The organism is Mesorhizobium amorphae, assembly GCF_014843845.1.
Classification (GTDB): Bacteria; Pseudomonadota; Alphaproteobacteria; order Rhizobiales; family Rhizobiaceae; genus Mesorhizobium; species Mesorhizobium amorphae_A.
In genome coordinates this window covers 55,136-112,806 of sequence record NZ_JHQS01000011.1, presented here as the reverse complement: position 1 = coordinate 112,806, position 57,671 = coordinate 55,136, and the positions used below count along the sequence as shown (strand labels likewise).

At 62.7% G+C, this 57,671-nt stretch carries 48 protein-coding genes and 1 tRNA gene (2 of these 49 running past the window's edge); 26 read left to right on the top strand and 23 right to left on the bottom strand.

All coding sequences use genetic code 11. From position 1 onward, the window contains the following. The 4 genes from DH08_RS05790 to DH08_RS05775 all read left to right on the top strand — a co-directional run. Positions 1-76: the final stretch of an ATP-binding cassette domain-containing protein gene (locus DH08_RS05790; RefSeq protein ID WP_192178314.1), read on the top strand. Its footprint begins 695 nt before the window's first position; 76 of the gene's 771 nt are visible here — the last part of the coding sequence; the start codon falls outside the window, past its left edge; its stop codon occupies positions 74-76. 107 nt (positions 77-183) lie between these two features. Continuing rightward, complete coding sequence (gene iolG, locus DH08_RS05785) at positions 184-1,176, top strand: inositol 2-dehydrogenase (protein WP_192178313.1); 993 nt, start codon at positions 184-186, stop codon at positions 1,174-1,176. Positions 1,177-1,258: 82 nt separating this feature from the next. Beyond that, a complete protein-coding gene (locus tag DH08_RS05780) occupies positions 1,259-2,053 on the top strand; it encodes an SDR family oxidoreductase (protein ID WP_192178312.1) in 795 nt (264 codons plus the stop codon). 200 nt (positions 2,054-2,253) lie between these two features. Continuing rightward, entirely contained in the window at positions 2,254-3,345 is a 1,092-nt protein-coding gene (locus DH08_RS05775; RefSeq protein WP_192178311.1) for a 3-deoxy-7-phosphoheptulonate synthase, read from the top strand. A 214-nt stretch (positions 3,346-3,559) separates the two neighbouring features. Here DH08_RS05775 and DH08_RS05770 read toward each other — a convergent pair whose 3' ends face one another. After that, positions 3,560-4,669, bottom strand: coding sequence for a Gfo/Idh/MocA family protein (locus tag DH08_RS05770; protein WP_192178310.1), 1,110 nt, complete (start codon positions 4,667-4,669; stop codon positions 3,560-3,562). A 157-nt stretch (positions 4,670-4,826) separates the two neighbouring features. Here DH08_RS05770 and DH08_RS05765 point away from each other — a divergent pair, with 157 nt between their 5' ends. Further along, a complete protein-coding gene (locus DH08_RS05765; protein WP_192178309.1) occupies positions 4,827-5,672 on the top strand; it encodes a MurR/RpiR family transcriptional regulator in 846 nt (281 codons plus the stop codon). A gap of 58 nt (positions 5,673-5,730) precedes the next feature. On the opposite strand, the gene DH08_RS05760 is transcribed toward DH08_RS05765, so the two are convergent. Continuing rightward, positions 5,731-6,621 carry an AraC family transcriptional regulator gene (locus DH08_RS05760; protein WP_192178381.1) on the bottom strand — a complete coding sequence of 297 codons (891 nt, stop codon included), beginning with the start codon at positions 6,619-6,621 and terminating at the stop codon, positions 5,731-5,733. 139 nt (positions 6,622-6,760) lie between these two features. Here DH08_RS05760 and DH08_RS05755 point away from each other — a divergent pair, with 139 nt between their 5' ends. The 9 genes from DH08_RS05755 to phnN all read left to right on the top strand — a co-directional run bounded on the left by DH08_RS05755 (position 6,761) and on the right by phnN (position 16,587). Beyond that, positions 6,761-7,489, top strand: a complete 729-nt coding sequence (locus DH08_RS05755) for an SDR family oxidoreductase (RefSeq protein ID WP_192178308.1) — start codon at positions 6,761-6,763, stop codon at positions 7,487-7,489. 174 nt (positions 7,490-7,663) lie between these two features. Then, entirely contained in the window at positions 7,664-9,598 is a 1,935-nt protein-coding gene (locus DH08_RS05750; protein WP_192178307.1) for a bifunctional 5-dehydro-2-deoxygluconokinase/5-dehydro-2-deoxyphosphogluconate aldolase, read from the top strand. A 27-nt stretch (positions 9,599-9,625) separates the two neighbouring features. After that, positions 9,626-11,470, top strand: a complete 1,845-nt coding sequence (iolD, locus tag DH08_RS05745; protein WP_192178306.1) for a 3D-(3,5/4)-trihydroxycyclohexane-1,2-dione acylhydrolase (decyclizing) — start codon at positions 9,626-9,628, stop codon at positions 11,468-11,470. A gap of 58 nt (positions 11,471-11,528) precedes the next feature. Continuing rightward, positions 11,529-12,446 carry a myo-inosose-2 dehydratase gene (iolE, locus tag DH08_RS05740; protein ID WP_192178305.1) on the top strand — a complete coding sequence of 306 codons (918 nt, stop codon included), beginning with the start codon at positions 11,529-11,531 and terminating at the stop codon, positions 12,444-12,446. Between the two features lie 64 nt (positions 12,447-12,510). After that, positions 12,511-12,729 (top strand): DUF3329 domain-containing protein, encoded by a 219-nt coding sequence (locus DH08_RS05735; protein WP_192178304.1) that lies wholly within the window; start codon positions 12,511-12,513, stop codon positions 12,727-12,729. Between the two features lie 5 nt (positions 12,730-12,734). Beyond that, complete coding sequence (gene iolB / locus DH08_RS05730; RefSeq protein ID WP_192178303.1) at positions 12,735-13,547, top strand: 5-deoxy-glucuronate isomerase; 813 nt, start codon at positions 12,735-12,737, stop codon at positions 13,545-13,547. Positions 13,548-14,095: 548 nt separating this feature from the next. After that, on the top strand, positions 14,096-14,803 hold the full coding sequence (locus DH08_RS05725; RefSeq protein WP_192178302.1) for a DUF1045 domain-containing protein: 708 nt from the start codon (positions 14,096-14,098) through the stop codon (positions 14,801-14,803). A gap of 18 nt (positions 14,804-14,821) precedes the next feature. Further along, complete coding sequence (locus tag DH08_RS05720) at positions 14,822-15,961, top strand: alpha-D-ribose 1-methylphosphonate 5-triphosphate diphosphatase (RefSeq protein WP_192178301.1); 1,140 nt, start codon at positions 14,822-14,824, stop codon at positions 15,959-15,961. Further along, entirely contained in the window at positions 15,958-16,587 is a 630-nt protein-coding gene (phnN, locus tag DH08_RS05715) for a phosphonate metabolism protein/1,5-bisphosphokinase (PRPP-forming) PhnN (protein ID WP_192178300.1), read from the top strand. Before DH08_RS05720 ends, phnN begins: the two co-directional genes overlap by 4 nt. Before the next feature lie 2 nt (positions 16,588-16,589). On the opposite strand, the gene DH08_RS05710 is transcribed toward phnN, so the two are convergent. The 3 genes from DH08_RS05710 to DH08_RS05700 form a co-directional block, all read right to left on the bottom strand. Continuing rightward, entirely contained in the window at positions 16,590-17,585 is a 996-nt protein-coding gene (locus DH08_RS05710; RefSeq protein ID WP_192178299.1) for an ABC transporter permease, read from the bottom strand. A gap of 21 nt (positions 17,586-17,606) precedes the next feature. Next, positions 17,607-19,151, bottom strand: coding sequence for a sugar ABC transporter ATP-binding protein (locus tag DH08_RS05705; protein WP_192178380.1), 1,545 nt, complete (start codon positions 19,149-19,151; stop codon positions 17,607-17,609). Between the two features lie 122 nt (positions 19,152-19,273). After that, positions 19,274-20,236, bottom strand: a complete 963-nt coding sequence (locus tag DH08_RS05700) for a sugar-binding protein (protein WP_192178298.1) — start codon at positions 20,234-20,236, stop codon at positions 19,274-19,276. A gap of 611 nt (positions 20,237-20,847) precedes the next feature. Here DH08_RS05700 and DH08_RS05695 point away from each other — a divergent pair. Next, positions 20,848-21,972 carry a LacI family DNA-binding transcriptional regulator gene (locus tag DH08_RS05695; protein WP_192178297.1) on the top strand — a complete coding sequence of 375 codons (1,125 nt, stop codon included), beginning with the start codon at positions 20,848-20,850 and terminating at the stop codon, positions 21,970-21,972. Position 21,973: 1 nt separating this feature from the next. Here DH08_RS05695 and DH08_RS05690 read toward each other — a convergent pair whose 3' ends face one another. Continuing rightward, positions 21,974-22,381 (bottom strand): RidA family protein, encoded by a 408-nt coding sequence (locus DH08_RS05690; RefSeq protein ID WP_192178296.1) that lies wholly within the window; start codon positions 22,379-22,381, stop codon positions 21,974-21,976. Between the two features lie 258 nt (positions 22,382-22,639). On the opposite strand from DH08_RS05690, the gene DH08_RS05685 reads away from it, so the two are divergent. Beyond that, on the top strand, positions 22,640-23,536 hold the full coding sequence (locus tag DH08_RS05685) for a LysR family transcriptional regulator (RefSeq protein WP_192178295.1): 897 nt from the start codon (positions 22,640-22,642) through the stop codon (positions 23,534-23,536). 81 nt (positions 23,537-23,617) lie between these two features. Here the strand turns inward: DH08_RS05685 and DH08_RS05680 are convergent, their stop codons facing one another. The 4 genes from DH08_RS05680 to DH08_RS05665 all read right to left on the bottom strand — a co-directional run bounded on the left by DH08_RS05680 (position 23,618) and on the right by DH08_RS05665 (position 27,800). Next, positions 23,618-24,373 carry an ATP-binding cassette domain-containing protein gene (locus DH08_RS05680; RefSeq protein WP_192178294.1) on the bottom strand — a complete coding sequence of 252 codons (756 nt, stop codon included), beginning with the start codon at positions 24,371-24,373 and terminating at the stop codon, positions 23,618-23,620. Beyond that, complete coding sequence (locus DH08_RS05675) at positions 24,366-25,424, bottom strand: ABC transporter permease subunit (protein ID WP_192178293.1); 1,059 nt, start codon at positions 25,422-25,424, stop codon at positions 24,366-24,368. The genes DH08_RS05680 and DH08_RS05675 overlap by 8 nt, the downstream gene beginning before the upstream one ends. 90 nt (positions 25,425-25,514) lie before the next feature. After that, the gene (locus DH08_RS05670; RefSeq protein WP_192178292.1) at positions 25,515-26,495 is read right to left on the bottom strand and encodes an ABC transporter substrate-binding protein; all 981 of its coding nucleotides are present in this window, start codon (positions 26,493-26,495) and stop codon (positions 25,515-25,517) included. 399 nt (positions 26,496-26,894) lie between these two features. Beyond that, complete coding sequence (locus DH08_RS05665) at positions 26,895-27,800, bottom strand: sugar-binding transcriptional regulator (RefSeq protein ID WP_192178291.1); 906 nt, start codon at positions 27,798-27,800, stop codon at positions 26,895-26,897. A 173-nt stretch (positions 27,801-27,973) separates the two neighbouring features. Between DH08_RS05665 and DH08_RS05660 the strand changes: the two genes are divergently transcribed. Together DH08_RS05660 and DH08_RS05655 are read left to right on the top strand one after the other, a co-directional pair. Further along, positions 27,974-28,879: a tagatose-bisphosphate aldolase gene (locus tag DH08_RS05660; RefSeq protein WP_192178290.1), complete on the top strand. Its 906-nt coding sequence runs from the start codon at positions 27,974-27,976 to the stop codon at positions 28,877-28,879. Between the two features lie 208 nt (positions 28,880-29,087). Continuing rightward, positions 29,088-30,566 carry an ROK family protein gene (locus DH08_RS05655; protein ID WP_246800694.1) on the top strand — a complete coding sequence of 493 codons (1,479 nt, stop codon included), beginning with the start codon at positions 29,088-29,090 and terminating at the stop codon, positions 30,564-30,566. A 60-nt stretch (positions 30,567-30,626) separates the two neighbouring features. Here DH08_RS05655 and DH08_RS05650 read toward each other — a convergent pair whose 3' ends face one another. Then, entirely contained in the window at positions 30,627-30,977 is a 351-nt protein-coding gene (locus DH08_RS05650) for a hypothetical protein (protein WP_192178289.1), read from the bottom strand. Positions 30,978-31,304: 327 nt separating this feature from the next. On the opposite strand from DH08_RS05650, the gene DH08_RS05645 reads away from it, so the two are divergent. After that, a complete protein-coding gene (locus tag DH08_RS05645; protein WP_192178288.1) occupies positions 31,305-31,508 on the top strand; it encodes a hypothetical protein in 204 nt (67 codons plus the stop codon). Positions 31,509-31,659: 151 nt separating this feature from the next. Here the strand turns inward: DH08_RS05645 and DH08_RS05640 are convergent, their stop codons facing one another. Genes DH08_RS05640 through DH08_RS05620 form a run of 5 tightly spaced genes read right to left on the bottom strand, consistent with a single transcriptional unit; the run spans position 31,660 to position 37,156 of the window. Continuing rightward, the gene (locus DH08_RS05640) at positions 31,660-32,508 is read right to left on the bottom strand and encodes a glycosyltransferase family 2 protein (protein WP_192178287.1); all 849 of its coding nucleotides are present in this window, start codon (positions 32,506-32,508) and stop codon (positions 31,660-31,662) included. After that, positions 32,505-33,809: a lipopolysaccharide biosynthesis protein gene (locus tag DH08_RS05635; RefSeq protein WP_192178286.1), complete on the bottom strand. Its 1,305-nt coding sequence runs from the start codon at positions 33,807-33,809 to the stop codon at positions 32,505-32,507. Before DH08_RS05635 ends, DH08_RS05640 begins: the two co-directional genes overlap by 4 nt. A 2-nt stretch (positions 33,810-33,811) precedes the next feature. After that, on the bottom strand, positions 33,812-34,879 hold the full coding sequence (locus tag DH08_RS05630; RefSeq protein WP_192178285.1) for a GNAT family N-acetyltransferase: 1,068 nt from the start codon (positions 34,877-34,879) through the stop codon (positions 33,812-33,814). Continuing rightward, the gene (locus DH08_RS05625; protein ID WP_192178284.1) at positions 34,872-35,786 is read right to left on the bottom strand and encodes a phytanoyl-CoA dioxygenase family protein; all 915 of its coding nucleotides are present in this window, start codon (positions 35,784-35,786) and stop codon (positions 34,872-34,874) included. The genes DH08_RS05630 and DH08_RS05625 overlap by 8 nt, the downstream gene beginning before the upstream one ends. 23 nt (positions 35,787-35,809) lie before the next feature. Continuing rightward, on the bottom strand, positions 35,810-37,156 hold the full coding sequence (locus DH08_RS05620) for a DegT/DnrJ/EryC1/StrS family aminotransferase (RefSeq protein ID WP_246800693.1): 1,347 nt from the start codon (positions 37,154-37,156) through the stop codon (positions 35,810-35,812). 769 nt (positions 37,157-37,925) lie between these two features. Between DH08_RS05620 and DH08_RS05615 the strand changes: the two genes are divergently transcribed. Next, positions 37,926-40,103: an adenylate/guanylate cyclase domain-containing protein gene (locus DH08_RS05615; RefSeq protein WP_192178283.1), complete on the top strand. Its 2,178-nt coding sequence runs from the start codon at positions 37,926-37,928 to the stop codon at positions 40,101-40,103. 121 nt (positions 40,104-40,224) lie between these two features. Here the strand turns inward: DH08_RS05615 and DH08_RS05610 are convergent, their stop codons facing one another. Both DH08_RS05610 and DH08_RS05605 read right to left on the bottom strand, forming a co-directional pair. After that, positions 40,225-41,820, bottom strand: coding sequence for an ABC transporter substrate-binding protein (locus DH08_RS05610; RefSeq protein ID WP_192178282.1), 1,596 nt, complete (start codon positions 41,818-41,820; stop codon positions 40,225-40,227). Between the two features lie 585 nt (positions 41,821-42,405). Then, positions 42,406-42,594, bottom strand: a complete 189-nt coding sequence (locus DH08_RS05605) for a DUF1059 domain-containing protein (protein WP_192178281.1) — start codon at positions 42,592-42,594, stop codon at positions 42,406-42,408. Positions 42,595-43,909: 1,315 nt separating this feature from the next. Between DH08_RS05605 and DH08_RS05600 the strand changes: the two genes are divergently transcribed. Beyond that, positions 43,910-45,655 (top strand): adenylate/guanylate cyclase domain-containing protein, encoded by a 1,746-nt coding sequence (locus DH08_RS05600; protein ID WP_192178280.1) that lies wholly within the window; start codon positions 43,910-43,912, stop codon positions 45,653-45,655. A 119-nt stretch (positions 45,656-45,774) separates the two neighbouring features. Here DH08_RS05600 and DH08_RS05595 read toward each other — a convergent pair whose 3' ends face one another. After that, a complete protein-coding gene (locus tag DH08_RS05595) occupies positions 45,775-47,088 on the bottom strand; it encodes a hypothetical protein (protein WP_192178279.1) in 1,314 nt (437 codons plus the stop codon). A 466-nt stretch (positions 47,089-47,554) separates the two neighbouring features. On the opposite strand from DH08_RS05595, the gene DH08_RS36805 reads away from it, so the two are divergent. Together DH08_RS36805 and DH08_RS36800 are read left to right on the top strand one after the other, a co-directional pair. Continuing rightward, positions 47,555-50,449, top strand: coding sequence for a type ISP restriction/modification enzyme (locus DH08_RS36805; RefSeq protein ID WP_192178278.1), 2,895 nt, complete (start codon positions 47,555-47,557; stop codon positions 50,447-50,449). A gap of 11 nt (positions 50,450-50,460) precedes the next feature. After that, the gene (locus tag DH08_RS36800) at positions 50,461-51,147 is read left to right on the top strand and encodes a type ISP restriction/modification enzyme (RefSeq protein ID WP_192178277.1); all 687 of its coding nucleotides are present in this window, start codon (positions 50,461-50,463) and stop codon (positions 51,145-51,147) included. A 50-nt stretch (positions 51,148-51,197) separates the two neighbouring features. Here DH08_RS36800 and DH08_RS05580 read toward each other — a convergent pair whose 3' ends face one another. From DH08_RS05580 to DH08_RS05570, 3 genes are all read right to left on the bottom strand, one after another. Further along, positions 51,198-52,016 carry a DUF6615 family protein gene (locus DH08_RS05580; protein WP_192178276.1) on the bottom strand — a complete coding sequence of 273 codons (819 nt, stop codon included), beginning with the start codon at positions 52,014-52,016 and terminating at the stop codon, positions 51,198-51,200. A 32-nt stretch (positions 52,017-52,048) separates the two neighbouring features. Further along, a complete protein-coding gene (locus DH08_RS05575) occupies positions 52,049-52,627 on the bottom strand; it encodes a hypothetical protein (RefSeq protein WP_192178275.1) in 579 nt (192 codons plus the stop codon). 136 nt (positions 52,628-52,763) lie between these two features. Further along, positions 52,764-52,840, bottom strand: a tRNA-Arg gene (locus DH08_RS05570). Positions 52,841-53,306: 466 nt separating this feature from the next. On the opposite strand from DH08_RS05570, the gene DH08_RS05565 reads away from it, so the two are divergent. After that, the gene (locus DH08_RS05565; RefSeq protein WP_192178274.1) at positions 53,307-53,591 is read left to right on the top strand and encodes a hypothetical protein; all 285 of its coding nucleotides are present in this window, start codon (positions 53,307-53,309) and stop codon (positions 53,589-53,591) included. Positions 53,592-53,844: 253 nt separating this feature from the next. Here the strand turns inward: DH08_RS05565 and DH08_RS05560 are convergent, their stop codons facing one another. Beyond that, on the bottom strand, positions 53,845-54,732 hold the full coding sequence (locus DH08_RS05560) for a D-alanyl-D-alanine carboxypeptidase family protein (RefSeq protein WP_246800692.1): 888 nt from the start codon (positions 54,730-54,732) through the stop codon (positions 53,845-53,847). A 398-nt stretch (positions 54,733-55,130) separates the two neighbouring features. On the opposite strand from DH08_RS05560, the gene DH08_RS05555 reads away from it, so the two are divergent. After that, the gene (locus DH08_RS05555; protein WP_246800691.1) at positions 55,131-56,948 is read left to right on the top strand and encodes a methyl-accepting chemotaxis domain-containing protein; all 1,818 of its coding nucleotides are present in this window, start codon (positions 55,131-55,133) and stop codon (positions 56,946-56,948) included. A 340-nt stretch (positions 56,949-57,288) separates the two neighbouring features. Then, positions 57,289-57,671, top strand: partial view of a hypothetical protein gene (locus tag DH08_RS05550; protein WP_192178273.1) — the beginning only. The gene runs 724 nt beyond the window's last position; only the first 383 of its 1,107 coding nucleotides appear in the window; its start codon is at positions 57,289-57,291; its stop codon lies beyond the right edge, outside the window.

Below are 57,671 nucleotides of genomic sequence, written 5' to 3'. Positions count from 1 at the left end.
GGACACCGACGGCAACGACATCGTCGCCTACATCACCGGCAGCAAGACCGGGGAGGCGGAGCTTGCGGCAGCCTAGTATTGTTTGCGGCGGGCGGTAGCAACTGCGGCCCGCTGCTTCCGAAAATCATCCGCGCCCCGATGGGCGCGGAAATTCGTTCGAACCCATCCCCAAAGGAATTATCCATGCCTCTCCGCTTCGCTCTTCTCGGTGCCGGTCGTATCGGCAAAGTCCACGCCCGTGCCGTCGGCTCCAACCCCGAGGCAAAACTGGTTGCCGTGGCGGACGCCTTCGAGAAGGCGGCGACGGAACTGGCGTCGGCCTACGGCGCCGAGGTGCGCAGCATCGAGGCCATCGAAAAGGCCAAGGACATCGACGCCGTCATCATCTGCACGCCGACCGACACCCATGCCGACCTGATCGAGCGCTTTGCCAAGGCCGGCAAGGCGATCTTCTGCGAGAAGCCGATCGACCTCAATGTGAAACGTGTCGAAAAGTGCCTGGCCGTGGTCGACAAGGCCAAGGCCACGCTGATGGTCGGCTTCAACCGCCGCTTCGACCCGCATTTCGCCGCCGTGCGCAAGGCGATCGACGACGGCGCCATCGGCACGGTCGAGATGGTGACCATCACGTCTCGCGATCCCGGCGCGCCGCCGCTCGACTATATCGCCCGCTCGGGCGGTATCTTCCGGGACATGACCATCCACGATTTCGACATGGCCCGCTTCCTGCTCGGCGAGGAGCCGGTGGCCGTCAGCGCGCATGCCTCGGTGCTGGTCGACAAGAAGATCGGCGAGGCCGGCGATTTCGACAGCGTCAGCGTCATCCTCGAAACCGCCTCCGGCAAGCAGGCCGTCATCTCCAATTCGCGCCGCGCCACCTATGGCTACGACCAGCGCATCGAGGTGCATGGCTCGAAAGGCATGGTCGCGGCCGAGAACCAGCGCCCGGTGTCGATCGAACTGGCCAATGAGAAGGGCTACACCCGCCCGCCGCTGCACGATTTCTTCATGACCCGCTACCTCGACGCCTACGCCAATGAGATCGCGGCCTTCATCGCCGCGGCGACGAAGGGCAAGAAGGCGGCACCAAGCGGAGCGGATGGCCTTGTGGCACTGAAGCTGGCAGATGCGGCGCTGAAATCGGCGAAGTCGGGCAAGACCGTCCGCCTCGACTAAGGTGTGTTGATATTCAGGTGAGGCCACCTGACCTACATCTGACCACCTTGGGCTATTTGGTATCGAACACAGGAGCAGAGCGATGAACGGTTCAGCCGGTCGCAATTCGGAAACGCGCGCCATCGTCACCGGCGGCGCGCAAGGCATCGGCTTCGCCGTCACCGAGGCGCTGGCCGATGAAGGCTGCCGCGCTTTGGCGCTGATCGGCCGCTCGCAGGAGAAGGGCGACAAGGCGGTCGCCTCGCTCAAGAAGGCCGGCGTCGACGCCATCTTCATCAGCGCCGATGTCGCCAAGGTTGCCGACTGCAAGCGCGCCGTCGACACCGCGATCGCCCATTTCGGCACTGTCAACGCGCTGGTCAACGCCGCCGCCACCTCGGCGCGCGGCTCGCTGGTCGAGACGAGCGAAGAGCTTTTCGACACCATCTTCGCGACCAATGTGCGCGGGCCCTTCTTCCTGATGCAGGGCCTGGTGGCGCATCTGCTCGAACGCAAGGCACCCGGTTCCATCGTCAACGTGCTGTCGATGTCGGCGCATGCCGGCCAGTCGTTCCTGACGCCCTATTCGACCAGCAAGGGCGCGCTGATGACGCTGACCAAGAATGTCGCCAGCTCCTATCGGAAGAACCGCATACGCTGCAACGCCGTGCTGCCTGGATGGATGGACACCGAGGGCGAGGCGATCGTGCAGAAGAAGTGGCACGACGCGCCGGACGACTGGTTGGAAAAGGCCGAGGCTTCCCAGCCTATGGGCCAGCTGGTCAAGCCCGCGCAGCTTGCCCGGCTGATCACCTATATGCTCAGCCCGCAGGCCGGCGTCATGACCGGTTCGCTGGTCGACTACGACCAGAACATAGCCGGGGTGATCGGCGAGTAGTGACAAGCGCCTCCGCTTCGACTATATGAACCGCATGATCCACCTGACCGCCACGTTCTGGTACTTTAGCTACGGCAGCTCGCTGGCGGCGGGAGGATTGCGCTCGATCTGAAGATTGCAGCATCAAAATCCGAACAGCCGCCAGACCTGGCGGCTTTTTTGTTTCAGCCGGCAGGTCTCCCAATCAGGAGCAGAAAGCCGTGTTGACCACCACAGACGATCTTCGGGTCACCGAAATCAAGGAACTGAGTACGCCGGAAGAGGTGATGCGGGAGATACCGCGCACGCTGACGGCGACGCGCACCGTTGCCGCCTCGCGCAACGCGATCCATTCTATTTTGACCGGCACGGATGACCGGCTGGTGGTCGTCGTCGGCCCCTGTTCGATCCACGACCCGGTCGCCGCCATGGATTACGCCAGCCGTCTGGCGGCGCTGCGCGAGTCCCTGGCGGACCGGCTGGAGATCGTCATGCGCGTCTATTTCGAGAAGCCGCGCACGACGGTCGGCTGGAAGGGCCTGATCAACGATCCCGACCTCGATGGCAGCTTCAACATCGACAAGGGGCTCCGTATGGCCCGCAACGTGCTCTCGGCCGTCAACAATCTCGGCCTGCCGGCGGCGACCGAATTCCTCGACATGACCACGCCGCAATACATTGCCGACCTCGTCGCCTGGGGCGCCATCGGCGCGCGCACCACCGAGAGCCAGATCCACCGCGAGCTCGCATCGGGTCTCTCCTGCCCGGTCGGCTTCAAGAACGGCACCGACGGCAATTTGCGCATCGCCGCCGAGGCGGTGAAATCCGCCGCCCAGCCGCATCATTTCATGGCGGTAACCAAGGGCGGGCGCAGCGCCATTGCGACAACCACCGGCAATGAGGATTGCCACGTCATCCTGCGCGGCGGCATTCAGCCCAATTATGACGCAGCGAGCGTCGCGGCGGCCTCGGCGGAACTCGGCCGGATCGGCGTGGCACCAAGGCTGATGATCGATGTCAGCCATGCCAACAGCTCGAAGAAGCCGGAGAACCAGCCGAAGGTGGCGGCCGACGTGGCGGGCCAGGTCGCGGCGGGCGACGAGCGCATCATCGGCGTCATGATCGAGAGCAATCTCGTCGCCGGCCGCCAAGACGTCGTGCCCGGCAAGCCGCTCCTCTATGGCCAGAGCATCACCGATGGCTGCATCGACTGGGCAACCACCGAGACCGTGCTGCACGGCCTTGCCGGCGCCGTCGAGTGGCGCCGCTCGGCGCGCCGCGCCATGCTGGACAGCCGCCAGGGAGCCGCCTGACGGCGTTTTCCCTTCTCCCCCTTGTGGGAGAAGGTGGATCGGCGCGCAGCGCCGAGACGGATGAGGGGTGCTGGAAGAAATGCAACGTCAGAATATCGAGTGATTTTAAAGGCTTGCGACATTGAAAGTCGCGATCCTTCCAACACCCCTCATCCGACCGAGCTTCGCTCGGCCACCTTCTCCCACAGAGAAGAAGGGGAGACCGATGCCGCCGTCACCGCACGTCGATCCAGCGCTGTTCCTCGAACGAGCGTGCCATCGCATGCACGGTGCGCTCGATCTCCAGGCCTTCGTCGAAGTCGATGATCCGCGCCGGCTTGCCGGCGAGCCGGGTCAGGAGTTCGCGGCATTCGATGATCTTGAGGTCGTTGAAGCCGAGGCCGTGGCCGGGCGCCGGCAGGAAGGCGTCGTAGGGCTTGTGGTGCGGCGCCACCAGAATGGTGCGGTAGCCCTGCTCGGTCGGCCGGTCGGCGGTGAGGTAGAGCTGGAATTCGTTGAACCGCTCCTGATCGTAGAGGATCGAGCCTTTGGAGCCGAAGATCTGGATGGCGATGCGGCCCTTGCGGCCCCAGGCCGAACGGTTGACCAGCAGCGTGCCGGCGACGCCGTTTTCGAGATGCATGAGCACGCTGGCGATGTCGTAGGTCTCAACGGCGCGGCGCCCGCCCGATGCCAGTTTGCGGTCGGCATAGGGCTTGGCCATGTCGCACATGACGCGACCGACACGGCCGAACAGCACATTGACCAGGGATAGCGGATGCACGGCAAAATCGTCGAGCGCGCCATAGCCGGACGCCGCCTCGTGCTTCCAGAAGAACAGCGCCTCGGGGTCGGCCATGAAATCCTCGTCCATCTCGATGCGCAGATGGTTGACCTCGCCGATGGTCTTTTCCTCGAGCAGCTGTCCGATATGGCGGATGGCAGGGTTCTGGATGTAGTTGTAGCCAAGTGCGGCCACCTTGCCGGATTTCTTCGCCGCCGCGGCCATGGCTTGCGCCTCGGCGAAGCCCGGCGCCATCGGCTTTTCGCACCACAGATGCTTGCCGGCCTCGAGGATGGCGATGGCCATTTCCGGGTGAAACTGGTTGGGCGTGGTCAGCGAGACGACATCGACCTCGGGGTCGTTGACGACGGCGCGCCAGTCGCCGGAGCCTTTGGCGAAGCCGAATTCTGCGGCGCGCCGTTTGGCGAGATCCGCATCGACCTCGCCTAGATGCACCAGCCTTGGCTTGGCGACTTCGGGAAAGACGGTGCCGACCGCGCTCCAGGCAATCGCATGGCACTTGCCCATGAAGCCCGTACCGATAAGACCGACTCCGACCATCTCTGCAATCTCCACTGCGGGGAAAAATAGTGTGGATGAATTAATCCATTTTGCTCGCAAATGGAACGTGTGACTCATTTATTATGGCCTTCTTGCACAGTCTCGCTATGATGTGCACAGAGGGGGGCGTCGACAGATGGGCTTGGGCGGAGCGACGATGGACGAAAGGGTGCCCCGCGATTTCGAGACGCTGCGGGCGACGATCCTGGAGCGGCGCCAGAGCCTGCCCAAGCGTATCGCGCAGATCGCCGCCTATGCGCTCGACAATCCCGACGATATCGCCTTCGGCACCGCCGCCAGCATCGCCGCTTCCGCCGGCGTTCAGCCATCGACCCTGATCCGTTTTGCCCAGCAGCTCGGCTTCGACGGCTTCACCAGCCTGCAGCAGGTGTTTCGCGAGCGCCTGCGCGAGCGCAATTCCTCCTATGACGAAAGGCTGGCAGCGCTGCGCGCCAAGGCCGAGGAGGGTGCCGGCCACCGGGCGATTTTCGACGGCTTCGTCGCTGCCGCCAGCACCTCGCTCAGCGACATTTCGCGCACGCTCAACGAACCGCATTTCGAAGAGGCGATCGCTCTGCTGGCCAAGGCCGAGACCATCTATGTGCTGGCCAAGCGCCGCTCCTATCCGGTCGCCTCCTACATCGCCTATGCGCTGGGCAAGCTGAAGATCCGCAACCAGCTGATCGAATCGGCCGCCGGCCTGAACGCCGAAATGGTCGGCTTTGCCACGCCCAACGACGCCGTCATCGCCATCAGTTTTTCGCCCTATGCTCCGGCGACCATCGAGGAGACGCGCGCCATCTCCGAGCAGGGCGTGCCGATCGTGGCCATAACCGACAGTTCGTTTTCGCCGCTCGCCCAGTTCGCCAAGGTCTGGTTCGAGGTCGCCGAGGCCGATTTCGCCGGCTTCCGTTCTTTGTCGGCGACGATGGCGCTGGCCATGGCGCTGACCGTCGCCGTTGGCGAAAAGCGGCGCGATACCGGCCGCAAGCGCAAAGTCTAGAGCAATTCCAGGAAAAGTGCTTCGCGGTTTTCCGTCCGGAATTGCGAAAAAACAATACTTAAATGACCTCTACGGCCGCTTCGCCTCCTGCCGCCAGGCGCGCCGCGTCGCGCGCAGGCGGCGACCCGAACTGACGGGCATACTCCCGACTGAACTGGGAAGCGCTCTCATAGCCGACGGCGAAGGCGACCTGTGCCACGTTGCCTGGCTGGGCGACCAGCAGATGGCGGGCCTCCAGCAGCCGGATCTGTTTTTGATACTGGATCGGGCTCATGGCCGTCGCCGCCCTGAAGTGTCGGTAAAATGCAGCGCTGCTCATATGGGCAATTTCGGCCAGATCTGCGACCCGGACTGGCTGATGGCAATGCGTCCGGATCCAGGCGATCGCCTGGCCGATCCGGGCCAGATGGCCATCGGCGCGCGCAAGCTGGCTAAGCTTTCCGCCTTGCGGGCCTTGCAGCAGCCGAAACAGCATCTCGCGTTCGAGCATGGCCGCCAGCACGGGGATCTCCGCTGGCCGGTCAAGCAGCCGCATCATTCGACGCAACGCATCGAGCAGCTCGTCATTGACGGGAGAGGTGGAAAAACTGTCGCCGCCGAGCGCCGGCTCGTGCTCGACGAGGAGCGCGGCGACTGCCTGCAGGTCAAGGGTGAAGCCGATGGCCAGGTAGGGACGCCCGGCGCTCGCTTCGACGATCTGGCTGATGGTCGGCGTCTCGACAGTGTAGATGAAATAGCTGGCGGGATTGTAGCGAAGGGCCCGGTCGCCGATCAGAACCGTTTTCGCGCCCTGCAGCACGAACAAGATCCCCGACCCCCACACGCCCGGCAATGGCGCCGTGGTGGCTTCGCTGCGGCCGATCGAAACGCGGGGGATCGCCGTTCTTGTTCGTCGGCCGCGCGCATGGCGGCCGGCGATATCGATCAGCTCCCGCAATACCTCGCTCATGGCGCCAGCATCGCGCATCCACACATACCGCGCAACCCGCATGAGAGGATTAGGCAAGAGCGGGAGAGGTTTCGGCGCGCGGCTTTCCCTGCGGCGGACCATCTTCAGGTCTTCGGCATGGATGGATGGAGACACGTAAATGACGATATTGAAAAGCGCTGTGGTGACCGGCGCCAACAAGGGCATCGGCCGCGAAATAGCCCGGCGGCTGGCGACGATGGGCTTCAAGGTCTGGCTCGGCGCCAGGGATGCCGAACGTGGCATGGTAGCGGCGCAGGCATTGCGCGCCGAAGGCCTGGACGTTCGATGGCTCGAGTTGGACGTCACACGGGACGAAAGCGTAGCGGTAGCCGCCAAAACCGTCGGTGCGGAAAGCGCCTGCCTTGACGTGCTGGTCAACAATGCCGGTGTCGCCATCAATTACGAGCTGCCGCCGAGCGAGCAGCATCTTGCCGATATCCGGGCCACCTATGACGTCAACGTTTTCGGACCGATCCGCGTGACCCAGGCCTTCCTGCCGCTGCTGCTTGCAGCACCGGCCGCCCGTATCGTCATGGTGAGCAGTTCCACGGGGTCCATCGGCCGCGCGCTCGACTCCGGCAGCCCGAACCGGTGGGTCAACCTGATGGGTTACGGCAGCTCCAAAACGGCCCTCAACGCCATCACCGTGGCCTTCGCCCGGGAGCTCGCCCCGCAAGGCATCAAGGTCAATGCCGCGGCGCCCGGTTACACCGCCACCGACCTGAATGGGCATAGGGGCCACCGCACCGTGCAGCAGGCGGCGGAGATCGTCATACGCCTGGCGACACTGGATGCCGATGGCCCGAATGCCGGGTTCTTCAACGACGATGGTCCGCTCCCCTGGTGATTGGAGCCAAACCCGCCTCGGACCCATCTGGTGGCACTTTCCGGCAAAGGAATGCTCATTCCATCTTGACTATGGATTGGAATTATTATTTCATATTGACGGCGCCACGCTGCCGCTCGCACGTGTACCCCAAAATGAAGTTGCTCAAGACAACAAGGCCGATGGGAGGTTCCAATGGGCGAAGCCGTGGAAGCGAGACAGACACCGCTCGACGTCATCACCATCGGCCGTGCCTCGGTCGATCTCTATGGCCAGCAGACCGGCTCGCGGCTGGAGGACATCACCTCCTTCGCCAAGTCGGTCGGCGGCTGCCCGGCCAACATTTCGGTCGGCACGGCCAGGCTCGGCCTGCGCTCGGCCCTGCTCACCCGCGTCGGCGACGAGCAGATGGGCCGTTTCATCCGCGAACAGCTCAGGCGTGAAGGCGTCTCGGTCGACGGCCTCAAGACCGACAAGGATAGGCTTACCGCGCTGGTGCTCCTGTCGGTTGAGGAGGAAGGCGTCTCGCCGATGATCTTCTATCGCTCCGACTGCGCCGACATGTCGCTGGCGGAGGAGGACATCGACGAGGCGTTTATCGCCTCGGCGCGCTCCGTCGTCGTCACCGGCACGCATTTTTCGCGGCCCAACAGCGACGCCGCGCAGCGCAAGGCAATCCGCATCATGAAAGCCAAGGGCGGCAAGGTGGTGTTCGACATCGACTACCGCCCCAATCTCTGGGGCCTCGCCGGCCATGCCGAAGGTTTTGAGCGCTATGTCAAATCCGACCGTGTCTCGGCGCAGCTGAAGACTGTGCTGCCCGATTGCGATCTCATCGTCGGCACCGAAGAGGAGATCATGATCGCGTCGGGCGCCGACGACTGCCTGAGCGCGCTGAAGACCATCCGTTCGCTGTCCAAGGCCACCATCGTGCTGAAGCGCGGCGCCATGGGCTGCATCGTCTATGACGGGCCGATCAGCGACGATCTCGAGGACGGCGTCGTCGGCAAGGGCTTCCCGATCGAGGTCTACAACGTGCTCGGCGCCGGCGATGCCTTCATGTCCGGGTTCCTGCGCGGCTGGCTCGGCGGCGAGAACCTTGCCACGGCGGCGACCTGGGCCAACGCCTGCGGCGCCTTCGCCGTGTCGCGTCTGCTTTGCGCGCCGGAGTATCCGACCTTCGAGGAGCTGCAGTTCTTCCTCAAGCACGGCAGCAAGCATCTGGCGCTGCGCAAGGACGAAGCGATCAACCACATCCATTGGGCGACGACGCGCCGGCGCGACATTCCTTCGCTGATGGCGCTGGCTTGCGACCACCGCGTCCAGCTCGAGGATGTGGCGGCAAAGGTTGGCGCCAATGTCGCGCGCATCGAGGATTTCAAGGTGCTGACGGTCAAGGCGGCCGCCAAGGTTGCCGCTGGCCGCAGCGGCTACGGCATGCTGCTCGACGAGAAATTTGGCCGCGACGCCATGTTCGAGTTCGCCCGCCATCCCTTCGCCTGGCTCGGCCGTCCCGTCGAACTGCCGGGCTCGCGGCCGCTTCGCTTCGAATTCTCGCAGGATATCGGTTCGCAACTGGTCGAATGGCCGGTCGAGCACTGCATCAAGTGCCTGTGCTTCTACCATCCCGACGATCCCGAGGCGCTGAAAACGGAGCAGCAGCAGAAGCTCCGAGCGCTGTTCGAGGCCGCGCGGAAAGTAGGCCGAGAACTTCTCGTCGAGATCATCGCCGGCAAGCACGGCAAGCTCGACGACACGACGATCCCGCGCGCGTTGGAAGAGCTTTATGCGCTCGGCATCAAGCCCGACTGGTGGAAGCTCGAGCCGCAGGCTTCGGCAAACGCCTGGGCCAAGATCGAGGCGGTGATCGTCAGGAACGATCCATGGTGCCGCGGCGTCGTGCTGCTCGGCCTGGAAGCGCCGCAGGACGAGCTCGAGGCGGCCTTCGCCGCCACCGCCAAGGCGCCCATCGTCAAAGGCTTTGCCGTCGGTCGCACCATCTTCATCAGCGCCGCAGAACAATGGCTGGCCGGCAGGATGTCGGATGACGAAGCGGTGGCCGACATGGCGTCGCGCTTCGAGCAATTGACCGAGGCATGGCTTGCCGCGCGCGGCCGCAAGGCCGCATAAGGAAGACGGAAAGCCGGAGGAAACGACATGACCAAGACCGTTCGCCTGACGATGGCGCAGGCTGTGACCCGCTTTCTGTCCCGCCAGATGACCGAGATCGACGGCAAGAAGGTTCAGATCTTCGGCGGCGTCTGGGCGATCTTCGGCCACGGCAATGTCGCCGGCATCGGCGAGGCGCTTTATCAGGTGCGCGACGAACTGCCGACCTTCCGCGCCCACAATGAGCAGGCGATGGCGCATGCGGCGATCGCCTATGCCAAGGCCAATTTCCGCCGCCGCTTCATGGCGGCGACCTCTTCGATCGGCCCCGGCGCGCTCAACATGGTGACGGCGGCAGCACTTGCGCATGTAAACAGACTGCCCGTCCTGTTTTTGCCCGGCGATGTCTTCGCCAACCGTTTGCCCGATCCGGTGCTGCAGCAGGCCGAGGATTTTTCCGACGGCACCGCGACGGTCAACGACTGCTTCCGCGCCGTCTCGCGCTATTTCGACCGCATCACCCGTCCCGAGCAGATCATCCCGGCGCTCAACCGCGCCATGCAGGTGCTGACCGATCCGGCCGAATGCGGGCCGGTGACGCTGTCGCTCTGCCAGGACGTGCAGGCCGAGGCCTATGATTATCCTGAAAACTTCTTTGCCGAACGCGTCTGGACGCCGCGCAGGGTGCGCCCCGATCGCCAGGAACTGGCGGCCGCGGTGGCAGCGCTCAAGGGTGCGAAAAAGCCGTTGGTGATCGCCGGCGGCGGCGTCCTCTATTCGCAGGCTTCCGGAGAATTGGCGAAGCTGGTGCAGGGCGCCGGCATTCCGGTCTGCGAGACGCAAGGCGGCAAGTCATCGCTCCCCGATGATCATCCGCTCAACATGGCCGCGGTCGGCGTTACCGGCACCTCCGCTGCCAACAGGCTGGCCGAGGAGGCCGATGTGGTGCTGGCCGTCGGCACCAGGCTGCAGGATTTCACCACGGGTTCCTGGGCGCTGTTCAAGAATGCCGGCCGGACCATCATCGGCCTGAACAGCCAGCCTTTCGATGCCGGCAAGCATTGGGCGCTGCCGCTGGTCGCCGACGCGGCGGAAGGCCTTGCCGAACTCGCTGCTGCGCTGAAGGGCTGGAAGGCGCCTGCCGCCTGGACCGACAATGCGATCAAGGGCAAAACGGACTGGCAGGCCGATGCCGCCAAGGTGACGGCCTCGACCAATGCCGCCTATCCGTCCGACGCGCAGGTGATCGGCGCCGTGCAGCGCACGATGGGCGCCGGCGTGACCCTGCTGCATGCCGCCGGCGGTCTGCCCGGCGAGTTGCACAAGCTCTGGCAGGCCGGCGCGCCCGGCTCCTACCATGCCGAATATGGCTTCTCGACCATGGGCTACGAGATCGCCGGCGGCCTCGGCGTCAAGATGGCCAAGCCCGACGAGGAGGTCGTCGTCATGATCGGCGACGGCTCCTATCTGATGCTCAATTCCGAGATCGCGACCTCGGTCATGCTTGGCCTCAAGCTCATCATCGTGCTGCTCGACAACCGCGGCTATGGCTGCATCAACCGGCTGCAGATGGCGACCGGCGGCGCCAACTTCAACAATCTCTTGAAGGACTCGCGCCACGAGATCCTGCCCGACATCGACTTCTCCGCGCATGCGGCTAGCCTCGGCGCCATATCCGAGAAAGTGACCTCGATCGCCGGGCTGGAAACGGCGCTTGGGAAGGCGAAACAGAACAGCAGGACCACGGTCCTGGTCATCGACACCGATCCGCTGGTCTCGACCGATGCCGGCGGCCACTGGTGGGACGTCGCCGTACCGGAAGTCTCGGCACGGCCGCAGGTGAATGCCGCGCGCAAGAAATACGAGGAAGCCTTGAACGAACGGCTGGCCTGAGCCCGCCGTTCATAAACCTTGGGGCCGCCTTGCAACGATCTGACATTGGAGTGACGACTTGAAAGCCAAACTGGGCATGTCCCCCATCGCGTGGTGGAACGACGATCTTGCGGAACTGAGCGACGACGTGTCGTTGGAGGAATGTCTGCGCCAGTCGCGTTCGGCCGGCTTCACCGGCATGGAGATGGGCCGCCGCTTCCCCAACGACCCCAAGGTGATGCTGCCGATCCTCAAGGAAGCCGACGTGACGCTCTGCGGCGGCTGGTTCTCCGGCACGCTGGTCGACGAGGAGATGGCCAGCAACAAGGATCGCATCCAGCCGATGATCGATCTGTTCAAGGCGGTGAACGCGCCTTGCATCGTCTATGGCGAGGTCGGCCGTTCCATCCAGGGCGACCGCTCGAAGCCTTTAGCCACCAAGCCAAAACTTTCGGGCGACGAGATGAAGGCCTACGCCCGGCGCCTGACCGAATTTGGCGAATGGTGCGCCGAGCAAGGCATGCCGCTGTCCTATCATCACCACATGGCGGCGGTCGTCGAGACGGAGCCGGAACTCGACGCCTTCATGCGCCATTCCGGCGAAGGCATTCCGCTGCTGCTCGATGCCGGCCATCTCGCCTTCGCCGGCGGCGATGTGCTGCGCGCCATCGACAACCACCACAAGCGCATCAACCATGTCCACGTCAAGGACGTGCGCATGGGCGTGATCGACAGTCTCGACCGCACCAGGCAGTCCTTCCTCGATGCCGTGGCGCTTGGCGCCTTCACCGTGCCGGGCGACGGCTCGCTGGATTTCGGCGCCATCGTGCAGAGGCTGGCCGACCACGGCTATGAGGGGTGGTTCGTCGTCGAGGCCGAGCAGGATCCGAAGAAGAACCCGCCGCTCAAAATGGCTGAGGTCGGCTACAAGGAGCTGATGCGAGTGATGACGGCGTCGGGCTACACGGTCGAGACGCAAGGTTTCCCCAACGCATGAACGCTGGATTTGCTGTGACCGGCGGCCTATCTGAGGTCCGGTTGGTGAAATCCGGATTGGCCCGATGAAAGATAATGAGCACCCGTTCTTCCGGCCGCTGTGGCGGCGCGTTGCCATCGTCGCGGTTTGCCTGATCTGGTCGGCAATCGAGTTCGCCTCCGGCACGCCGTTCTGGGGCGTGATCGCACTCGGTTTCGCCGGCTACGCCGTCTGGCAGTTCTTCTACCTCTACAAGCCGGCCGAAGAGGGCAAAGCACCGACCGAGCCCGAACCGAAGGAGTAACCCAGATGTCGAAGCTGCTCGTCAAAGCCAACAAGGGCCATGGCCGCGTCGCCCATGTGACGCCGAAAAATGCCGGCTGGACCTATGTCGGTTTCGATCTGCATCGACTGAAGCCCGGCGAGAGTGCGTCCGGGCAAACGAGCGATCGCGAAGTCTGCCTGGTCTTCGTCACCGGCAAGGGCAAGGCAAGCGTCGGTGGCAAGGATCTTGGCCTGCTCGGCGAACGCATGTCGCCCTTCGACGGCAAGCCGTGGTCGGTCTACATGCCCGAGGGGTCGGACTGGTCGGTCACCGCCGACACCGATCTCGAGCTTGCCGTCTGCTCGGCGCCGGGACTGGGCGGCGGCCTGCCCGTGCGCGTCATCGCGCCCGACGATCTCGGCCAGGAAGTGCGTGGCAAGGGCACCAACACGCGCTACGTCACCAACATCCTGCCGGAAGGCAAGCCGGCCGATTCGCTGCTGGTGGTCGAGGTCATCACGCCCGGCGGCCACACTTCGAGCTACCCCCCGCACAAGCACGACCAGGACAATCTGCCGGCCGAGTCCTATCTCGAGGAAACCTACTATCACCGCCTCAACCCACCGCAGGGTTTTGCCTTCCAGCGCGTCTACACCGATGCCGACACAGACGGCGGGCGCGCGCTGGACGAGGCGATGGCGATCGAGGATGGCGATGTCGTGCTGGTGCCCAAGGGCTATCACCCCTGTGCGGCCTGTCACGGCTACGACCTTTATTATCTCAACGTCATGGCCGGGCCGAAGCGCACCTGGAAGTTCCACAATGCGCCCGAGCACGAATGGCTGATGAAGGCCTGACTGGCTCCTCCAAAATCAATCGCTCCAGACAAGGACAGATTCCCAATTGTTGGGGCTATCAATTGTCGAGGTCAGCGCTGCCCCTCATCGCCCTGCCGGGCACTTCTCCCCGTATAGTGACGGGGAGAAGGAGGCTGGCCGCAACGCCGGCGCCCTTTCTGCACCGCTGACAATTGGGGAAACCGGCTATGAGAGCGCCCCTCTCCCCGTCACCATACGGGGAGAGGATGCCGGCAGGCAGGTGAGGGGCAGCGCAGACGCCCGGGAAGATTGACAGGCGAGTTCAATCTCGAAGACTGCCGGGTTTCCCAAGCACAGCCATTGGTCCAGCACGGAAAAATCGTCGGCTAATGACTTGCAGGCTCGATTTGCCATCGAAAACCCCCAAAAGCTTCGTCAATCCGTCATGCAAATCGCCTATGGCAGCGGGCTGGTGCATGTCGCCCAAAAGTGCGCAGCGGTTTTGGGACGACGACATGCAAGAAACAAAGACTTAAAGCGCGTCGCACCATCTCTTCAAACGCGTCGCGCTTTAACGAGGACTTTCTATGCGCTATGCCATCTACTTCACCCCAAGGCAGGACGAGCCGCTGGCGCGGATCGCCGCCAATTGGCTTGGCCGCGACCCGTTCGGCGCGGCGACGCGGCCGGTCGAGGCCGTCGGTGAATTGTCGGCGGCGGAAGTCGCCTTCCACACCGCCTCGGCGCGGCGCTACGGCTTCCATGCGACGCTGAAGGCGCCCTTCCGGCTGGCGCCCAACGAGACGGAAGCCTCGCTGCGCGCGGCACTCGACAGCTTCGCCGAAGCGACCATGCCGGTCACCATTCCACGCCTCGTCGTCGGCCAGATCGACGGCTTTTTCGCGCTCGTCCAGGAAGCCCCGCTGCCGGCGCTCAACCGTTTTGCGGATGACGTCGTGCTCGCCTTCGACCGCTTCCGCGCGCCGCTGACCGAGGCTGAGATCGAACGCCGCAGCCCCGATTCGCTGAAGCCGGCCGAATTCCGCAACCTGTGCCAGTGGGGCTACCCTTACGTCTTCGAGACCTTTCGCTTCCACATGACGCTGTCCGGCCGCGCCGCGTCACAGGAAAGCCCTCGTTTGCGCGCAGCGATAGACAGCCTGTTTGCGGAAGTCCTGCTGCGGCCGGTGTCGGTGGATGCGCTGACGCTGTTTGTCGAAACCGAACCGGGCGCGCCGTTCATGGTGCTTTCCCATCACGCGCTCGGGCGTCGCCCGGCCAGAAAAACTGCCTGAGATCAAGGACTGCCTGAAATGACCGCCGAGACCGTTCTCACCAACGCCCGCATCGTGCTTGCCGACGAGATCGTCGAGGGCTCGCTCGTGCTGCGCGACGGCCTGATTGCCGCCATCGATCCCGGCGCCGCCCGCACCGGCGAGGACATGGGCGGCGATTACATCATCCCCGGCCTGGTCGAGCTGCACACGGACCATCTCGAGGGCCACTACGCGCCGCGCCCGAAAGTGCGCTGGAACCCGATCGCCGCCGTGCTTGCCCATGACGCGCAGGTGGCGACCGCCGGCATCACCACCGTGCTCGATGCCTTGCGCGTCGGCATGGACGAGGACGCCGACCTGACCTCCGCCGACATCCGCAAGCTCGCCGATGCGATCGAGGATAGCGTCGAGCAGGACCGGCTGCGGGCTGATCACTTCATCCATCTGCGTTGCGAGGTTTCGGCACCCGATTGCCTCAGGGCCTTCGACAATTTCGAAACCGACGAACGGGTGAAGCTGGCTTCGCTGATGGATCATGCGCCGGGACAGCGCCAGTTCGTCAATCTTGAAACCTATGCCTATTATTACCAGCGCAAGCTGAAGCTGACGGATCGCGCCTTTCAGAAGTTCTGCGAAAAGCGGATGGCGGAATCGGCCATGAATTCCGGTCCCAACCGCGTCTTCATCGCCGCCGCCTGCCATGAGCGTGGCATCGTGCTGGCGAGCCACGACGACGCCACCTCGGGCCATGTCGAGGAGGCGATCGAGCAAGGCGTGCGCGTCGCCGAATTCCCGACCACCGAGGAAGCGGCACGAGCCTCGAAGGCGGCCGGGCTCGGCGTGCTGATGGGCGCGCCCAACGTCATGCGCGGCGCCTCGCATTCCGGCAATGTCTCGGCCCGCACGCTCGCCGGCGACGGCCTGCTCGACATTCTGTCGTCGGATTATATTCCTTTCAGTCTTATCCAGTCGGCCTTCTTCCTCGGCGACGTCGTCGAGGGCATTTCGCTGCCGCAGGCGGTGGCCATGGTGTCGAAGAACCCGGCCGAGGCGGTCGGCCTCAGCGATCGCGGCGTCATCGAACAGGGCCGGCGCGCCGACCTGGTGCGCGTGCGCGTCGACGACCATGTGCCGGTCGTCCGCACCGTCTGGCGCCAGGGACGCCGGGTCGCATGATGGTCTCGGCGTTGATCGAACGCGAACTGTCCACCGATACCTTTCCGATTCGCCACGGCGTCTTTGTCGCCGTGGTCGGACCGAGCGGCGCCGGCAAGGACACGGTCATCGGTTATGCCAAGGCGCGCTTCGCCGATGAGAGCCGGCTGGAGTTCGTGCGCCGGGTCATCACAAGGCCGAGCGATGCGGCGAGCGAGGACCACGACACGCTGGCCGACGCGGCCTTTGCCGAAGCCGAGGCCGACGGCGCCTTCGCCATAGCCTGGGAGGCGCATGGCCTGCGTTATGGCATTCCGGCCGATGTCGACTGGTCGGTCGCCAACGGCCAGGTCGCAGTCGCCAACGTGTCGCGCGGTATCATTCCGGCACTGCGCGACCGCTACGCCAATCTGGCCGTCGTCGAGATCACTGCCACGCCGGAAATCCTCGCTGAGCGGCTGGCCATGCGCGGCCGCGAATCGCGCGGCGAGGTGCTGGCCCGCCTGGCGCGCAGCACGTCCGTCGCGCTGTCCGGCCCCGATGTCACCTCGATCGACAACAGCGGCGTCCGCGAACTGGCAGGCGAGCGCTTTGCCGAAGTGCTGCGCAAGGCGATGGCGTTCTCCGACCTGTCCAGTCTTATATAGCGCTATTCCGCCGGCGCCCCCGCCACGCCCTTGCGCGTTGCGTCCAGCATCAGCCGCCTTGCCCGGAACACGCCCCATTGCTGGTCGACCAGCACGCCGATCAGGATCACCCCGCCCATCACCGCGAAATTGAGCGAGGAGGGGATGCCGAGCAGATTGACCAGGTTCTGCAATTCTTGCAGCAGCACCGTGCCGAGGATGACGCCGATCAGCGAGCCTTCGCCGCCGCGCAGCGAGAAGCCGCCGAGCACGGCCGCCGCAATGGCGTAGAGCTCGTAGAACTGGCCGTGGCTGGCCGGCGAGATCGAGCGCGTGTACATGGCGAAATAGATCGCCGACAGCGCCGTCAGCACGCCGCAGATAACGTAGGCCGCCATGACGACGCGCCCCGTGCGGATACCGGAATATTTCGCCGCTTCCTCGTTCTTGCCGATGGCGTAGAGATAGCGCCCGAACACCGAGCGGTGCAGCACCACCCACATGACGATTGAGATGACGATCAGCGCGATGAAGCTGTTCGGCACGCCATAGCTGCGGCCGGCGGTCAGGAATTCGAGGTCCGGGAAATTCTGGCCGAAGCCGAAGCCCGCCGTGCCGTCAGCGGTGTAGAAGCGCGCCACGCCGCGATAGATCAAGAGGCCGCAGAGCGTCACTACGAAGGGCTGCAGCTTCAGCCGCGTGATCAGCCAGCCATGCACCAGGCCGATGACGGCGCCGAGCGCGATGATCAGCACGAAGGCCAGCGGCCAATCCATTCCGCGCACGGCGATGAAGTCGATGAACAGCGTCCCGAGCAGTGCAACCACCGATCCAACAGACAATTCGATGCCGCCGGTGATGATGACGAAGGCCTGGCCGATCGACAGAATCCCGAACAGGCCGATCAGGTTCGATGTGTTGGCAAGGTTGATCGGCAGCAGGAAGCGCGGATTGATGATCGCCACCACCGTCCCCACCACCAGGATCAGGATCAGCAGGCCGAGATCTTTCTTGCTCATCTTTGTCCTCCCCAGCGCCCGCTAATTCGGCTTCTTGCCGACCGCGAGCAGCAGCACGTTTTCCTGGCTGAAATCGTCCTTGTCGAGAATGCCCGAGATCTGGCCCTCATGCATGACCGCGATACGGTCCGAGACGCCGATGACTTCCTCCATGTCGCTGGAGATCATCAGCACGGCGACGCCGGCATCGGCCAGCGCCCGCATCAGCCCGTAGATCTCCGCCTTGGCGCCGATGTCGATGCCGCGCGTCGGTTCGTCGAGGATCATCACTTTCGGGTTCATCGCCAGCCACTTGCCCAGCACTACCTTCTGCTGGTTGCCGCCCGACAGCGTGCCGGTGCGGGTCGCGACCGAAGGCGCCTTGATGCCGAGATTTGCTTTCTGCTTCTCGGCGGTGGCGACCTCGGCGCTGGCCGAGACCAGCGAGCGCCGTGCATGCGCCGGCAGATTGGGCAGCGAGATGTTCTGCGCGATCGAGAGATCGAGCAGGATGCCGGTCAGCTTGCGGTCCTCGGGCACCAGGAAGATGCCGCTGGCCACCGCATCCGCGGCCGAGCCGAGCGCGAGATCCTTGCCGTCAAGCTTGACACTGCCGCCGAAGCGCTCGTCGATGCCGAACAGCACCCGCGCCAGTTCGGTGCGGCCGGAGCCGACCAGGCCGGCCAGGCCGAGGATCTCTCCATGCCTGACGTCGAGATCGACCGGACGGTCGGGATAGGCGCTCGTGCGCACCGCCTTGGCGGAAAGCGCCACGCCGCCCGGCGCGCGCGCCGATTCCGCGGCCTTCTCGCGTTCCTTCAGCATGCGGCCGATCATCAGCTTGACCATCTGGTCATGGTTGATGGCGCTTTTCGGCAATGTGCCGGCCAGCATGCCGTCCCTCAGCACCACGACGCGGTCGGCGACGCGCTCGACCTCATGCAGCCGGTGCGAGATGAAGATGACGCTGATGCCTTCCGCCTTCAGCGCCTTGATGACATCGAGCAATTTGTCGGTTTCGGCGAGTGGCAGGCTGGATGTCGGCTCGTCGAGGATCACCAGCCGCGCCTTGATCGACAGCGCCTTGGCGATCTCGACCATCTGCTGCTGGGCAAGCGACAGCGACGCCACCGGCGCGTCGGCCGAGAAATTGGCGCCGACCCGCTTCAGCAGCGGCGCCACCATGATGCGCAGTTTCGCGCGGTCGACCAGCTTCAGCGGCCCGGCGCGCAGCGGCTCGCGGCCGAAGAAGATGTTGGCGGCAACATCGAGGTTTTCGAACAAATTGAGTTCCTGGTGGACGAAGGCGATGCCGGAGCTGAGGCTGGCCTCGACGGTGAGCCCGTCATGCGCGACGCCGTCGACGGTGATGGTGCCGGTGTCCGGCCTCGTCACGCCGCCGAGGATCTTCATCAGCGTCGATTTTCCGGCGCCGTTCTCGCCGACCAGGCCGATCACTTCGCCCGGCCTCACCTCCATCGAGAACCCGTCCAGTGCCACCACGCCGGGATAGGTCTTGCGCACGCTCTCCAGGCTCAGGAACGGAGCGACAGTCGATGCAACGATGGATGTGTCGGAATAATTCATCACGCCATGATTCATCGCGCTTGCCAGCAGCCGGTGAGCTACAGACTGACGGGCCCGCGAAGGCCCGTCAATACGAACGCCGGCTCAAGGCAGTCCCTTGAGCCGGCGCAACTGTTCTCGTCCTAGTTCCCGGACATCGCCTTCAGATTGGCGGCGTAGGCGTCGACATCGTCCTTGCCGATGATCTTGGTCGGGATGATGATCAGGCCATCGGCCGGAACGCCCGACTTGTCGCCCTTGAGATAGGCGGCCATCAGCTTCATGCCCTGATAGGCCCATTCGAAGGGCTGCTGCACGACGGTCGCCGCCACGGTGCCTTCCTTGACGCCGCCCAGCGTGATCGGATCGTCGTCGAAGCCGACGACGGTGATCGAGCCGAGCTTGCCGGCATCGCGCAGCGCTTCATAGATGCGCGGCGTGTTGTAGGAGTAGAAGCCGACCATGCAGGTCACGTCGGGGCTGGCAACCAGCGCGTCCTCGACATTCTTCTTGGCACGGGCCTGGTCGATATCGTCGCCGCGCACGTCGATCAGTTCGATCTTGGTGCCGGCGAGCCCGTCCTTCATGCCCTGGATGCGCTCCTTGGCATTGTCGGCGCCGAGCAGGCCGACGAAGCCGAGGCACTTGCCGCCGTTCGGCATCGCCTTCTTGGCGATCTCGGCCGCCTGCTTGCCGGCATCGACGTTCGACGAGCCGATATAGGCGACACGCTTGGTCTGCGGGGCGTCGCTGTCGGTGGTGAACAGCGCCGTTTCAGAGGCGATCTTGTTCAGCCCGTCGGTCGAGGTCTTCGGGTCGACGGCCGACACCATGATCGCCTTGACGCCTGCGGTCACCAGATCGTCCATCAGCCGCTGCTGGATGGCGACCGACGACTGCTCGGGATATTTCAGCTCGAGATTGTAGTCGGGCAGTTCGCCCTGCGCCTTCTTCACGCCGGCTTCCGCCGCCTTCCAGAAGTCGGACGCGCCGTTGACGACGAAGGCCAGCGTCGGCTTGTCGTCGGCCCGCGCGATTGCGCTCGCCGACAGGCCGAGAGCCAAGGCCGCGGCGGCGATGGATGCAGTACGGATCACAGATTTCATGTTCAACCTCCCTTTTGAAACTCATCGCTGATGTCTCGGCTGCGGCCCGGACGCCCTCCTCCTCAAGGGTCTGCCCAAAGGTCTGACAACTAAAGAACGGCGCCAATCCAGCCGCGACCGAAACACTAGACACTCATTTGCCGTTCGTAAATAGTCCGATTTGTCTGACATTTTCGTGAGTTCGCGGCGGACCTTTTCCGGTGGCAATCCGGACCGGTGGCGCGCCACACATCGGGTCTCGTCGCCACCGGTCCCGAACCCGGATCGGTCACGACGAGTTGACAGTAGAACGCTTACGACTATTAGTAAATAGTATTAGTAATGGTGTCGGGAAGCACGCGCCGCGGGGCGGAGGGGCCGGTGCCGCGGGGAACGTCAGAGAGGAAGGACGGCGCCGCCGCGATGGCTGCTGTCGCAGCGAAAAGTTTGAGGTAATAGCCGGTTTTGTGATCTCGACCAGTTGTTTTCGTCGCCATGCGGCGCTACTGGCACAGAACGCTTCGCGTATGATAATAGTTATAAGCGCGCATCTCCGATTAATGCGCCTGATTGAAACCGCCTTGCCGTCGATGCCGGCCTGACGGGGCCGGACTTTGGGAAACGATGCCGACATGAGCGAACCGACGGAACTGCGCGATCCCCCGGAGGCCTCCAGGCGTCGCAAGCCGTCCGCCAGAGGTCCCAAGGGTCGCGTCACCATGACCGACATAGCCAGAGCCGCCGGCTGTTCGCAGGCGACGGTGTCCTTCGTGCTCAACAATTCGCCGGGCATCCGGCTGTCGCAGCAGACCCGCGACCGGGTCATCGAGGCGGCGCGGACGCTCGGCTATGCCGCGCCGGCCTTCTCCGCCTTGCGTCCGCCCGTCACGCCGTTCGAAGGCCTGGACGGCGTCATCGGCTTCGCCGTCGACCAGCTCGCCACCAGCCCCGAAGCGGTGGTCGCCATCGAAGGCGCGCGTCAGGCCTCGTGGAATGCCGGCAATGTGCTCCTGGTGGCGCAGACCATGGGCGACGCCGTCATGGAGCCGAGGGCTATCCAGGCGCTCACCAGGCGCGGCATCTCGGCGCTGATCTACATGACCATCTTCACCCGCGAGATCACGGCGCCCGACTTCCTCTATAGCCTCGACATCCCGGTCATCCTGCTCAACTGCTATACGGCCGACTACGCTTTCCCCGCCGTGGTGCCTTCCGAGATCGCCGGCGGTCAGAGCTCGACCCGCCACCTGATCGGCCATGGCCACCGCCGCATCGCCACCATCACCGGCGAGCCCTGGATGCAGGCCGCGCAGGATCGGCTGAAGGGCTACCGGCGCGCGCTGGCGACGGCCGACATTCCCTTCGATCCGGAACTGGTGGTCGAGGGCGACTGGTCGGCCAGCGCGGGCTATGCGGCGACCGTCAAGCTGCTGGCGCTGAAAGATCGCCCGACCGCCATCTTCTGCCAGAACGACCGCACGGCCATCGGCTGCTACGAGGCGCTGAAGGAGGCCGGCCTGCACATCCCGCAGGATATTTCCGTGGTCGGCTACGACGACGAGGAAATCGCCCGCCACCTCTTCCCGCCGCTGACGACATCGATCCTGCCGCACATGGCGATGGGCCAATGGGCGATCGAGCAGCTGGAAGCGCCCCCAACCCCGGGCCGCGGGCGCTATCCCATCACCAAGCTGGAGTGCCCGCTGGTCGAGCGGGAGTCGGTAGGCGTCGTGATGGGGGCGCCACTCGTTAGATAGGTCACGAAGGCAAACGAACGATCATTTCGATCTCCAGCTGCAAGCCGGGCGCTGCCAAAGCGGCAACCCCTATGCCCGTAACGCTCGGCTGAGCACCATCGAACAGTACATGCATTTGAGGCCACAACACTTCCAGGCGCTCAGGCGTAAGATCGACCACATAAGCCCGTATCATAACGAGATCTTGTGGTGAAGCACCGGCTGCGGAGAGAGCCGCCCTCGCATTCTTGACAACAAGTTCGGCCTGTTCTGCAAAACTTTCGGGGGCTGGCTCACCACCCGGCCGCCAGGCAACCTGGCCGGAAACGAAAGCCATCCTGCCGGGCTCCGCGATTGTGATCTGCGAATAGCCCATTGCGCCTGCATCGGGCAAAGTAGGTGGGTTTATGCGCATAAGTGATTGTGTCATCTCTGGTCTCCTTCTTGCCGCTTTTGTTGTCCCCGGGTGATCCGCGTGAAGCTGCAACCACTGCATCCCGAGGCATGGTTCTACATAGCCGGTTCATTGACGAATGGACGTCCACACAGAAGCGAAACGCGCGGCGCTAAGGCAGTCAGCTAGGGGAAAGGACGTTTGCCCTGAGGATCGATTACATCGACGGGCCGTACTACAAACGTGCCCGGCAGCATAAAGTCACTGCCTCGCCCGAGCCGCTGGAGTTGCATTATGCTGCGTGCAAATCTGAACGATATTCTGATCTTCATGGCTGTGGTGGACGCAGGAAGTTTTGTCGCCGGAGGGCAGGCCATGGGTCTGTCCAGGTCGGCAGCAGGAAAAGCCGTCATCCGCCTGGAAGACAGACTAGGCACGCGCCTCCTGAACCGCACGACGAGAACGTTAAGCCTAACCGAAGAAGGTCACGTGTTCTACGACCGCGGGCTGCAAATTCTCGCGTCGGTCGACGAAGCGGAGGCGAGCGTGGCTGGGCGCAATGGCACGCCGCGGGGTGTTCTTCGGCTCACCGTTCCCGATGCCTTCGGGCGGATCGTGGTTCTACCCCTGCTCAGGAAATACCTCGCGGCCTGGCCTGACATCCAGGTTGAGGTGAGCTTCTCCGATCGCGTGGCGGACCTCGTCGAGGAAGGCTTCGATCTGGCGGTACGGATCGGAGTCACGAGTCCAGACACACGGCTAGTCTCCCGAGTGGTCGCCAAATACAAGGCAGTGCTCTGCGCCTCGCCGTCCTACATCGCCGGGCGCGGCGAGCCGCTGGACATTGATGGTCTTGCGGCACACGACTGTCTGATCTTCAGTAGTCGCAATCAAAGGCAAAGCTGGCGCTTCCGCGGCGAAGGAGGTTCCTGGATCAAGGCGCTTGGTCGTAGCCGCGTGAGGCTGGATAGCGGAGAAGCGATCCGGGATGCCGCCATCGCAGGACTTGGCATTGCGTTTCTTCCGGACTTTCTGGTCGCAGAGGATTTGGCAGCGGGCCGCCTGCAGCAGGTGTTGTCCGATCTCGAGGCTGACGACGTGGAGATCGTGACGATTTATCCCAACAAGCGTCTTCTGGAGCCTCGTGTCAGGCGCTTCATCGATCTGATAGTGGAAGAGCTTGCGGCCTGATGCTCCAATGTCGCGGAAAAAGCGATACAACGGCACAACCCTCGTCCAAAGCTGCCGGCCCGCCCTCTGAGATTGGCGGCCCTACCCGCCGACCATCAGCTTGACGACTTCGTCGTGGTTGGTCTCCGAGATCTTGCGCTCGCCGGCCTGGACGCCGCGCCTGAGCACGACGATGCGGTCGGAGACGGCAAAAATGTCCTGCAGATTGTGCGAGATGAAAATTACGCCCCGTCCCTGCGCCTTGAGCTGGTGGATCAGCGAGATCACCTTGCGCTGTTCGGGCACGCCGAGTGCGGCGGTCGGTTCGTCCATGATCAGGATCTGCGCGTCCCAATAGACGGCGCGGCCGATGGCGACGGCCTGGCGTTGGCCGCCGGAAAAATTGCTGACCGGCGCATCGAGCCGGCTGACATGGAAATCCAGCCGCCCCATCGTCTGCTTGGCGGCGACCGCCATCGCCTTGCGGTCGAGCACCGGCAGGAAGCCGAAGGCTTTGCGCATCGGCTCGCGGCCAAGGAAGATGTTGGCGCCGATCGACAGATTGTCGGCCAGCGCCAGGTCCTGGTAGATGGTCTCGATGCCCTTTTCGCGCGCCTCCTGCGGCGTCGAAAAGCTCACCAGCTGACCCCTGAGCAGGATTTCGCCGCCGGTCGGCTGGAAGACGCCGGAAATCGCCTTGATCAGCGTCGTCTTGCCGGCGCCGTTGTCGCCAGCCAGCGCCACCACTTCGCCCGGCCGCACGACCATGGAGAAATCGTTCAGCGCCCGCACCGCTCCAAAATGCTTGGAAAGGTTGCGGACTTCCAGCAGCGGGGCGGTCTGTTCCTGACTATTCATCCTGGCGGGCTCCACTGAACCGGCGTTGCGCCTGGTCGATAAGGACGGAAATGATGATGACGAGGCCGACGGCGATGAACTGCCAGAACGGCTCGACATTGACGAAGACCAGCCCGTACTGAATGACCGCGATGACCAGCGCGCCGGCGACCGTGCCGAAGATGGTGCCGGAGCCGCCGAACAGGCTGGCGCCGCCGATCACGACGGCCGCGACGCTGTCGAGCAGCAAGGGTTCGCCGGCCTGGGCCGCGCCCGCGGTGAAACGCGCCGCATAGAGCGCGCCACCGAGGCCGGCGCACATCGCCGACAGCACGTAGAGGCGCAATATGTGATCCTTGATGTCGATGCCGGCACGCCGCGCCGCCTGCACATTGGCGCCGATGGCGTAATTGTGCTGGCCGAACCGGGTCTGGCTCAGGATGTAATGCATCACCACGACGAAGACGGCGGTGATCATGACAAGATAGGGCACGCCGTGGAACTTGCCGTTGCCGAGCAGCGCGAACCATGAATTCTGCACTGGCACCGTCGTGCCGCCGGCAAGGAGATAGGCAGCACCGCGCGCCACGCCGAACATGCCGAGCGTGCCGATGAAGGGCGGAATTCTCAGCCGCGAGATCAAAAGGCCATTGATGATACCCGGCACGCCGGCAACGATCACGGCAGCCAGAATACCTGCCAGCATGGCCAGTGGCAGCGGGATTGCGGCTCCGGCCATGTTCGTGGCATGGGCCGCGACGACGGCCGCAAGGCCCATGATGAAGCCGAGCGAGAGGTCGATGCCGCCCGAAATGATGACGAAGGTCTGGCCGGTCGCCAGCAGCAGCGGCGCCACCGCAAAGATCGCGATGGACTGCACGTTGAAAGGATTGAGCACGAAGGTGGCGCCGAAGGCGAGCCGCGACCAGACCTCGAAACAGATGATCAAGCCGGCGAGGAACAGCCAGGCGCGTCCGTCGGCGATACGTGCGATCCAGGTCCTGGCCGGATCACCGTGATCCGCCTGAGGAGCGACATGCGTTTCGCCCTGGGTTGGGGATGTTGAAGTCATGAATGGTTCCGATCCGCGGCGCCGCCTAAAGCAGGGTCCAGGGCGCAGGTCCCCTCCCGGCGCGCCGGAAGGAGACCTGGCTGACTGGACTTATTCGGAATAAAGATACTTCGAGATGTTCGGGTCGGCGATGTTGGACTTGTCCATGATCGTGAAGCCGGTGCCGATCGCAACCGGGATCGAATTGCCGGTCAGGTGGGCATAGGCTGACACGACCCCAAAATAGCCGATCTCGGCGGGATGCTGGGCAATCGCAACGTCGACCAGGCCCGTGTTGATGTTGTCGACGATGCTGGTCGGCGCGTCGAACGCCACGACCTTGACTGTGCCGGTCTGCCCAGCTTGCTGGACGCCATTGGCCGCGCCGAGCGCGGAGAACAGGTTGGCGCCGAACACGCCGACGAGATCGGGATTGCGCGCAAACACGGCCTGCAGCTGCGAGGCGGCCTTATTGGCGTCGTTGTCGTTGAACTGCGTTTCGAGCACGGTGATGCCGGGATGGTTGGCCGCCATCTCTTTCTTGAAGCCCTCTTCACGCTGGTCGGTGGTCGAAATGCCAGGTTTCACGTTTGAAACGTAGACCTTGCCCTTGTCGCCGATGGCGGTGGCCAGTGCCCGCGCGGCGATCTCGCCGCCGAGGATATTGTCCGACGCGATGTAGGACAGCGGGAAATCCGCGTCGCCGGCGCTGGTCTGGTAGACGCCGCTGCCGATGAAGGTGTCGACGGTGATCACCGGGATGCCGGCATCGCTGGCCTTGCGCAGCGGCTCGACCAGCTGGACCTTGTCGGTCGGCGCGATCAGGATCGCGTCCGGCTTCTTGGCGATGACCGCGTCAAGCACGGGAACCTGCGTTACCGGGTTGAAGTCCGGCGCGCCCTGGAAGACCAGGTTGACGCCGAGCGCATCGGCGGCCGCCTGGGCGCCCTTGCGCATGGTGATGTAGAAACCGTCGGTGGTCAGGCCGGGAATGAGCGCAATGGTGTACTTCTTGTCCTGCGCCGACGCAGGCGCGATCAGCGCCGATGCCGAGATGGCGAGCGCCGCGAGCGCGGCAACGATCTTCTTCATGAATTCCTCCTCATGGTGTTGGCAGATATGCAGTGGACACTGGAATGGTCGTCGATCTCGGATCGTGACCAGAAAACGGATTTCACCTGCCTGGCTGTTGCGGGCGGCTTTCCTCCCAAGCGCCCCTGTCGTCAGTCCAGCCAGTCGAAACCGGCCATTGTGATGTCAGCAGTCTCGTTCCCTGCCTCCGCAAGGTCGACAAAACCGCGCCGCCCGGCACGCATTCGCACCGGGTTCGCAGAGTTGTAACACTTTGCTGAAATAAATTGCAAGCGGCTCTTTGGCGGGCCAAGCCGCCGCGATTTCCAGATCGGACACCATCTGTCTGCTCCGCAGAGCCCCGCCTGGGCGACTATCGTCCCAACCCGTCTACGGCACAACGGGTGATTTTCGCGGGCGCTATCGCGGCAACAGCACCTCGAGGATGGCCTGCGCCGTCTTGGTGTCGGTGACGAGAGCATTGATCAGCTTGGCACGCGCGGCGCCAACAATGGCCGTCGCTTTCTCCGGCCCGGCGGCAACGCCGATCACCAGCGGAATGGCGCGCAGCTGGGCCGGCGACATGGCGATCATCCGGCTTTCCCCTTCCCACGAGATCAGCGTGCCTTCGGCATCGAAATAGTGGCGAAGGACGTCTCCGGCCGCCTGGAACAGCGCCTGCTCGCTCAGCGTCGCCGCACTTGCCTCCGGCGGGTTGATGGCATGCGGCAGGCCGACGCCGACGACCGCCACATCGGTCCGGTCCCAGAGGGCCACGCTGTCGCTGATCGCCGCATCGCCAAGGAAGACATCGCGCAATTCGGTCGACGGCAGGTAGGGCGCATGGATGAAATGCGGCGTGCCGCCGAACTCCTCGGCGGCGAGCCGCACGAACTCGTTGATCTGGAAATGCGCCGCCTGCTGCTGCATGCCGCCGGTGGCGGCGACGGTGAGCACGCCGGGAATGCGCGGCAGGCCGGCGCGGATCACCTCACGGATGGCGCGCCCCCAGCCGATGGCCACAACAGAGCCGGCCGAAAGTTCCGCTTGCCTGAGCAGGCCGCCGAGCGGTGCTGCCAGCGCCGTCAGCACGCCCGCCGCCGGCGTCTCGACGACGGCGGCGTCGCGCAGCCCCAGCCCCTCGATCAGCTGCGCGGTGACAGCTTCGGGCGTGACGATGTCGAGCACCTCGATGCGCACGATGCCCTCCGCTCGCGCCCGCTGCAGCAGGCGCGAAATGGTGGCGGTCGAGACTCCCAGCCGCCGCGCGATATCGACCTGCGACATCTCCGCCTCGTAGTGCAGCTTGGCGACCGTATGCAGCATCGTGCGCGACGCGGTCGCATCCTGGATGGGAGGAACAGACAGCTTGCAATTCCTTTCAGCAATGTGTTACAGACCTGCCGACCACGGGAGTTATCGCCCAAATTTGGCAAAGCCGCAACTTGGGCTCGCTTCCATATCGCGTCCCGAGGGCGCCAGGATCGGACAAAAAGACCATGACCAGGATGACCACCGCGGAGCTGCGCGGCTACCAGCAGATATGCGGCAGGGACGGGGCGATGATGGCCATTGCCTGCGACCAGCGTGGCGGCATGCGCACCTTGCTGGCCTCGGATCCCGAAGAGCAGGCCAGGATCACCAATGACATGCTGGGCGACACCAAGGCCGACATCACGCGCTACCTCGCCAGCGAGGCCTCCTGCGTGCTGCTCGATCCGCTCTGCGCGGTGCCGCGCGTCGTCGACGAAGGCGTGCTGAACCGCGACACGGCGCTGCTCATCGGCCTCGACGCCTCGGGCTTCGACGTCTCGCCCGACGGCTACCGCCTGTCGCGCCTCGTGCCCGGCATCAATGCGCGCCGCGTGCGCGAGCTTGGCGGCACCGGCGGCAAGATCATGGTGTATCTCAGGGCCGACAAGCCCGAAGCCAACGAGCACAACATCGCCATCCTCAGAGAGTGCATCGCCGACTTCGCGCAGGAGGACCTGCTGCTCGTCGTCGAATTCCTCACCTATCAGCTCGAGGGCGAAAGCGTCGAAGACTACACCGCCAGGATCCCCTCGCTGATCGAAGAGGGCACGCGCATTTCGCTGCAGTGCGGGGCCAAGGTGCTCAAGCTTCCTTATCCCGGCACGCCGGAAGCCTGCGCCAGGATCACCAAATTGGCCGGCGACGTGCCATGGGCGGTGCTGTCTGCGGGCGTCAACCATTCGACCTTCCTCGGCCAGGTCGAGATCGCCATGATGAACGGTGCGTCGGGCGTCATCGCCGGCCGCTCGCTGTGGAAGGACTGCATCTCGCTCGACCGTGACGTCCAGCGCGAGAAGCTGAAGACCATTGCGGTGTCGAGATTGCGCGAGATCCAGGCGGTGATTGGCAATTACCGGCGCAAAGCCGCTTAAGCTGTGTCGAGATTCAGGTCAGGCCGGCCTGCGAATGACGGTTTCCTGCGCTTCCGGTGCTCACGTACTTTGAGTACGCTCCGCTCCGGTTCTCGGAATCCACCATTTTCGACCCGGCCTGACCTGAATCTCGACACATCTTGGAGCTCCAGCGAAACTGAGTTCCGGTTCCCAAAGGACTGTCGGCGACAGACAAGCACGAGACGTCATGCGACAGAAATCGATGGCCATAGGGATCGATATCGGCGGCACCAATCTGCGGGCCGCCCGCATCTCCGCCACGGGTGAAATCCTCAAGCGCATTTCGGAGAAAAGCGCGCCCGACCCGGAGCTGGTGCTCGGCCGCATCGCCGACATGGTGCACCAGCTCGATACGCCGGAAGTGGCGGCGATCGGCATCGGCGTTCCCGGCCGCGTCGACGCGCGGCGCGGCACCGTGCTCTCGGGCGGCTATGTCGACCTCGCCTCGGTCGCCTTGGCGCAGCGGCTGGAAAGCATGACCGGCAAGCCCGTCATCATCGACAATGACTGCAACATGGCGCTGACAGCCGAAATGGCCCGGGGTGGCGCCGTCGGCCACGACAACATCGTCATGTTCACCATCGGCACCGGCATCGGCGGCGCGGTCGCGGAAGCGAGGCGCATCGTGCGCGGCAAGGCGACGGCCGGGCAACTCGGCCATATCGCCGTCGACGTCAACGGCGAGATCTGCAAATGCGGCCGGCGCGGCTGCGTCGAAACCACCAGCTCGGGCACGGCGCTTGGCCGCCACATTATCAGCGCCGGTCTCGGCCCGGAGATCACGATCGATCAGCTCTTTGCCCGCGACGCTGCCGGCGACGCGCTGGCGCGCGGCATACTGGACGCCTGGGCAAGGCCGCTGCGCGCCGCGATCGACACGGCGGTCGCCATGTTCAACCCGGACCTGGTTCTGCTCGGCGGCGGACTGGGCGGCGCGGCACACAGGGCGCTCGCCAACGCGCCGGCTCTCGCGCCCTGGTACCAGGCCCCGGTGCAGCCGGCCCTGCTCGGCGACGATGCCGGTGTCATCGGCGCCGGCCTGCAGGCGCTTGCGGCCGAGACGACAGCTCCCCACGCGTCGCCCTTACCTCAGCCACCCGCCCTGCCGAGCCGTGGCCGCTCTGCCGTGCCTAACCGGCGCGCCGTGCTCGTCAACGGGATCCCCGCCTCAGGCAAAAGCACGGTCTCGCGCGGCATTGCCAAGCGCATGGGCTGGCCGTTGCTGGCGCTGGACACGATCAAGAACCCGTTCCTGGAAGGGCTCGGCGGCGGCGACCGTGAATTCAACCGCACGCTCGGCCGCGCCAGCTACGCGGCCATCTGGTCGCTCGTCGGCGAGGCACCGGCCGGCAGCATTTTTGTCGTCGATGCCTGGTTCGGCTTCCAGCCGCGCCAGGTGCTCGAGGATCATCTCAAGCGGGCCGGCGTCGTTAAGACCGCCGAGATATGGTGTCATGCGCCGGGTGATATCCTGGCCGAACGCTATCGCGTCCGCCTCGACCAGCGCCTCCCCGGCCATCCGGGTGCTGCCTACATCCCAGAACTGATCGAGCTGGCCAAACGTGCCGAGCCGCTGCGCCGCGGCCCGCTCTTCGACGTCGACACGACGCAACCCATCGATTTCGACGCCATCACAGCGTGGCTGCGCACGACGCTTCCGTCGTAGGCTGCACGAGGGTCTGTTGAGATTCAGGTCAGGCCGGCATCACCTGAATACCGACAGACGCTAGAACCAGCGCTCCCGGCGCGGCTCGCTGGCGCTAAGCGCCAGACCCAGCAGAAGGCCCGCCACACCACCCAGGATGAAGGCGGACGACACGGTGCCCGGATTGTCGTGGACGACACCCGTCACCGACTGTGCCCTGCTGCGCAGCGCCTGCGCGGTGCGGGAAGCGCGATCGGCGGCGTTGTCATACCAGCCATTGGCTTCCTCGACCGCCTCTTCGGCCCGCTCGGCCAGCGTCCGGTTGATCTTGCTGATCTCGCGCTTCAGCTGCGCGACCTGCTTTTCCAGGGCTTCCTGAGCTTCGCGCTGCGTCATTCTCGGTGCCGTGGTTTCGTTCGGGTCGTCGGCCATTGTTGTCTCCTTTGCTGAAGGGCTTCTGAGGTCAACGGCGAGCCGCGGCGCAAGGTTCCCAACTGACAGGCTACAGCCCTCCGGGGCCCTGGCCCAAGCTCGACGGCCGGAGGTTTCGACACAGCCGGTTGCTGGAGCATGATCCCAAAAAAAGATCATGCTCCAGCACTGGGAGAGAGTCCCATCCCGATCAAATCGGGATGGGACAAGGATCTAGAACCCGTAGAAGACCCAGACACGTCGGCGATAGCACCGCCTGCGCCGATAGCCATGGCGCCAATAGCTGCGGCAGTACCGTCTCCAGACGCGACGCCTGCGGCGGCGATAATGGCGGCGATGCCAGCGGCGATGATAGACAGGCTCCACATCCGCCTGCGTTCCGTCATCGTCGAAAGGCTCCGTATCCGGCGCGTCGAGCTCATCGAGAATGCCGGGCCCGACATTCGGAACCCCGGCCACCGCATTGAGTGGTCGAACCGTGCTGGCAAGGGCCGCGGCCCCCGCAACACCAAACATTGCCGTCAAGAATGATCGCCGATCCATCAAAAACCTCCCGATCTCCAACCAGCGAAAACAAGGCTAGCAAAGGGGAGATAGCGCGCTGGAGGCGAAAGCCTAGGGGGCGGGCTTGGAGGACGGATTGGCGGGGCTGGCGGGGGCTGATTGCTCTCTACCGCCTAGACTAGGCGCGCCGCGCAGTGACGTGATTGTAGAGCCACTGAAGAAAGGCATAACCGTGCGGGCTGATGTCCAGCATGCGCAGCCTGCGGCGGATCCGGCGTTCAGCACGCAGAAGAGCCTCTTCCTGCTGAGGAAGGTAGGGGCGTAACATCTCGAATGCGGCGAGCTTGTCGGCGAGCATGCGTCTGGTACCGTAGACAAGCGTCACGCTGTCGCGATGGATTCGATGTGCCGCCATGACGTCGTCGATGAAGCCGACTTTGCCGCCGCGCGCCGTCAGGATATTCAAAAGCCAGGCGGCAGAGGCGACAGTCGTCGTTCGATACCATCCCGGCAACGCATCGAGCGCGGCTTTGCGAACCATTGTGGCGCTCTTGGGGGTAAAGTTGACGTTCAGCAACCGGTCGATGTCATAGACGGCATCGCCCACACCAGGTCGGACCGAAAGCTGGCGCGTTCCGTCTTCGCAGACATGCTCGACCCGGTGGGCGGAAATCGCGCATTCCGGGTGCGCATCCATGAACTCGACCTGCCTCTGCAGTTTGAACCGGTCCGTCCAATAGTCATCGCCATCGAGAAAGGCGACGTACTCGCCCTGAGCCGCGTCGATCGTTGCCATGACATTCGACAGGCCAAAGTCGCCGTAGTTCGACTTGGCGCGCAGCAGCTTCACGCGGTCCGGCGCGCCGGCGTGGATGTCCTCGAGCACCTCCAGCGTGCCGTCCGTCGAGGCGTCGTCGCCAACGATGACCTCGATGGGGAAACGGGTTTCCTGCCGAAGCGTACTTTCGACGGCCTGTCGGATGTAATCGACTTGCTGGAACGTGACGACGGAGACCGAGAGTTTCATGCGACGGCGTCCGCCTGCCTCGTACGCGGCAGATTGTACAACAGGCCAAGCGTGACCACGATCAGATGCGAAGCGAAAATCAGGCACATCGCAATGCCAGCACCGGTCAGAGCCAGCCGGGGGATGAGGGTGAAGGAGGTCAATACCGCGACCAGCGCGACGACGGCGTACTGAGCCGCGAGCCACCAAAAGCGGCGCGATGCGACCATCCCGAACTTCAGCACGTCGGCGATGCATCGCAGGGTCGCGGCGCCGGTCAGCCATACGAACAGGTTCCCCTGGGCCGCGAACTCGGCTGTGTAGACCAAGCCGAGGATCACGTCACCGAACGCGGCCGCGATCGCGACGGCCAACGTTCCGAATGCCGCTACGCCCAGGGCGAAACGTCCAAGCAGGCCGACGAAACGCGCGCGGTCACCCGCCGCATGATAGTGCGCGAGCCGAACGCTGACCGCTATTCCCATCGAGTTGACCACCCGGTTCGGCGACATCGAGAGTGCGGTCAGCGCGGCGAACAAACCCAGGGCTGACAGGCCGAGCGCGCTTTCCACGACGAGCCGCGGGAGATAGACCGCTATCATCACCAGTACGGTGGCGAAGGCGAGCGGAAGCGCTTGCAGGGCGAGCCCCTGAAGGGCGCCCCTGTCCCAGATTGGCGGCCCGACCGCTTCCGAACTGCGCAGTTTTGCGCATCTGCGACCCATGGGCACGTCGTAGAAAGCGAGGACCAGAAGTTGCGCAAGAAACTGGCCGAACACCGCGACCACAAGCGAGCCTGTGGCCCAGTAGCCGGCCGACAGGAACAGCAGCGAGAGCGGACCGAGCAGACAAAGCGAACGGCCGATATAGTCCATCCGCTCGTGCGCCTGGAAGAGGCCGTGGACCATGTCGGAAACCAGCTCCATGCATCGGGTCAGCGCATAGAGGACGACGACCCAGATGACGACGGCGGAATTGGTCTGGAGAATCCCGCTCGCCACCATGAGCACCAGAGCGACGCCGGCGGCCACCAGCCGCAGCGCGAGATAGTTGCCGAAGAGATAAGGCCCACTTGTGCTGCTCGAGTGGATTTCGCGCAGCCCCATCTTGGCCACCTCGCCGATCGGGATGCACAATGCCTGCGCGAGCGCATAGATGCCGACGGTCATCGGGTCGGACAGCTTCGCCAGCAGCATGAGCGCGAGCCACATCGAAAGGGATGAGAACAGACGCCCGATAAAGACCGACCGGAAATTGCCAAGGATGGAGCGACGTCCGCCGTCCACATGGTCTTGATCGGCGGCGAAGTGCGGGGTGGCCAACATCAGTGTCCGGTGGCGACCGCGATCGGGGCGCGATAGGCGGGGAAGTATCCGACGTCCGGCGCGGCATCCCCGCAATGTGCGCACAGCAGCGCGCGGTAGGCGGACTTGTCCAGGATCCAGCGGCCGACCTTGAAATCGTGGCGGACCGAGGAGAACCGGGCCTTGAATGCGAAAAGCGAATCCTCGTGGCCCCCGCGACCTGCCCCCAGGTGCAGTCGTGTCGCGCCCAGCGACCGGGCGATATCGGCGACGCCGTCGAGGAGGCCCTTGAGCGGCGACAGGGCGCGGAACTTCGCGTTCACGCCCGTGAGGTGCGCCTCCGCGATGTCTCCGCACACGGTGAGAAGCAGGATCGCTGCCGCTTCGCCCTCGACTTTCGCGACGGCCAGATGTGCGAGACTTCCAAGCGCGTCGCGCAGCGCCTCGAAGTAGCGATCCGAGAACAAATAGCGCTCCGAGGCCTCGTTGTTCCGCATCGTCGCGCGGTAGAGCTCGGCGAAGGTCGGATACGTGGACCATTCGCTGTCCCGCTCCACCACGAGACCGGCACGCTCCGATTCCTTGATCTCCTGCCGCAGCACCTTCGGGTAGAGCCGGCGCCTGGTTTCCCGATCATGCGTCAGGTCGATCGAGACGCTGCGCCCAAGGTGAAACACTTCTCCTCCCGGCGTCAATTCGTCGCCGTGGAAGCCCTCGCAGTGGCGCCAGTTCTGCAGCAGCGGATGAAACCGCGTGAACAGCGTAACGAGCTCCTGATCCGCCCAGGCAGCGCGGATTTCCGACCATGCCCTCGCCCGAAACTCGGTGTCGTCCAGTCCCAGCCCGACCGGACCGGTGTAGCCGTAGACCGAGTTTGCGTCGGTCCGGCCATCCTCGAACGAGGCGACGTACGGCCACGCCATGAACCGCTCAGGGGTGCCGTGAACGACCATCCACGCGCGCCCCTCTCCCATTCTCTCGGCGAAGGCATGATAGGCCGCACGGTGATAAAAATCGTGTGGTGCGCGGCCCAGCCATTCATCCCATGCCGGGTCGCTCGGCGAAAGCAGGACCGTCGGATCAGGCATGCTTCACGTTCCGGGCCTTGCCGGGCCAGATCTCGGGAAATATTTCTGGATCGGAATAGTCCGGCCTTCCCGAGCGATCGGGCCGACAGAGCTGGTCGTGCGGCAGGACGATTGGCATGCCATTTGCCGAGGCGAGCCGCTGGTAGGTGTTCGCCGCGTCCTGCATATGGACCGCCACGGCAAAGCGCGGGTGCGTCGCCCGGTTCGGAGCGCTCGCGTGCAGCGCTCGCATGTGGTGGAAGCTGACCTGCCCCTTCTTGAGCTGCATGGGTGTGATTAGGTGTTTCGGGATCGCCCGGCCCATCCGCTGTTCGATACTGTCGAGGTCCGGGTCGTTGAAACCACGCAGATGTTCACACTCCGGCCATAGATGGCTTCCGTCGATGACGTAGAGCGTGCCGTTCGTCACTTCTGCGTCGTGCAGCGGGATCCAGGCAGTCAGCATGCTCATTGAAGTGCAGGTGGACCAGTAGGAGTGGTCGGTGTGCCAGCCGACGGCCGTCGCGCCAACCGCGCCAGCGGCGGGCGGCTTGTAGATCGCCTGGTCGTCGAACAGCCTGATCGCCGGGGCTCGCGCCAGTCGGGCCGCAATCGCTCCCAGCACGGGCTGCATCACGAGCTCCCGTACACCGTCGTTCTGAAGCGAGCAGAATTCGTTGTTGCGGACGCCGTCGCCGTCGCCGGGCCGCCAGTCGCTGAACTTCGCCTTGCGCGGCAGGGTCCGGTCGCGTTTACCGGCGTGGTGTGCCTCGATCGCCAGCCGCGCCGAGTCGAGAAGCGCGTCCGGCAGCACTTGGGGCGCTATGTGCCAGCCAGTTCTTTCGTAGCGCGCCACGTCCTCTTCAGTCGGCAGCAGTGCCTCGTCGACGAGTTCGCGACCGCGCAGGTTCATCTCGTTGGTCGTCATTCCCGGCTCCTTCGGTCCGCAAACTATTGGCGCAGAAACGGCGGCAAGCGTGGGTCGTGGCATTGAGCCAGGGCCGCACGAACCGCGGGCGCCTGCCGCACGATCGCCGCGATCCTGGATGTCAGCCGCCCCACCTCCGCTTCGCTGACTTGCATTCCGGTGGGCAGTACCATGACGCGCTTGGCGATCTCCTCGGTAACCGGCAGGGTTCGACCCGCCTGCGGAAAAAGGCCAGTGTAGGGCTGCATGCGATGGCAGCCTGGATAGAAGTAACGGCGGGCGACAACGTTCTCGAGGCGCAGCGCAGCGACGAGCTCATCGCGGGTCAATCCGGCCGTGGCGGCGTCGATCTCGGTGACGATGTAGTGGTAGTTGTGCTGCTGGTTCATCCGCCGCGACATCAGGCTGATCCCGGGGATCGCCTGAAGGCCGGAGGCGTAGGCCGCATAGTTGCGCCGATTGTGCGCGATAATGGCATCCATCGACTCGAGCGACGTCAGGCCCATGGCGGCCGATGCCTCGCTCATCTTCCCGTTGGTGCCGAGGTGCTTGACGGTGTCCTCGTCCGAGAACCCGAAATTCACCATCAGCCTTAGCCTTCCGGCGAGGTCACTGTCGTCGGTGACGATCGCGCCGCCTTCAAGGGCATGGACGCACTTGGTCGCGTGGAAGCTGAAGACCTCCGCGTCACCGTAGCCGCCGACCGCACGCTTTTTGGTGCCGCAGCCGAAGGCGTGCGCGGCGTCGAAGAGCAGTTTCAGGCCGTGGCGCTCCGCGATGTCCTCCAGCGCGTGGGTCGCGCACGTGTTTCCCCACATATGCACGGCCAGGATACCCGTGGTACGCGATGTAATGGCAGCCTCGACGCTGTCGGGGTCGAGGCAGTGGGTCTTGGGGTTGATATCGCAGAATACGGGCCGCAGGCCCTGACGCCATAGGGCGTGCACGGTTGCCACGAAAGTGTACGAGGGAACGATGACGTCTCCCGCCATACCCAATGCGCTGATGGCCAGCTCAAGGCCGACCGTTGCGTTGCAGGTGGCAATGCAATGACGCGTGCCGGCAATCCTCGCGACGCGCTCCTCAAACTCAAGCAGCATCGGACCGCGGTTTGTCAGGCGCCCGCTATCGAACATTCGGTCGATGCGACCCATGAAGGTGGCCCGATCGGGCATGTTGGGCCGCCCGACGAGCAGCATCTCCGCGAAGGCCGGCTTGGCACCCAGCAGAGCGACATCTGCGTTGCGTCCCGGGATCGCAAAGACCCTGGCAGACGCCGCACCATCCACACGAGCAGAGTACCTTCGCCCAGGAGCCACCGGAACGTGAGGCGCGATCATGTCCTGATTAGAAATCGTGTGAGACGCCATGCAACAACCCCCCACCCAAGGAAGTTTACAAACTTCGATAGTCCCCGCAAAATGCCGAAAGTTCTCCTGGCGACTGTAGTTCCTGGGTTCAGGCGCGTTCTGGTTGCGTCAACAATTACTTGCGCGCGGCAAGGCGTCGGACCTCATTTTGTTATGGTTTCTAGTCTGTCCCAATTCCCCCTAACCTTAAACTCATCCTTTTAGCGTAGCCGGACTACCTCTGCCGCGACGCTCAGTAGCCTGGCGGCTGCAGAAGTGATTTGCCGGCTGCCGTACGGCGGCGCGTTGCGGCGACCTCTCCCTGCCGGATGCCTCGTGGCTGTGCTTCCGCTCGGCGAGTCCATTAGGGAGGCGCGCCACCGAGCCCGCCGCCTCTTCCTGTTCTTCGCTCAGGAACAGGCTGCCGAAGCTGGCGTACACGCGCGTTGCCGGGCGGCGGCGACCTCGCGCCAGGCCGGCAGCGCGACAAGCCACGGGAGTCTCCTAGGAAGGCGCCTTTGGCTGGTCCTCTTCGAAGTCCGGGCTGAGCAACCGGCAACGCGGTCCGATCGTGGGGCTTCTATCTGGCGTTTCGCGGCCAATGGTATGCGGTCTGGGATGTCCGGGCAGGGGCCGATAGCGGAGCGGCAGCCTCGGGATTTGGGATGGCGATAGCGGACGTTTGTAGGAAGGCGTGAAGTCTCGATCTGACCCGAAGCTGAGCAACCCTAGGCCCAGGAGCAAAACTCGCCTAACATGACAGCGAGCGTGCCCCACGTCTGGAGCTGGCATGCAGCGCAAGCTTGCAGCGATACTTGCCACCGACGTCGTTGGCTACAGCCGCCTCATGGAAGCGGATGAAGCCGATACATTGGCGCGCCTGAAGAGCACGCGAGAGAACCTGATCGATCCGAAAATCGCAGCTCACAATGGGCGAATCGTCAAGCTCATGGGTGATGGTACGCTGGTAGAGTTCCCGAGCGTTGTTGATGCAGTCGCCTGCGCCGTCGAAATCCAGCGCACCATGGCAGAGTGCAATGCCGAACTGCCGAAAGAAAAACAGCTCGAATTCCGCATTGGCATCAACCTTGGCGACATCATCATCGAAGGGGCGGACATCTACGGAGATGGGGTGAATGTGGCGGCGAGGCTCGAAGGGTTGGCGCCGCCGGGAGGCGTGTTGATTTCGGGAACAGCATTTGATCAGGTCGAGAGGAAGCTGGACTACGGGTTCGAGTTTTTGGGCGAACAGCGTGTCAAGAACATCGAGAAGCCCGTTCGCCTCTACCGAGTGGACCCGCGCACCCCGGTTATCTCAGGAAGTCGCAAACCTGACGGAACGCGGCGCTGGATCGCAGTCGCGGCCACAGTATTGATTCTGATCGTCGCGGGGCTGGTGCTTTGGCAGCGCTTTGGTGACGATCTCGTTCGACCCGGTGACGTGGCCTCGCAATCGAAGATGGCGTTGCCGCTGCCCGATAAGCCGTCAGTCGCCGTGCTCCCGTTCACCAACATGTCCACCGAAGCTGGTCAGGAAATTTTCGCCGACGGCATGACCGATGACTTGATCACCGACCTTTCCAAGGTTTCCGGCCTCTTCGTGATCGCGCGAAACTCGACATTCGTTTACCGCGGCAAGCCGGTAAAAATCAGCCAGGTCGCCGAAGAACTTGGCGTGCGCTACGTCCTCGAAGGGAGCGTCCGTCGCGCCGGCGAGCAGGTGCGAGTCAACGCCCAGCTCATCGATGCCCTCACCGGCGGGCATGTGTGGGCAGACAGGTTCGATGGAAACGTCGCCGATATTTTTGCGGTCCAGGACGTTTTTGTCGCGAGGATCGTCGAAGCGTTGAAGGTCAATCTCACCACCACCACAAAAGCGGAAATTGCCCGCGCCAAGCCGGACAACATTGCAGCCAAGGAAGCTTTCGAAGAGGGTTGGAGCCTTTATCTCCGTTACAACGCAAAAGACACAGCTGCCGCCATCACTTCCTTGAAAAAAGCGACCGAACTTGATCCCGAATATGGGCGAGCTTATGCCGCCCTGGCGCTGGCCTACTTCCGCGTCGTTGACTCACTCTGGGGCAAGGAACTCGGCAGGGACGAACCATATTTCTGGTGGGGAGCTTACGATTACGTAGAGCTGGCCAAGAAGTATCCAACGTCACTGTCTTATACGGTAGAGGCATTGCGGGACGTGTATCAAGGCCTGGCCGAAGATGCACGCAGGAATGCCGGTCGAGCGATTGCATTGGATCCCAACGACCCCGAGGCGCACATTGCAACGGCTTGGGCGCTGACGATCTCAGGCGAACCTGCCGAAGCGCTGAATTTCGTCGCGGCCGCCATGCGGCTCAACCCGAACTATCCAGGCCACTACGTTCTCGCTCGTGGGTTGGCGCTTTTTGCAATGGGCGATCTGAAACAAGCGGCTGAGGTGTTCGGAGAAGGCGTCAGGCGAAACCCAGACGCAACTGCGCTCTTTCTACCTCTCAGTTCCGTACTGGCGCAGCTCGGTCGCCGGGAGGAAGCGAGACAAATGCTCCTGAAGTTCCGGCCGGGTTTAGACCAGAAAGGGCTCGAAAACCTTCCCGACACCTTACCCCTCTCGTTCAAATGGGATTATGAACACGCAAGCGTCCCGGAGCGCCTGAATGACGGTGTCCGCATCGCTGCGCTGCCGCTGGCCGTCACCGTTACGAGCCTGGAAACAGCGCTTGAGACCGGCGATCCCATTTCTCAGCTATATGCAGTGAAGCGACTGGGCTGGTTTGGACCAGCGGCATTGCAAGCCGTTCCGGCTCTGGTTGACGCGCTTAAGGTTGAATATCTCCGCCGGGAGGCCATTGAGGCACTGGGAAAGATCGGGCCTCCGGCACGAGCTGCGATACCTGCGCTCGCGGCACTCCAGAATGAAGCCCTGGTTGGCATTTACGCAAAGGACGCGCTGTCCAAAATCAGAGGCAATTGATGGACCCCTGGACGCGCGCCAGGGATTGGACCTGCTGCGATGTCCGCTCCTGAGCCACTGTTGGGGGACAAGGCGACATCAAACGCGTCCAGTCCGCCTTCCCAATTCATGAGTACACGGCCTAGCCGAACCACCAGCGTTCGGCGATCTTCGTGCCGTCCATCGGCCAGTTCGACGCCACCTCGCCATGGGCGAGAGCCTTGGTGTGGGCATCGACATAGGAGTTGAAGACGAGATTAATGAGCCCGCCGTCGTCATGCACCAATTGCTGCATTTCGGCATACATGCCGGCACGCCTGGCATCGTCGGTCTCCGAGCGGGCAGCGACGAGCAGCTCATTAAAGCGCGGATTTTTCCAGAGCGTTTCGTTCCACACCGCTTCCGCCGCATAGGCGGTGGTGAACATCCAGTCGCATGTCGGCCGGCCGGCCCAGTAGGAGGCGAAGAACGGCTTCGTGAGCCAGACATTGTTCCAGTAGCCGTCATTGGGCTCCCTGATCAAATTCAGGTTGAGCCCGGCCGCCCGGGCATGCTCCTGCCAGAGGAGAGCGGAGTCGGTCGCACCCGCGAAGCCGGCATCCGCGACCGACAGGTCGAACCGGGTGTTCTCGGCCCCAGCCTTCTTGAGGAGGCTCTTGACCATGTCGGGGTCGTAGACGTGCTTGGGCTGCGGATCGATCGCGAACTTGACGGTCGGTGCGATCGGATTGTCGTTGCCGATGGCGCCGTGGCCGAGAAACACCTTCTGCACGATCTCGTTGCGGTTGAGCGAGTACTTCAACGCATTGCGCACGTCGGGATTGTCGAAGGGCGCCTTCTGGACGTTCATGACATAGACGTAGTGGCCGTAGCCCGTCGTCTCCGAGATCACGAGATCGGGGTTCTGCTTCAGAATGTCGAGCGTCTTCAGATCGCAGCGATCCATGTAGTGGACCTCGCCGGTGTTGAGTGCATTGGTGCGCGCCGTCACATCATTGATCGCCAGGCATTCGACACGGTCGAACCAGCCCTTGTCGGATTTGAAGTAGTTCGGGTTCTTGTTGAAGGTGGCGATGACGCCGGGCTCGAATTTCTCGAGCATATAGGGGCCGGTGCGGATGCCCGACTCCCAGTCGGCGACGCCCTCTTTCGCCGGCATTACCACGATGTCCGAGATGATGTAGGGGAAGTCGGCATTGCCGCCATCGAGCTCAAAGACGACCGTCTCGGCACCGTCGGCGACGACGGTCTTGACCGAAGCCAGGCGCGATTTCGCTACCGATTTCGTGCCCTCGACGGTGTGATGCCTGACCGAGGCCACGACATCGTCGGCGGTAACCGTCCTGCCATTGTGAAAGGTGGCGCCTTTCCTCAGTTTGAACACCCACTTCTTGGCGCCATCCGAAGGCTCAAAGCTCTCGGTGAGGTCGGGGACCACGTTGCCCTTGGAATCGATCTCGGTCAGGCTGTTCGACAAGGTTCCCTCTAGCGCGGTGCTGGTGAACGGGTTGAGGTAGAGACCCGGGTCCATCGTATCGACGGCGGCGCCATCGCTGATGCCGATCTTCAAGGTGCCGCCTCTCTTCGGCTCGGCGCGCACCGCCTGGACGAACATCGCATTGGCGGCCGTGGCGGTAAGGCCGGCGGCGAGCGCCAGTTGAACAAAGTCCCGACGCGAAACCCTGCCTTTCGCGGCAAGCTTGGCGGCCGACTGCAGCTTCAATTCGAATTCCGTCATTTCCTGGTTTCTCCTTCAGATCCAGATGGAGAACGGGCATGACCAAGAGGAAACGAGGAGGTGTATCCCCTCGTGGGCCAAAGGTTTCGGCCCGCGGCAGATCATAGCGCGCCCGAGTGTGGCGGGCAAACAGCCGTTATCCGCCGCCAGTTCCCAAATGATCGCAGTTGGGGCCGGGAGCGGACAGTCAGTTTTTAGCTGCCAAAGGGGCGGAAGCCGACATTCAGGACCTTGGGGAGCATCGACGCGATCTGACCCAATCCGGTCATTCCCACCGCATTTCGGTGTCTCCAAAAGCGGACACTCAGCCAAGCCGGCGCTGATGACCTAGGCAGGAGCAGGCCGTCGCGTCCGGGACCATCGACGCCCCCGCGCCGCCGCCGTCCTACACCGGCGTTGCGCTTCCTGAGGGGTAGCGCTGGCCACCCCCGTCTTTGTGCCCAGCGACCTTGGGCCCTCAGTCTCATATGAGAGATTGCCCATCTGCGATAAGATGCGTTTCAGAGCTGGGTTACTAGTCTCGCAGGGCCGGTGCAGTCGGGGTTTGGCTAGGGTGCTGCACCGGCCTATTCACACGGCCTCGCCTCACGAACTGCAAATGAGCTCCTTGACCTGTTGACGGTCTTCCTCTGACCACTGCGCCGGGTCTTCCCCATGAGCGAGCGCGCCGTGCAACTCGACATGCTTCATCACTTCCGCCTCTGTCGCGGCTGTGAAAGATGCCGGGCAGGCTTCATTGCCGGGATAGTCCTTGCACCGATATGAATAGGCCATGGCGTTTATCCTCCCGAACAGGAGGGTAACACGCGATGGCTTGAATCCCGAGCGGCCAGATAGGTAGGGTTGTCATCCATCGCATCGCCGCCAGCGCGCGATGCAGCCCACAGAACTCAGCCAAGAGCCCGCGCCTTCTTCCAGCACGGAAGACGCGCGCATCTTTCAGATTAGCGATTGCTAAATTTCGAGACAATTGGATTGCCGAGGCTTAACCGCCGCATGCCATGATCAGGCCGGTTTCCGACTGGAGATGGTGCGATGCGCGCTCGAACTTGGGTCAGGGATGTGCGGCTCGGCGAGGCCCTCGAACTGAAAAAACACATAGCTGCCCTCGAGCGGGAACTCATCGCGGAGACATCTGGCTCTGTCGGAATGTTGAAGCTCGCCGAACTCGGCCAACAATTGCGTAGGCACAAATTTCGGTTGGAGGTGCTGGAGCGGTGCATATCCGGGCTCTCCGAACGAGCGCGGCCCGCGGAAATGGCTGTTGATGCACGAAAAGGCGCCCGCGATCCGGGGGTAAGAGGCAGTTCCGCCTGTTAGCAGCGGCCGAGCAAGCAACCCGCGCCAGGTGAGGAAACGATGACGCTGGCTGCCCACCTGCACCGGAGAAGCAACGGCTTCCCGCCAATGTTCCATGCAAGAACCGGGATCTAGAAAACCGTATTATCGATGGGACATGAATGGTATAGTGGGATCAGGGCCTGAGCATTCTCCGATTTTTATGGCCCCCTGTCCTACGGGTGACCGGCGCCCCCCCAAACCCCACCCCCAACGTCGGTCGCCCCGTCTTTTCCCGGCATTGTCTTTTCCCGGCTTTTTGCTGGACGATGGTTTGATAGACGTCGAGATGTTTGAGCTGGATGCCGGGCTTCGTCAATCTCAAGGGGCAAGGAGCGCCACTTTCCGACCTCAGCACCTCTGAGCGCGAACGTCTGGTGTGATGCCCGATGCGCGCTTTCGTAGGGCATCTCGCTGTTACATCGCGGTGACAAAAGCACCGCCACGGTGGCGTCAACCGGTTACCAAAAGCAGCAAATATCTCCGACCTTCTGGGAGTGGCGTGTCAGCGTCCCCAGAGGCTGCGTGGGCGTGTCGCCGGTTGGCTGTTAGTGCGACGACCGGATCGCTCCACGCCTCCGTAAGCGGGATAGCGAAATCTCGTGAAGGCTAGGTCAAGCTGCGTTCTCCGTTCTGAATCGGCGGCGGGTGGCGGCTGGGAGAGATGGATGCCATGCACGTTGCGCGTCTGGAAGTTGGCGGGGAATTGGCGCGAGGCAGCCCGCGTGCACGCGCCTGGCCGGGCGGTGCAATGACCGCGCAGCGCCGCCTCGCAGCGATCCTGGCTTGCGACGTGGTCGGCTATTCGCGCCTGATGGAGCGCGACGAGCGCGGCACGTTCGAGCGGCTCAAGACATACCGCAAGGACCTCCTCGAACCGCTGGTCTCCGAGCATCAGGGCCGGATCGTCAAGCTCACCGGCGACGGCATGCTGTGCGAGTTCGCGAGCGTCGTCAACGCGGTGACCTCGGCGATGGCGATCCAGCAGGCTTTGGCAGAACACGAGGCGGAGACGCCTGAGGAGGAGCGGATTCGCTTCCGCATTGGCGTCAATCTCGGCGATGTGGTCTGCGAGGAGGACGGCGACCTCTACGGCGACGGTGTCAACATCGCTGTCCGCCTCGAAAGCATCGCCGATCCCGGCGCCGTGGTCGTCTCGGGCACCGCCTACGACCACCTTCAGGGCAAGCTCGACGGCGGCTTCACGCCGCTCGGCGACCTGCGCCTCAAGAACATCGAGCGGCCTGTGCGCGCCTATCGCGTCGAGACCGACGCCGGCGCCTCGGTGACGGCACCGCCTCCTCTGCCCGCGAAACCCTCGATCGCGGTTCTGCCTTTCACCAACATGAGCGGCGACCCCGACCAGGAATACTTCGCCGACGGCCTGGTGGAGGACATCATCACGGGATTGAGCCGGGTGAATTCCTTCTTCGTGATCGCCCGCAACTCGTCCTTCACCTACAAGGGCCGGGCGGTGGACCTGCGCCAGGTCGGGCGCGAGCTGGGCGTCCGCTACGTGCTCGAAGGCAGCATCCGCAGAGCAGGATCGCGGGTGCGTATCAGCGGGCAGCTGGTGGACGCGATCAGTGGGCACCATGTCTGGACCGACCGCTTCGAGGGCGACGTGAGCGACATCTTCGACCTGCAGGACAAGGTGACCGAGAGCGTCGTCGGTGCGGTCGAGCCGCGCATCCGGCTGGAGGAGATCAAGCAGGCGCGCATGAAGCCGACCGACTACATCGGTGCCTACGACCTCTACCTTCGTGCGCTGCCGCGTTTCTACAGCATGACGCGCGAAGGCTTCGCCGACGTGCGCCGGCTCACCAACGAGGCGCTCAGCATCGACCCTGGCTTCACCCTGGCGAAGGCACTCGGTGCTTATATTCGCAGCCTGTCCGTGAGTCAGTGCTGGCACGAGCCCGACGATATCCGCGTCGCCGTGCGCATGGCCCGCGAGGTGCTGGCGGACGCGCGAGACGACCCGACGAGCTTGCGTTTCGCCGCGCAGGTGATCGCCTACAGCGCCAAGGATTACGAGACGGCGCTGGACACGATCGAACGGTCCCTGCTCCTCAACCCCAATTCGGCGCAGGGCTATACCGGCAGCGGCTGGGTGAACGCCCATTCCGGCCGCCCCCTCGCCGCGATCGAGCACTTCCACAGGGCAATGCGGCTGAGCCCGGTCGACCCCGAGAAGGGCATCGCGCTTTCCGGCATCGCGATGAGCTACCTGATGCTCGAACGCTACGAGGAGGCGCTGGCTTGGGGAGAACGAGCGCTGCGCGAGATGCCGAATTACGGCTCCTCGCACCGGGTGGTGATCATGGCGCTGGTCAAACTCAATCGGTCGGACGAAGCGCAGGCGGCGGCGCGGCGGCTGATGGAGGCGTTCCCGACCTACACGCTCGGCCTGCAGAGGCAGATCAACCCGTGGCGGGACAAGGTGTTCGCCGAGCGCTACGTCGAGGCGCTGGGTATTGCCGGCGTGCCGGAGTGATCGTCGCGTTTGCCAAGATGCCCTCTCCTGGCGGCTGCAGATGTGATTTGCCAGCTGCCGTGCGGCGGCGCGTTGCGGCAGGCCGCTGTTCGAGGTGGATACGACGAGGGCGATTGAGCTCAGCGAGACGGCGGTTTCTTCGCGATCCACTCTGCTGGTATAGGTCGCCCCCACGCCTCGTAGAATGGCGCAGCGATATAGGTCGCACCGTTCCGGGCAACGTTCGTTTCTCCTAGCGCAGGTTTGTCGTTTTCCCGCCGGATTATTGCCTGATAGTGAATTATGTCACCCTCCTTTCGGACAAGAACCATGGTGAGCGCTTCCTGTCGGTTGGGCGCGTCTACAGCAAATTCATAAGGACCAACCTCGTTCATCAGCGAGGTCCAAACCTCGTTCACCATCAGAACTGCATCAGCACCATAGCGCAGCGCTTCTTGGGCGAGCGACCTATTTATGACGTACTTTTGCGCCCGATCCTCAATTTCGTAGCCGAAGAATTTCACGAGCTCAGTACCGCGGAAGAAGAACATCATTGGCACGTGATAACCGTCGCGATTGAATACCTGCCGGATCATGCCAAAGTAGGCTTCACTCAGAGTGTCGAGTGAATCATATTTTTCCTTCATTGCGGAATATAGGTTGAGATCGGTTTTCTGTGCCAGTTCCTTTCTGTCCTGCTCTGTCAGGTTAAGCGCTTGAGGAACGAGCGAAAGGCGCGACCCGTTGGTCAATGAAATCAACAGCTCCCGGCGGGCCTCGTGCGCAATCATGCATGGCATGCGCCAGCCAAGCGCCGGAGCGTCGAATTTTTCGCCGGTTCGGCCATCGACTGTCATTGGTTCCGGCAACCCAAGGTGCCGATGCGCGTCATGCACGATTTCCTTTGTCTTGCCGTAGGCGATGGCGAGGGCGTCGAGAAGCTCATGATCCGGCAGATTGTTCTCAACCCACCGACGTTGGATACGCAGCGTTCCGTTTTTGAGCACGTGTTTTTCTAACGCGTCCTTTGGAATGCCTTTCAACAACTCCATTGGCGTCGCGAATAACTCCGCCCGCACCTCCATGCGCGGCACCTCAGAGCTGAGATATGATGCGAGGATTTCCGCGCGGACGAAACTGTGGATTTCCAGATCGCCCTGATGCTCGATCTTTGTACGCGCGTCGTGGAGCCACCTCATCAATTGATCTGCGCGCATCCTTTCCTGCCAGGGTCCGTACCAGGCATCAAAGTCCGCGAAGATGGCCTTGTGATTCTGTAATCGCCAGGTGACCGTTCTGAGGGTCTGAATGGTGTTCTGCGCGAACATTCGAAAATTCTCGGGATCGAAATACTCCGCCTCCGCGCGATGCCACAGTTGATGTGCGTCTTCGAGGCGACGATCGACGCCCGCAAGGGGACAGTTCTTTTCGTGTTGATCGTCGGTCTTGCCCATCGTCCGATATTATCACATGCATCAAGCTGAGGGTCACCCACCTGGCTCAGTGTGATGCAGGAAGAGCGGAATGCGCCAAGACACTCCACCACCCGGATCGCTGTACCACGCGGCAGGCGCGCCTCGGCTGCCAACGGGTCCTAATATCTGCAATCTCCTTGCGGATAACTTGGTCGTCGAGCAGATGAGGCCACAGGCGCGCTGCCTTCAATATCGGGGCCACAACGATGCTGTAAGCTGGACAGGCTCGCTGACCTGCCGGGCGCGACTCTCGTCGGCTTTCTGCCGTGGATTCGCGAAGAGGGGCGAACGACGTTGTCGTTCCGATACGCATAATGGAATAGTGCTCAGATTAGCTTCGTAGTTCTCTGACGTTGACTGTTTCAACGTTGCTGGCGATCTGCCACTGTCCCCGAATCGGTGATGATGCGAGAATATTGGCGATTCGGGGGATTTGGGACAGGGAATGCAGAATATTGTTCGCGCCATACTCGAGTACGTCAACGAAACAAGGCAACTGGAAGCGCTGCCCTCCTCTACGGAGAATACGTTCTATCCCGCAATCAAAACATTGATTTCGGCTATACTAAGGGAAGGCCGACTTCCGTTCCAAGTGCGAGTGAACACATCGGAAACCAATGCGAAGGCGCGGGACATGCCAGACTTCGTACTTGGCGACGATAAGATGTTCGTCGGCGTCTATGGCGAAGTAAAGCGGCCGAGCACCTCACTTGAAGACCTTTCAGTTTCAACGGAACAGAACGACCAAATCGGCCGCTACCTCGCGCAAACTGGTGTGGTCTTAATTTCAAATGTCCGGAGCTTCGGATTGCTCGCATGCATCGCGGGCTATGACCGTCCAGTAACAGGCAGCGTTCCGCCAGAAAAGCGAGTTCTGATTAAGACTGTAGACGTGTGGTCCGGCGTCACCGGTGCCGGACCACACGCCAAAGTCGATGACGCGGCGGTTGCGGACTTGTTAGAAATCTTCGAACGATCCGTCACTGATTATGCCCCGCTTGCCGATCCTTCCAGCTTGGCGAAGGTGCTTGCGAGGCAGGCTCGCGACGCGAAGGACCAGCTTCCTGGCGACCTGAAAGCAGTCAAGCCATTGTTGGATGATTACCGCCAAGCGCTTGGCCTCTCCTTCGACATTGACGACGAAAAGGGGGATCGTTTCTTCCGGTCTTCATTGGTGCAAACCGCGTTCTATTCGTTGTTCGCCGCGTGGGTGCTATGGGACAAGTCGAAGGAGGAAGAACGCCTGAAGGCAATTGCTGAAGGACGTCCAGTTCCCGTCCAAACCCATTTCGAAATCGACGACGCCCACAGCTACCTCCCGATCCCGTTCCTTGATGCACTCCTGCACGACATTCGACATCCAAAGAGGCTGAAAGCACTTGGGCTTGAGGATCATCTTGCCCGCGCCATCGCGACTTTGAACCGCGTTAATCGCCCGCTGTTTCGAGCGCGCATGACTTTTCCGACGATCGATGAACAAACAACGGCGGCGGCGATCACCTACTTCTATGAACCGTTCTTGGAAGCCTTCGATCCGAAGCTTCGTGACGATTTGGGCGTTTGGTACACACCCCCGGAAATTGTGCGCTATCAAGTGCGCCGGGTTCACCACATTCTGAAGACCGAGCTCAATCTCCCGCGCGGCCTTGCGGATCCCGATGTTGTCGTCCTAGACCCCTGTTGCGGCACCGGCGCCTATCTCTTGGAAGTGGCGCGGTGCATTGCCGATGAAGCGAAGGCGGACGGCGATGAATCCGCAATCGGCTTAGAACTGTCCCGCGCCTTCCACGAACGGGTGATCGGTTTCGAAATCCTCACCGCGCCTTTCGCGGTCGCGCAGCTACAACTCTATCTTTTGCTCGATAGTCTGGGGGCCAAGCCGGACCCGGACAGGCGCTTGACGATTTTCCTCACCAATTCGCTTTCAGGTTGGCGGGATAACGGTGACGTGAAATTGACCTTCCCCGAGATGCGCGAAGAGTTCGATGCCTCTCAAGAGGTAAAGCGAAATGCAAAGATCATCGTCGTCATCGGCAATCCGCCCTACGACGCATTTGCAGGAGCAGCACAAGCCGAAGAAGCTGAGTTAGTAGCACATTATAAGGGTGTAGAACTTATAGACGACATCGATTCAAAAACGAAGCAGGTGAAGCGTAACGAATTCGGCAACCCAAAAAAGAAACAGCGTGGGCAAAGCGCGCTTTATTTCGACTATGGAGTTCGAAAACAGCTTCTTGATGATCTGTATATTCGCTTCTTTCGCATGGCCGAAGAACGCATCGGCGAAGTGGCAAAATTTGGCATCGTCTCCTATATTTCAAATTCATCGTACCTAACGGGACGTTCGCACCCGATCATGCGCAAGTCGCTGTTGTCGAACTTCCACAGTGTTTGGATAGACAATTTGAATGGCGATAAATACAAGACCGGCAAACTCATCCCAGAAGGATTGCCGGGCGCTGGCACTTCTGACCAAAGCGCTTTCAGCACGGATATGGATGCACGCGGCATTCAGCCGGGAACAGCCATAATCACGCTTGTGAAACGTGCTGAAGCCAAGACCGAGCCGACGGCAACGGCGGTTCACTACCGCGACTTTTGGGGCTTGGCGAATGCCAAGCGGGCCGCACTTGTCGCGGCTTTACCTGCCGGCGTCGGGAATTCGTCATCACCGTATGATCCTGTTACTCCGACACGCGAAAACCGTTGGCGTCTGTCGCCAACGATGATCGAAGGTGGCTACGAAGCATGGCCCGCTTTGGACGAGCTCTTTCCAACGTTCTATCAGGGTGTGGAGCCAAGTCGTGGACTGTCTGGCACGGTTATCGACACTGACAAACGCGAACTGACCCAACGAATTCAACATTACCTTGGTGCGAATAATTTCGACGAAGCAATAAGTCTAAATCCGGCTTTCGCGGAAAAATACTCACGATATGATGCGCGAAAAGAATGGGATTCCGTGCGAAAAATCGGTTTTGCTGGGAGCAAGATCGTAGAAAATCTATTGTTTCCTTTTGACCAACGATATTTGTACTACGAAGTTAGTGGAAAATGGTTAAACGAAAGCCGCCCTGAATTTGATAAAAACCTGAGAGGTAATGAGTTCTTCGTGACGGTGCCCGAACCTCGCAAGCTATCAGAATCGCGCCCGGTTTTTTCATCAACTCTCACAAATCGCCATGTCCATGAACGAGGTTCCGCAATATTTCCACGCGAAGTTCAAGAGGGGTTTTCTGCTGAACGGTATGCTAATTTGTCGGAAGCCGTTTGGCGCGCTTTAGGCATGCATTTCGGGCTTACCGAACCAACTGATACAGCCCGTCGATTACTTTTTTAAGGGATAGCGACGTGGCCCGCGCCTTTGTGGGGAAGCTTTTTCGCGTAGGCTTCGCGATCCTCCATGCACCAGTTTACCAGGCCGAACACAAGAGCGCACTCTCGGCCGATTGGGCACATCTGCCCATTCCTAAGGACCTCAATCTTTTCGAACAACTTGTCGTTAAAGGGGAACAGGTAACACGTCTGCTTGATGCCAACCGCGATGCCCGCGATGTGATCGAAGCCGTTCTTGGGCGCGAATGCGCGGCCCCGCTTGGTCCCCTCAAGCGTAGCGACGGCACTAACCTTCGTCCCGGCGATTTGAAGGTCAATGTCACCTATTGGGGTGGCGGCAAGGGCCGATGGAAACCCCGACCGTTCACGATCGACGACACCCCGAATGAGATATGGGGCGCTGACGTTTGGGGGGAACGCACTGGTGACCTATATATCAACGATGATGTTTTTTTCTCCCACGTTCCTGAAGCAGTTTGGACCTATCAGCTTGGCGGCTATCCCGTTCTCAAGAAGTGGCTCGGCTACCGCCAAGCCGATCGACGCGACGATAAACCGTTGACCGACGATGAGCGCAAATGGTTTCGCCAAATGATCCAACGGATCGCCGCGCTTCTGGCGCTAGGCGTTGAACTCGACCCTTTATACCAGCAAGCAGCGGCCAACGCGTTCACCGCCGCGGAATTGGGGATTGATCGGTAATTTGCTGGAAGGTGTAGTTCATCCGGATCACCTTGCCAGCACAGCGCCAACTAACTGCGGTCGTCAACCACCACGACCCCAGCTATATTCCGTCCCGAGCTCGGTTCATCGCCCCAATAGTCAAAATCCAGGAAGCGACGCGTCTCCTCTACCGAGGCGGCCCGCTCTATCAATCGACCGACATACCCTGGGAGTACCCGGGCGCTGGTTGTAACCTCAATTGAGGTCTTCCTTGCGCCCGACCCGCCGATCCTTGGTCGGGCAAGATCTTGGACATTCTTCATGACAGTGTCTGGAAGGCTGAGTTTGGGTCGGTGACACACCAGCGAATGCCAAGGCGACATAATTGTGCGAAGTTTGTCGATGCCGTCGGCAGCCATAAGTTCCACGTCGTGTGGCAGCGCGATCGTGCATCCCCAGAAGCTCGGGCCACGATAATCGTGGCGGCAGTTATTGTGAAAGCCATAAAATCCATTTGGTGGAAAGTCGAAATTAAAAAAGCAATACAGCGGGTCTAAACCATCGGATTTTGCTGCCGAAACTAACTTCTTCAATTGGCCTAGCGGCCTACCCTTCTTGAACAAGCTCTCGTAACGCCCGCTAGGAAAGAGCCGCTTGGCCTGTACTCGATAGCCAACACCTTTGCCATTTCGCGTGAACCACCACTCCCAATCGGCCCCGTGTTTAGCCTCCTGAGGTTTAGTAGCTGGAATCACGGTAATATTCCCAGACTGATGTTGACGCGCAATGTTGTAAAGGCATGTTTCGGTAATAGTCTCTTCGCTCAGAGCCAAGCCAAGCCGGCTAGACTCCTTCATCTGCTTCCAGACCCTTCCTGCCTCTTTTCGAAAGCTTGCACAAAGTTGCATTGGTTCCCCTCCCCGCAATCGGCAAGCACCGATTATCCCGCTTCACCGACAGTCAAATGCCCAGTGTCGTCCTCCTCTTCACGCATTACCGAGGAGCCATCGTTGTAGCGATGATAGATCATGATCGTCATCAAGCCGGCCAGCATCGTCATGTGACCGTCGTCCATGTCGTCAAAATGCAACTGGCCGAAATCGAGGGCCATATGAACTCTGCCGGCCGCCGCTGTGGCCAGTTCCCTTTGGCCAATGTCCTGGAACGCGCCCTGCTCCAGGATCATTTGGTAGTCTGCGCCTTCCCAGCGACCGGCCTTCTTTTGGATCGGCCAACGCAGTTCTGCTATGACTCGTTGAGCCAAGGCATCTTCATTGTTGTGATATCGGGTTGGTCGAGGTGAGAATGCGATTTGCCTAATGACCTGGTTCAGGTCACCGGCAAAGCTTCCGGGTTCAAGCTCGTACTGCGCCCCCGCATGATCCCAACTGGCCTCCCAACTCGTCGTGATGTGACTCAGTGGGCGCAGGACCATTCGGTCGAGATAATCACTGCGGGCAAAGAACCGCACTAATACATCGGGTGCATAGACGATCTTGGCTTTGGTCGCTTTCTTCATCGGTCCTACCGTCGCGCATTCAGTTTTGATGGTCTGGTCGGCTTATGTCGGTGTTCAAACTGAAGCTACCCCATGAGGGGACTGTCTTAGCAGTAACTGGACGCGACGGAGAAACGGAGCAAATTCACTACATTGTTGGCGCACCCGACAGGATTCGAACCTGTGACCTCTGCCTTCGGAGGGCAGCGCTCTATCCAGCTGAGCTACGGGTGCCTTCAGGATCGGCGATCTTGAAAACGAACCAGCCGGTGAACCGGCCAGCCACGGCTTCTTAGCGGAAGCGGCGGCGGGCTTCAACGGGCAATTGCGCTGCCTCCTCGCGCAGAGGTCACAGGTTCGAATCCAGTCGGGTACGCCGCGCCGAATGAGAGCTGGATCGAACGGAAAAACAGCCGTCCAACGAGAAGCCAAGCCCGAAGGCCCGCAAGCCTGAACGAAAAACCCGCCTTGCGGCGGGTCGCTGGCGCGAATCAGCACCATATCCAGATTTATAGCATAATTGCCGTCACCGGGCAACCGATCGCGAGCCCGGTCTCCGCTGGCGTTTCGCAAACGCTATGGTCAATGAGGGACCTTTGCGGCAAGATGGATGCTGTTGTCCCGAAGTCGGGCAAGCGCGGGCCGTACAAAACGAAAGCCTTCGCCCGATGCCGATAAAAGATAGCACCGGGAGGGCCGTGTGAAACGCGCGTTTCTATTTGGGCTCGCGGCCCAGTTAATCTTCATTAGCGCGATCTTTCTGGTTTTTGGTGATCTAATGCTGCCAATGACGCGGTCTCCGCTCATTGGCATTGTCGCATTGGGTTTGGGCGTCGCGAGCGCATATTTCGCTTGGAGGGCGACCCCTCATTTGTCCTGGCTGGTCAAAATCGGGATGTGGATTGCCGGCTTCCTTGCCATCTACGTGCTAATCCCCCTCATCGAAGTCGTCGCCGTGCTGATCATTCCGCTAATTTCAAACTGAGAGACTACCCGAGCCCGCCGGTCGTCCATCCGCCGCCGTCGGCGTAAGGCTGCAGTCACCTCGACATGGCCGTAGCGCTGGGGCGGCGCCTGCAAACATGATCAAGCTAGCTCGCGCCGCCCTCCGCCTCGCTCTTCACCGCCCGCCTCCGCACCCCGCGCACCACCCGCTTCGATTTCTTCGCGCCGATCGCGCGAGAAGGGCGCCCGCTGCCGGCCTGCGGTGCCGAACGTGCCTGCAGGTGCGAAGCGCCCTACTGCTGCACGAACATCAGCCGCGTCTTCGCATCCGCCACCGTTGGCGACAGACTCCGCTGGATCAGCGCCTCGACATGGTCGTTGCGCTGGCGGGCGCTGTCGGCGCCCATCACCACGACGATCAGCTGGCGGCCGTCGGCGCTGTAGGAGGTCACGATGTTGAAGCCGGAGGCCCTGATATAGCCGGTCTTGATGCCGTCGACGCCGCGCACCCGGCCGAGCATGTCGTTGTGGCCGCGCACCAGCCGTCCGCGGAACATGAAGTCGCTTTCGGAGAAATAGTGGAAATGCTGCGGGAAGCGGTTGCGCAGCGCCATGCCCAGCACCGCCATGTCGCGCGCCGTCGTCACCTGGCCGCCGTCGGGCAGGCCCGACGCGTTGCGGAACACGGTGCTCGACATGCCGAGCTGGTGCGCCTTGGACGTCATCATGGCGGCGAACTGCTCCTCTGAGCCGCCGAGATATTCGCCCACAGCCACCGCCACGTCATTGGCCGATTTGACGACGATGGCGCGGATCGCCGAATCGACGTCGATCGTCTCGCCGCGCCGGAAGCGCAGTTTTGTCGGCGGCTGCCTGGCGGCATTGTCCGAGACCGGGATCTGCGTCTCCTTGGCTAAGCGGCCGCTCTCCAGCGCCTCGAACAGCAGGTAGAGCGTCATCATCTTGGTCAGCGAGGCCGGATAGCGCTGCGCCGACGAGTTGACCTCGAAGAGCTGCTTGCCGGTTCGGGCGTCGACGACGATCGCCGCATATTTTTGCGGCGCCGCCGGCACCGCCAGCACAGTCTCGGGCGGCGCCGTGGTGCAGCCGGCGATCAGCACCAGCAGCGCGAACGCGGCCATCAATTTCTGGATGAGCGGAATGGGACGCTGGTCGGACAAGGGCTGGACTGTTCTGAACGCGGCTGTTGCTGAGATGCGGCGAAGCTAACGTAACGCGCCTGCCGCGTCCATTTGGTTAACACCTGTAGTGACGCATTTGCCCAGGTTTCAGACGGGGAGAGGGGCGCTGTCATAAACGGCCTCGCCAATCACCAGCGTCGCAAGATGGGGCGCCGGGGCTGCGGCCAGCCTCTTTCTCCCCGTCACTATACGGGGAGAAATGCCCGGCAGGGCAATGAGGGGCGGCGCCAGCCTTGGCGATTGGCGGGTTCCGCTGCGGCCCTGTCCTGCCGCTCACCCAGCACCCTGCCATGCCCCGAAAACGCCCGCTTCCTCTCCTGTTTTGCTCACGGGGCCGCGCTGCTATTATGCGCGCGGCATTGGCTTGGGGGAACGACATGACGAGTGGAATGGAACTCGGCGCCAAGGCGCCGTCGCTGCTCAAGGCATCGCTGGGCCGCACCGGCAAGTGGGCCGGCAGCGTCGCGTTCGTCAGTGGCGCTGTTTCCGACGTGCTCAATCCGCTGGCGCCATTTGCCGCCTATATCGCTTTAATCGCCGCTGTCGCGGCTGTCATTATCGCGATTGCCGTCGTGCTCAAGCTGGTGCTGGCGGCCAAGGCCGTGCCGGCGCTGATTTTCGCCACCAGCGCGGCGGCGGTCGCCGGCGGCGTCTACGGCCTGCAACAGCAGACCAATTCGCAAAACGGGGTGATCGCCAGCCTGGTGCCGGCGGTGGCCGAGCTGCAGCAGTCGATGGGCATCGTCGCCGAGAAGGTGGCCAGGATCGAGCAGACGGTCACGCAGACGCAGAAGACGGTCGAAGCCGTCAAACAGTCGACCGACACGGTGGCGAAAAAGACCGAGGAGATTGCCTCCAACCAGCAGCAGCAGACCGTGCAAGGTGCCGAAACGCAAAAGACCGTCGAAGCGGTCAAGCAGACCACCGACACTTTGGCCGCCGGCCAGCAGCAGCAGGTGGCGCAGGCCGAAAAGCTGCAGGCGACGACCGAGCAGATCGCCGCCTCGATCGACACCATCGCCAAGGGTTTTGCCGCCCTTGCCGCGCAGGGCGGCGCGATCGCCGACCCCAAGCGTCCCGACGAGTATTACCACAATGCCCGCGTCTACGAACTGTCGGGCGACATGCTCAATGCGCGGCGCTCCTACCTCGCCTTCGCCGGCTTCGATGTCGACGCCGTCGATCCCTACACCCGCTTTGCAACGCTGCTTCGGGTACAGGACGGCAAGGCCGGCGCCCGCGAGGTGTTCGGCGCGCTCTCCGACAAGGGCAAGGCGTTGTCGATCAAGCTGGTCCATCTCATGCAGTTCGACGATGTCCAGCGCCTCGACAAGCTCAACGCCTTCATCGCGGCCCATGCCGATTTCGCCCCGGCCTATTTCCTTTTGGCGCAGGAGTTTTCCGAGGATCGCCTCGGCAGCCAGTCGCTGTCCGACAAGCGCAGCGAAGCCCAGGCACTGACCAAATTCGTCGCCTATGAGAAGGATGGCGGGCTGCTCAAATATTTTGTCGACCAGAGAGAGCTTGCCGACTGGCTGGACCGCAGCCGCAGCCGGGTGGCAGCGCTTGGCGACGTGCTCGATCCTGCGCTCTTCGCCCCGACGCTGACGCCGATGCGGTCGAACCAGGGTTGGTCGATGACCATTTCGCTGCCCGAGCCGGCGACCGCCATTTCCTGGCGCTTGGGCAACAGCGGCCCGTTCACCGACACCGGTTTCATGGCGATGAACGACCAGCGGACCGGCAAGCCGATGCCCAATCCGAGTTTTGAGCTGCCCGACAGCACCGCAGCCACCACGATCGGCATAAAGTATCTCGATCTCCGCGGACGCGAGACCGGCCCGTTCGACATCAGCTTCGATCCCGACGCCGCCCTCCAGCAAGGCGCGAAGCAGATCCTCGACCAGTTCTGGACGTCGTGGATCGCCTTCGATGCCAGCGGCAACCATGGCCTGGTCTATTTCTCGCAGATGCTGTCGTTCCGCTGCGCCATCAAACAGGTGCATTACGGCCTGAACGGCGCTGCGCTCGACAAGGAGATCAAGATGCCGCCTTGCGACAAGAAGGACCCTTACGCCATCCCCTACGATTACCAGCCCTATTTCAAGGTCGCCGACAGCGTGAAGTCGATGTCGGTGCAGGTCACCTACACCGACGGCACCAAGTCGCCGGTCAGGGAGTATAAGCGGCAGTAGCGGGTGGCTGCTGCTGTGGTATCGCCGATGACTTGGCGTCGGCGCTGCCCCTCACCTGCCTGCCGGCATCCTCTCCCCGTAAACGGGGCGAGGGACGCTCTCATCTCTGATTTCGCCAGTCGCCTGCGTCGCAGGAGAGCGCCGACACTGCGGCCTGCTAGTTTCTCCCCGTTTACGGGGAGAAATGCCCGGCAGGGCAATGAGGGGCGGCGCCGACAAGTCGACACGTGGCCGCCTCACGCTGGGCTCGTGCACAGCCTGATGCAAAATGCCGGTCTCAACGCTTGCTCCAAACGCGCTGACCGGGCTTTGCTGGCGCCGGCAGAATCGGCAGGTGGACATGGACACGCTCACAATCGGCGCAACGGGCATTTCGGTCTCGCTCGATCTCACGGTCGGCCACATCGCCGACATGGCGGTCGACATCGATGGCCGCCGGCTAAACCCATTGCATCGCGCGCCCTGGGTCGGCGCGCCGCGCGAAACGCTGCCTGAAAACCTGCCCGAGGGCACGGTGCGGCTGTCAGGCGATTTCCTCTGCGCGCCGTTTTCGCGCAGCGACGTCGAGGCGGCGCCGCTGCATGGCTGGCCGGCCAACAGTGCCTGGGATGTCGTCGAAAACAGCGCCATCGCCGATGGCTGGCGCGCCGCCTTCCGGCTGCGCCGCAAGGTCATGGGTGCCGCCGTCGACAAGGTGCTCACCCTCCGCGACGGCCATCCCTT

Bases quoted from the DNA above. Each gene is read 5' to 3' on its own strand.
- DH08_RS05575 (WP_192178275.1), bottom strand. From the start codon at position 52,627: ATGAAGAAAGCGACCAAAGCCAAGATCGTCTATGCACCCGATGTATTA.
- DH08_RS05660 (WP_192178290.1), top strand. From the start codon at position 27,974: ATGACCAGGATGACCACCGCGGAGCTGCGCGGCTACCAGCAGATATGC.
- DH08_RS05760 (WP_192178381.1), bottom strand. From the start codon at position 6,621: ATGAGCGAGGTATTGCGGGAGCTGATCGATATCGCCGGCCGCCATGCG.
- DH08_RS05615 (WP_192178283.1), top strand. From the start codon at position 37,926: ATGCAGCGCAAGCTTGCAGCGATACTTGCCACCGACGTCGTTGGCTAC.
- DH08_RS05655 (WP_246800694.1), top strand. From the start codon at position 29,088: ATGCGACAGAAATCGATGGCCATAGGGATCGATATCGGCGGCACCAAT.
- DH08_RS05555 (WP_246800691.1), top strand. From the start codon at position 55,131: ATGACGAGTGGAATGGAACTCGGCGCCAAGGCGCCGTCGCTGCTCAAG.
- DH08_RS36805 (WP_192178278.1), top strand. From the start codon at position 47,555: ATGCAGAATATTGTTCGCGCCATACTCGAGTACGTCAACGAAACAAGG.
- DH08_RS05670 (WP_192178292.1), bottom strand. From the start codon at position 26,495: ATGAAGAAGATCGTTGCCGCGCTCGCGGCGCTCGCCATCTCGGCATCG.
- DH08_RS05640 (WP_192178287.1), bottom strand. From the start codon at position 32,508: ATGAAACTCTCGGTCTCCGTCGTCACGTTCCAGCAAGTCGATTACATC.
- DH08_RS05705 (WP_192178380.1), bottom strand. From the start codon at position 19,151: ATGAATTATTCCGACACATCCATCGTTGCATCGACTGTCGCTCCGTTC.
- iolD (WP_192178306.1), top strand. From the start codon at position 9,626: ATGACCAAGACCGTTCGCCTGACGATGGCGCAGGCTGTGACCCGCTTT.
- DH08_RS05645 (WP_192178288.1), top strand. From the start codon at position 31,305: ATGGCGGCGATGCCAGCGGCGATGATAGACAGGCTCCACATCCGCCTG.
- DH08_RS05765 (WP_192178309.1), top strand. From the start codon at position 4,827: ATGGACGAAAGGGTGCCCCGCGATTTCGAGACGCTGCGGGCGACGATC.
- phnN (WP_192178300.1), top strand. From the start codon at position 15,958: ATGATGGTCTCGGCGTTGATCGAACGCGAACTGTCCACCGATACCTTT.
- iolB (WP_192178303.1), top strand. From the start codon at position 12,735: ATGTCGAAGCTGCTCGTCAAAGCCAACAAGGGCCATGGCCGCGTCGCC.
- DH08_RS05600 (WP_192178280.1), top strand. From the start codon at position 43,910: ATGACCGCGCAGCGCCGCCTCGCAGCGATCCTGGCTTGCGACGTGGTC.
- iolG (WP_192178313.1), top strand. From the start codon at position 184: ATGCCTCTCCGCTTCGCTCTTCTCGGTGCCGGTCGTATCGGCAAAGTC.
- DH08_RS05690 (WP_192178296.1), bottom strand. From the start codon at position 22,381: ATGACACAATCACTTATGCGCATAAACCCACCTACTTTGCCCGATGCA.
- DH08_RS05680 (WP_192178294.1), bottom strand. From the start codon at position 24,373: ATGAATAGTCAGGAACAGACCGCCCCGCTGCTGGAAGTCCGCAACCTT.
- DH08_RS05620 (WP_246800693.1), bottom strand. From the start codon at position 37,156: ATGGCGTCTCACACGATTTCTAATCAGGACATGATCGCGCCTCACGTT.
- DH08_RS05595 (WP_192178279.1), bottom strand. From the start codon at position 47,088: ATGGGCAAGACCGACGATCAACACGAAAAGAACTGTCCCCTTGCGGGC.
- DH08_RS05625 (WP_192178284.1), bottom strand. From the start codon at position 35,786: ATGACGACCAACGAGATGAACCTGCGCGGTCGCGAACTCGTCGACGAG.
- DH08_RS05735 (WP_192178304.1), top strand. From the start codon at position 12,511: ATGAAAGATAATGAGCACCCGTTCTTCCGGCCGCTGTGGCGGCGCGTT.
- DH08_RS05675 (WP_192178293.1), bottom strand. From the start codon at position 25,424: ATGACTTCAACATCCCCAACCCAGGGCGAAACGCATGTCGCTCCTCAG.
- DH08_RS05610 (WP_192178282.1), bottom strand. From the start codon at position 41,820: ATGACGGAATTCGAATTGAAGCTGCAGTCGGCCGCCAAGCTTGCCGCG.
- DH08_RS05755 (WP_192178308.1), top strand. From the start codon at position 6,761: ATGACGATATTGAAAAGCGCTGTGGTGACCGGCGCCAACAAGGGCATC.
- DH08_RS05750 (WP_192178307.1), top strand. From the start codon at position 7,664: ATGGGCGAAGCCGTGGAAGCGAGACAGACACCGCTCGACGTCATCACC.
- DH08_RS05650 (WP_192178289.1), bottom strand. From the start codon at position 30,977: ATGGCCGACGACCCGAACGAAACCACGGCACCGAGAATGACGCAGCGC.
- DH08_RS05665 (WP_192178291.1), bottom strand. From the start codon at position 27,800: ATGCTGCATACGGTCGCCAAGCTGCACTACGAGGCGGAGATGTCGCAG.
- DH08_RS05580 (WP_192178276.1), bottom strand. From the start codon at position 52,016: ATGCAACTTTGTGCAAGCTTTCGAAAAGAGGCAGGAAGGGTCTGGAAG.
- DH08_RS05725 (WP_192178302.1), top strand. From the start codon at position 14,096: ATGCGCTATGCCATCTACTTCACCCCAAGGCAGGACGAGCCGCTGGCG.
- DH08_RS05770 (WP_192178310.1), bottom strand. From the start codon at position 4,669: ATGGTCGGAGTCGGTCTTATCGGTACGGGCTTCATGGGCAAGTGCCAT.
- DH08_RS05720 (WP_192178301.1), top strand. From the start codon at position 14,822: ATGACCGCCGAGACCGTTCTCACCAACGCCCGCATCGTGCTTGCCGAC.
- DH08_RS05605 (WP_192178281.1), bottom strand. From the start codon at position 42,594: ATGGCCTATTCATATCGGTGCAAGGACTATCCCGGCAATGAAGCCTGC.
- DH08_RS05695 (WP_192178297.1), top strand. From the start codon at position 20,848: ATGAGCGAACCGACGGAACTGCGCGATCCCCCGGAGGCCTCCAGGCGT.
- DH08_RS05700 (WP_192178298.1), bottom strand. From the start codon at position 20,236: ATGAAATCTGTGATCCGTACTGCATCCATCGCCGCCGCGGCCTTGGCT.
- DH08_RS05710 (WP_192178299.1), bottom strand. From the start codon at position 17,585: ATGAGCAAGAAAGATCTCGGCCTGCTGATCCTGATCCTGGTGGTGGGG.
- DH08_RS05685 (WP_192178295.1), top strand. From the start codon at position 22,640: ATGCTGCGTGCAAATCTGAACGATATTCTGATCTTCATGGCTGTGGTG.
- DH08_RS05630 (WP_192178285.1), bottom strand. From the start codon at position 34,879: ATGCCTGATCCGACGGTCCTGCTTTCGCCGAGCGACCCGGCATGGGAT.
- DH08_RS05780 (WP_192178312.1), top strand. From the start codon at position 1,259: ATGAACGGTTCAGCCGGTCGCAATTCGGAAACGCGCGCCATCGTCACC.